Origin of the sequence: Leptospira noumeaensis, from assembly GCF_004770765.1 — a bacterium.
GTDB lineage: Bacteria > Spirochaetota > Leptospiria > Leptospirales > Leptospiraceae > Leptospira_A > Leptospira_A noumeaensis.
Genome location: NZ_RQFK01000009.1, coordinates 230,686 through 288,356 on the forward strand (window position 1 = coordinate 230,686; position 57,671 = coordinate 288,356).

The window sequence follows — 57,671 nt, forward strand, 5'->3', positions numbered from 1 at the left end:
GTGGTTAATAAACGAAGAACGTTAAAGCCCCATCGTTTGAGTCTTGTTAAATGGTCATCTGCTTCGGCAAGTGGGAAGGGTCTTCCGATAAAACTTACTTCTCTGTGGTCAGAAAAATCACTAGGAAACTGCGTTCCGCCATTGGGAAAAGGAACCTTGGTATCTCCACCTAAATTAATTCCACGTAAAATTACTTTTCTTCCGCTAACGTCTACAAACCATTCGCCTTGGGGTGTGAGTTTTTTTTGTGCCATTAACTAATCCTTTTAAACTAACTCATTTGTATTTTTTTCTAACTCAGCATAAAGATTGAGATACCCGAGTAAAAAGTAAAATACAATCAAAACTTCATCATCTTGAAAATAACATTGCAAAAGTCCAGAAAAGAAAAATCCAACGAGTCCATAAGTCATAAATCGGATATTTTTAGGTATCTTTCCATTCAGTAAAGTATACAGAATGATTCCAAATAACATAAGATAAAGGATCCCTTGAGGACCACCAAAGACCGCGGTTAAATGAAAATAATCGTTATGAGCATGTCCTCTTTGTGTGACTTCATAAAAGAAACTAAGTTCTTTGTTTTCCTGTTCTCTTTGTTTCCTTGAGATTTCGATTTCTTTTTGATAATTTCCAGAACCAATTCCAAAGATTGGATTTTTTTCAATCAAAGGAAAGGTCGAATCCCAGATAAAAGTTCTTCCCGAGTCCGTATGTTTTTCTCCACCGAAGAGTGGATCTACAACTCGTTTGACAGCACTCGTAGTTTTATATCCTACGAAAACTAAAACTAAAATCAGAAGGATAAATATCCCAATTCGTTTTAACATTTTTTTGGAAATATCCTTATCGATAAAAACAAGAATATAGATCCCAAACAGTGTGCTTACCAATGCTCCGAGAAGGGAGGATCTTGCATTGTTGAATAAAAAAACAATGGATACTAACAAAAGTAATATGGCATTGATCGAGATTTTAGACAATGATTCTTTTTTATACCAAGAATCATACAACCGAAATACAAATCCTGGGAAAATGAAAGCAAGTAGTCCACCAAAGGTAAGGTGGGTATTCATTAGGCCGATGGGGAGGTAGATATTGATATTGCTGATTTTGCCATAATGGTGTTGGTAGGGCCAAGATGCAGAAGTTTTGTACAGATCAGAAATTAATCGTGAGAGCCTTGTCATAGAAAATATAGAGATAAATCCCGTAATCACGATGACTAAAGCAAAAACGAAGAATGTTTTGTATAAATACTTTCTATCCTCTGGTTTAATCCCTTGCACAGAAACAAATGCAGTGACAAGAAAAATGTCTTTCATTTCATCATGAAACGCATGTTTGATGGATTCGAATTCAAAACCGGAAGCGGAGAAATGATACAAAACGGTTACAATTTGCCAAATGTAAAATAAAAATAGAATTTTGACCAGATTGCTGGAAAGTTTTGGTTTTTCGGGAAGGAAGAGGAAAAAAACAAAAGATAGCAGTAAGAAAAGTTGGCTAAGGGAAACAGAGAGCGCACAGGAAATGATGGACAAGGTTAGAAACGAACGATAGATTCGGTAATACATAACTTTGGATGAGACTAATGCTTTTCTCCAATTTGTAAAGAGGTAACAGTTGCGAGTCTTATATTTTTCCGATACTTTTTTGCCAAAAACCGACGGAGTTGCTGTTTCCATTAAGAATTTTTCTGAACTTTTGGCTCTACGTGGGCATGAGTTTTGTATCTGTGCTCCCAAATACGGAGATGGGGATTTTGACCGGATGACGGACAATATCCAGGTGGTTCGTTTTCGATCCGGGTATTTGCCGAGTTACCCTGATATCAAAGTGGTTTTGCCCTCTCCAGGAAAAATCAAACGTATCATCGAAGATTTCAAACCCGATCTCATCCACATTCACACACCTGGCCTTCTTGGGCTTTATGCTGTAAATGCTGCGGAAAGATTTGGAGTTCCAACGATTGGAACCTACCACACTCTTATGGCCGAACAAGAAATGTACGTTTCCTTCTATCGTTTGTTTAAACTTGATAAACTTTTTTTTAAGGCCAATAAGTTTAAGAAAAAATTAAATATCGATGAGTTAGATAAAATTGTAAAATTTGATAACTTTAATATTCGCAAAAAAATCATTCTAAAAATTTGTAACGATATATATAACAGATGTGATGTAGTTATTTCCCCGAGCCATCTCATCAAAGAACAACTCATCGAATATGGAATCACTCGTCCGATTACGGTTGTTTCCAATGGAATGGATTTAAAAAGATTTCAAGGAACACCAAAAACATATACTGGTGGAGATGCTCCTAAGTTTTTACATGTGGGTCGAATTTCTTATGAAAAAAATTGTGATGTGGTCATCAATGCTTTTAAACTCATACATGAACATTACCCTAATGCAACTCTCACAGTGATTGGTGAGGGGCCAGCCATTCCATCTTTAGAACGCCAAGCGGAACATTTAGGAATTGAGAAGTCGGTTAGTTTTAAAGGATTTATCCCCAATGCTGTGTTACACGAAGAATATCCAAAGTATGATGTATTTTTGACAGCATCAACCATGGAAACACAAGGTCTTGTAGTTTTAGAGGCCATTGCTTGTGGGTTGCCTGCTGTAGGTGTGGATGCTTTTGCTTTGCCAGAACTCATCCGTCATGGCGAAAATGGATACATCACAAAATCTTTTGATGCCAAAGGAATTGCAGAGGGTGCACTTTCTATCATTCGGAATCCAGAAGACTACCTTAAATTTTCCAAAAATTCCATTCAGATTGCCTCAGGCCATGAAATGGAAAAATGTGTCGATGCGATGGAAGAGGTGTATTCGAAAGTTGTGGAAGCAATGAAGGGCAAAGTTAAAAAATCAACTATCTTTGATTTGTTTTTTGATTTTATGCAATGACAAGTTTTATATCTATTGAGTTACGTTCCCTCATTACAGGGATTGCTATATTTTTAACTTTTTATGCATACATTCCTTATATCAAAGGGATTTGGACAGGTACTATCCGGCCCCATGTATTTTCGTGGATCATTTGGGGAGCCACCACCTTTATCGTGTTCTTCGCACAAATTGCTGGAAATGGTGGAGTGGGAAGTTTACCCATTGGTGTTTCAGGAATCATTACCATTTTAGTCGCCTATATCGCCTATAGAAAACGTGGAGATATCGAAATTACCAAATTCGATTGGTTTTTCTTTGGGTTGGCAGTTTCTAGTTTGCCGTTTTGGTTTTATTTTTCGGATCCTTTGGCGGCGGTGATTGTTTTGTCTATCGCTGACATTTTGGGTTTTATACCGACATTCCGTAAAGGATACTTCCTTCCCAACTCCGAACCAGTGGGATTTTATCTTATCTTTTTGTTTCGTAATTTTTTGGCTATGGCCGGACTTGCTGAGTGGAACACAACAACCTTATTGTTCCCTGGATCTGCCGGAATTGCTTGTGTTGTTTTTGTGGTGATGGTGAAGATCAGAAAAATAAGACTAGGTATTCTATCTTAGTTCATTCCTTGTCCACAACTGGATAAAAAATAACAGATCTTAGCATTCTTCCTTCTTCGGTATCTTCATAAACCACTTCGGCTTGTTTGGTGCGAGCCGGCATATAGAGTTGGATTGCTTCTACAATTTCGTAAGCACTGAGTGTGTAATCCAGAGCTTTGATGGCAAGTTCGGCACCCAGAAACCGTTCACGAGTCACAGTTTTAGTTTCGGTTTTTTTAGTGATGATTAACCATTTATATAGTCTTGCCGAACGATTAGTGTCCAAAAGATTCCCGATATCCAATTTCATTTGAGGCAGGATGGCTGGAGTTTGTTTGAAACTAACTTCGATTTTACGAGCATTGGGTTCTCCGAGTCTCAGCGATAATTGTTTGTCAAAGAGAACATCATCAATGTATTCAATTCGATCACAAGTGGAATAAACTGTATTACATAGATTCCCAAAATTTTTGTGAAAGAAGAATACCTGTAGCACTTTGCCTGTTGTGGGATGGTAAAGTACTTTTGCGTTATAGTGACCCATCCTTCCAAACTTTACCACCGAACGAATTCGTTTGTACAAATTGTAACTAAGGCCAAAAAGATCTTTTACAATGGGAACATCCATAACCCCCAAACCTCTAGTGGCTATATAAAAAGGTTCTAAACTCACATGGCCGTCACGTTTGGCAATTTCTCGTAAGTATTCAGTGATATCATCCATTTTCGATTCACTGAGAGAAAGTGGGTGGTCTAAATAATCAACCACCACCTTACCCCCGTTTTTACCTAGTTCTTTCCAAACTTCATCTAAATAGTTTCCGTCTTCTGTATAAGAAATCTTTTTACAATAGAATTCTTGGCACTTGATTTGTTCTTCGTAATCAGTGTGATTAGGGGAAGGGAGGATGACCGGTTGGAATTCAGAAGAAAATTCTTCTGCTTTAGTTTCTGGAGGGTAAATCAAAAGAGAAAAAATAAGAGATAAAAAAAAGAAGAGGAATCTTTTTTGCATCCAACCCTTAGGATTGGAATGAATAGAAATAGACCTTTTTGATCTAGAAATCTTAGGAGAATTCAAACTTTTGATTCGAAATAACATGGAATTCTCCTTATCTGTTTAGCGAAAGATACACTAAGTCACCAAAGTGTGTTTACATTTTGAATGAGTCTAATTCGTCTAACAACATCAAGTGGGTCAATGAGTTCCATACAAGCATGGTCACCGCGCCAACATTTGGTGTTCCCATAAATGGAACATGGGCGACAAGGTAAGTCTACCTGTAAAACACCTGAATCTTCTTGTGCAAATGGTCCAAATCCTGAAAGCGGGTGTGTGGTTCCATAAATTCCGATTACAGGTTTTTTGAGTAGGGCTGCAATGTGGACGTTGGAACTATCCATTCCAATCATCACATCCAAACGATCCATAATCCCGAGTTCTCCGCGGATTCCTAATTTTCCACCTTGGACAATATGTGCGCGTGTTTGGCCATTCCGAAGGATTTCTAATTCTTTTGCTTCGTCCTTTCCACCAAACAGAAACACATTGCAGTCTGGAAATTCATCGAGTAAAACTTCTACGAGTCGTTTGCATTTTTCAAAACTCCATTCTTTGAGTGCATGTCCTGCAAAAGGAGCAAATCCAAACCATTGGCCTTCTTTTTTATCAATTCCAATCGACTTAAAAAAATCTCTCGCATATATTTTTGATTCTCCATCCACGTTGAGCCAAGGGCCTTTGCGAATGGGAGCATCAAATCCGGCTTTACGAAATACGTTTAAATAACGTTCTACAGTGTGGGGGAGTTGGTTTAATTTTTTATTATAACGTCGTGTTTGTTTTAATTTTTCGCGGCGGCCTTTGATGATTTTTGAATATGGAATACCTTGGCTACGAAACAAAAAGGCAATGAACCTGGAACGAACAGAACCGTGAAGGTCAATCACATGACCGAATGGTCCTAGTTTGGCGATGTCACGATACATCCTAACAAGACCTAAAATGCCTTTGTATTTTTTTAGATTGATCCCTAAAACATTCAAATTGGGAATGTTGTAAAAAAAAGGTGCGAAGTTTCCTCTTGTAACAACTGTCAGCTGAATATTAGAGTATTTAGCTGCAATGGCAATGAGGGCAGGTGTCATTAAAGCCACATCCCCCATCGCTGAAAATCTAAGTACTAAGAGGTTTGTCATTTTTGATTCTTATACAATGACGGATTTAAATTTTGGTCATTGTACATCTTCATCTGACGATAAACTTTTACTCGTTTGGTTCCTTCTGCGTAGTCGGAGAATAGTTCATCCAAACATTTTTTGAGATCTTCTCTCTGGTCGAGGAGAATGTCTAGTTTGGTTTGGCATTTGGCAATATGTTCTTTTGAGGCAGAGGCATCCTTTCTAGAAACTTGTTCTTCCATATGGTAGATTTTGAGTTCTAAGATACTCATACGATCGAGTAACCAAGCGGGTGATTCGGAATTTAATCTTGCGTCTGGTTTGGGAGTGGCTGAACGAAACATATCAATCACAAAGTCGTCCAGTTTTTCTACCATATCGGTTCTGTCTTGGTTTAGTTTGTCGATCTTACGTTTGAGTGCCACGACATCTTCCAAAGCAATGTCCGGCCTTCGGATTTCATCTTCAATATGCCATTGGATGGTATCGATGTGGTTTTTTTGGTAGAGGGTGGACTCTAAACTTCCTTCTGGGTAAGGATTTGGATGAGGGGCTTCTTTTTTATGCCAATCCAGAACGGATTCTTGGAAAATAGAGACGGCTTTTTTGGCTTCCAATGCTTTCATATCGTAATGCAATTCACGTTTTCATATGGTTTTTGGCGTTCAATCGAAATATTTCCCAGGTTTTTCGCTTTCTTTTGCCACTTTTTCCAGGTATCTACTGGATATGTGCCTAGTTGTGATCGCCTATAAGGTTCATCCGGATTATCCACTTGTCATTGTTTCCAACAGAGATGAGTTTTTTGAAAGGCCGACAGAATCCCTTCATTTATGGGATACTAGTCCCGAAATCATTGGGGGAAAAGATTTAAAAGCCGGGGGAACTTGGCTTGGTGCCAGTTCTTTCGGTAAGGTGGCATTTCTCACCAATGTTAGGAATTTACGAAAACCTTCCCACCCCCATCCCATATCACGAGGAAGTTTGGTTTTAGATTTTTTAAAATCGGAAAAGGAAGTTTCTTCAAAGGATTATCTTGAGAAGGTGCAACGTGATGCGAACGAGTATGAAGGATTCAATTTATTTGTTTATGATGGAAAGGAAGCAAACTATGTAGGAGGGGATCCTATACAGGTTTTGACTATAGAGCCAGGATTTCATGCTGTAAGTAATGCCAGTTGGAATACTGTTTGGCCGAAAACTGCAAAACTCAAAGCAAACGTCGAACAGGTGTTTGATTCCATTCCTATGAACGAAAATTGGCGAACCCTTGTCACATCCGAATTCTTTCGGTTACTGGCGGATGCCGATTTAGTCAAAGAGGATTCACTCCTTCCTGACACCGGAATTGGGCTTGAACGCGAAAGGTATTTATCATCGATAAGAATTCGTGTTCCTGGTTATGGAACCCGCGCTTCTACAGTTTTATTTTGTGGTAAGGATGGGGTGGAAGTATTGGAACGCACCTTCTCCGATCCGCTTTCAAATGAATTCACGGAACGGAGGGATGTTTTAGCATTTAGCGAGAGTTAGTTTTCTAGGCGGAAATTTACCATAGGGAAAGCAGATGTGATTTCTTTCACCCCTGCTTTTACCTTAGTTTCCCAAGAAGAATCACCAAAATGATCTAGATAATCACAGATCAAATTTCCCACGGCTTCGATTTCTTTTTCTTTTAGACCACGAGTTGTGAGAGCCGGTGTTCCTAGTCGGATTCCAGAGGCAACCGCCGGTGGATTTTTATCAAATGGAATTGCATTTTTATTCACTGTCACTCCGATATGATCTAGTCCATTCGCCGCATCATTTCCAGTGAGTCCTTTTACGGAAACATCGAGAAGAACAATATGGTTGTCAGTCCCACCAGAAACCACACGAAAACCCCGTTTTTGGAAAACATCTGCGAGAACTTTTGCATTCTTAACAACTTGTTGGATATAGGTTTTGAAATCTGGCCTGAGAGCTTCGCCAAATGCAACAGCTTTTGCTGCGATTACGTGCATCAGTGGTCCGCCTTGGATTCCAGGGAACACTCGTGAGTTTAAAATCTTTTCATGTTCAGAAGAGGAAAGGATGAGTCCCCCTCTTGGTCCACGTAAAGTTTTGTGAGTTGTGGTTGTGACAAAATCACAAACTCCAATCGGACTTGGGTGTTCTCCGGCAACGACAAGACCGGAAATATGTGCAATGTCTGCCATGATTTTTGCACCAATTCCATCCGCAATTTCACGGAACTTATTAAAATCAATGGTTCTTGGGTAAGCGGATGCACCTACAACAATTAGTTTCGGTTTGTGTTCTTTGGCAAGTTTTGCCACTTCATCATAATTGATGGTTTCTGTTTTTTCATCCACACCATAAGGGATAGGTTTAAAATATTTTCCACTGATATTGACGGCACTACCGTGTGTTAGGTGACCACCATGAGCCAAATTCATTCCAAGAAAACTATCACCGGGTTCGAGGGTTGCAAGAAATACCGCCATATTCGCCTGTGCACCGCTATGTGGTTGAACGTTTGCATATTCAGCACCGAACATTTTTTTTGCTCTTTCGATTGCGAGTTGTTCTACCTGGTCTGCATTTTCACAGCCATTGTAGTAACGTTTTCCAGGATACCCTTCTGCATATTTATTTGTGAGAGTGGAATGGTAAGCTTCCAAAACTGGACGCGAAACAAAGTTCTCACTGGCAATCATCTCTAGGGAATGTTCTTGGCGTTCGTCTTCTTTTTTTAATGCGGCGTAAACTTCTGGATCTTGTTTTTCTAAATAACTCATGTGTGAATTTCTCTGTGAAGTGTGTATTCTGGATTTTGGTATTTCTTCTTGCGAATAGATTCAGATTCTTGGAGGACGTGTTTCCGAAAAGTAGAAAAGTCGGGGCCAAAGAAGGAAATTTTTGAAAAATCTTCCAGAGAATCCGGTTCTGGTTCTCCTAAATAAGAAAAAACTTCTCGCACAAGATCATTGGCCCAATTGGTTTCAGAAAAAAAATCAGGTAAAGATGTGAGAAAATCTTTATGGCTTCTTTCTTTACGATAATCTGGTTCTTCTGGTGGATGGTGGAGCACTTCTGCCACTCGTTCGATTAACTGATCTTCTAAGATGAGTGTCCCGTGTTGGACAATACAACCTCGTTTCCGAAACTGTGCATTGCCTGAAATCTTTTTGAAAATTCCATTTTTTTCTAAAACCAAATCGGACTTTCCCTTCGGAAAACATTGGATGTTTTGCCTTTTTAGGGACTTCGCAACAATTCCAAGAAGGATATCATAGGAATCTTTGACAGGAAAAAGTTCTTTCCTCTCATCCAAATTGACATATAGGGAATAATTAATATTCCCTGATAAGGAATGAAAAACGGTTCCGCCACCAGAGGCTCGTCTAGCAATATAACAAAAATTAGGTATCGGTTTTTTCTGAAAACCAATGGTTCTTGCAACCGTTTCGTATTTTGTCACCACTTCTTCTTTGATGTTACGAAAGGGATTTTCGGAAAGGCCGAGAATGATAGAATCAGGATTTTTCCAAAGCCTGACTCCCGCAGTAATTCCTTCTTTAACCAGTTGGACGGCTATTGCCTCTTCAATCGCCAAATTATAGTAAGGTGATCTTGGAGGAATTTGTGGAAAAAAGAAAACTTTAGAATTCACTCGTTAAAGTATTTCTGAGACGCTTCGTTTAAAAACTTTCTTTCGCTTCTTGAGAGGGAATCCATTCCATTTTTGGAAATTTTTTCAAGAAGTTCATCCACTTTCGTTTTTGCATTTTCTCTTTTTGCCATTTCTTCTTGGTAACGCATAAATCTGCGTTTCTGTAAATACCTAGAGAGAGACCAAGTGGGAAGGTTACCCACTTTCTTTTTCCAGCCAGTGTAAACTTTCATTAAAAGTAAACCTCCAATGGCTCCCCCTAAATGAGCAAAATGTGCTACATGTTCCCCTTGGGCGAAAAGAACCATTAACATGACGATCATCACAAAGTATTTGGCTCGCATCGGAAAAATCAAAAATACAAGAAGTTCTCGGTTGGGCCAAGTCATCGCATAGGCAACAAGTAACCCGTAGATACTGGCACTGGCTCCGACAACTAATCCTTGCGGAATGCCAAAAAAATGGGCAACCACGGTTCCTATCCCACCCAGAAAGGCAGTGAAAAGATAAAATTTTAAAAAGGCACGTTCTCCCCAAATTTCAGCGAGTTCGGAACCGAACATCCAAAGGCTCAGCATATTAAAAAGGATATGTAGGAAACTCCCGTGGAGGAAGGCATAACTGAGAAGTTGCCAGACCCAACCATTCAAAACCAGCTCAGGAGTGAGTCCAAAATAGAGTTCCACAATCGGAGAATGGAAGGCCAGTTTCGTTGCCATCTGCAGGAGGAATAAAACTGCATTGATGATCATAAGAGTGCGTACAACGGGAACCATCGGAGGTCCAAATCGGAGTTCATATCCTGGGTAACGAGAGGCCATAAATTCAAGGTCGCAAATCTTGAGTGACAAGGAAAGTCGATTTCCTAGCATCGAGGAAGTGATTGTGCAACTCTACGGAGTCCGCGGCTCCATAGCGAGCCCCCTCCGCAACCAAGATTACCGCAAAAAAATTATCGATATCCTAGACCTCTATCGGCAATCGGGGGCTGGTGTGTCGGCGGATGAATTTTGGCAAGACCTCCCTTACCACCTGAAATTTGTCACAGGATCTGACACAACCTGTGTGTCGGTCACTGATGATGAAGGGGAAGTTTATGTTTTGGATATGGGAACTGGCCTTCGGAACTTAGGGGACGAACTTGTTTCCGAATACCTTTCCAATAAGTTAAAACGGACTGTTTCCTTTTTTATCACACACACACATTGGGATCATATCCAAGGGCTTCCTTTTTTCAAACCCATCTATTTTCCTGACTTCCTACTTAATTTTTATTCTCCCTATTCCGATTTGGAATCTCGTTTGCAAAAACAACAAGAACCAGAATTTTTTCCTGTTCCTTTGGACGGAACGGGTTCTGCCAAAGACTTCAAACTTTTTTTTCCTGGTGATGTTTTGGAATTTGGTTCGGGGATGAAGGTAGAATGTTATCCTTTAAAACATCCTGGTGGATCCTTCGCGTATAAATTCACAAACCGTGCAGGCAAAATTTTTATTTTTGCAACGGATGCGGAATTTACAGGTGCTGATATGGATTTAATCCATGAATGTTATCCTTTTTTTGCAGAAGCAGATTTACTCATCCTCGACACCCAATACACGTTAGACGAATCTTTTTCCAAATTTGATTGGGGTCATACTGCTTATACCATGTCTGTGAATTGTGCTTCGTCATGGAAGGTCAAAAATTTAGTGTTAACTCACCATGAACCAAGTTATTCAGATGAAAAAATTTACGAAATTTATAATGATGCCAAACTTCACAAAGAACACTTAGGCGAAAAAAAATTAAAAATTCATTTAGCAAGGGAAGGATTACGCTTCCACCTATAATACCATGAACAAAGAAAAAACACTTCGGATCACTATTACTACTTTCTTTACGATTGCACTTCTCGGTGGATTCTTTTTTGGATACATCCTTTCTGAGGTTAATAAAGGAAAGGAGTTACAGAAGTTGGCATCTTACCAGCCAACCACTCCCACAAAATTATATGATTCGAATGGAGTTTTGTTTGCGGAACTCTATCGCCACAAACAAGAATTATTAAAATACAGTGACATTCCTCCTCATGTCATCCATGCCTTTCTTTCCGTGGAAGATGATAACTTCTTCAATCACTTTGGGATCGACTTTTTAGCCATCGTTCGTGCTGCCATCAAAAACGTTTTTGCCGGACGGATTGTCCAAGGTGGATCAACCTTAACTCAGCAGTTGGCAAAAACCATCTTACAACAAAGGAAAAAAACTTTTGGTCGTAAGTTTTTAGAAGCACTCCTCACTTTACAAATTGAACAAGAGTATACCAAAGAAGAAATTTTAGAAATTTATTTTAACTTAATCTATTTGGGACATGGAACCACTGGTCTTTCTTCTGCAGCCAATGTTTACTTTCAAAAAGATGTCAGGGACTTAAGTATCGCTGAGGCGGCCATGCTGGCACGACTTCCCAAAGCTCCAGTAACTTATTCACCATTCAAAAATCCAAAAGAAGCAAAACAAGCGCATATGGTGGTTCTTAGCCTTATGGCGAAGAACGGATTTATCCCCAAAGACCAAGTCCAAAAAATCCATGATGATTTTTGGGAAAGATACTGGCCAGTGGTCATCACACAATCTCCCTCTCGTTCCACTTGGGGTGCCAAACTCAATAGAGCCCCATATTTTACTGAGTGGGTGCGGCAAATCTTAGAGAAGGAACTAGGGGAAGAGGCATTGTACACTGGGGGACTCCGAGTATACACAACTCTTGATGTCAGAAAACAAGAGATTGCCGAAGAAGAACTTAGAAAAGGTCTTATCGAACAAGATAAATATGCATTTGGTGCAAACTTTCGTTATGTGGGAAGGGCGGATAAAGGCCTTGTTTCTTTATATAATTTACTTGGATCCATTTTTCCTGTCGGAGTTTCTTACGTTACGAGTTTGGATGATAGACAAGTTTTCCGACTCCATTTAGAAAAAGAAATGGCTCCAGCCTTAGAACTTCTAACTGATTTTACCCCATCAGAAAATGAAAGTTCGGCAGTCAAAGAATTCCAAAGATCTTCCCTTGTGTTTTCCTCCAACTTACACGTAGAAGGTGCCATTGTCACTATAGACCATCAAACTGGTTATATCCAAACGATGGTTGGGGGATCTAGGTTCTCCCCGAAAAATCAGTTCAATCGCGCCATGCAGGCTCGTCGCCAAACCGGATCGGCCTTCAAACCATTTGTTTATGCAGCAGCCATCCAAAATAGAGCCGTTGGTTCAGGAACTGGGATTATGGATGCTCCTCTAACAACGATTACAGAAGAAGGAGAAGGGTATTCTCCACAAGATATTTCTGGTGATTTTAGAGGTATGGTTCCACTTTCTCGAGCGTTATCTTTGTCTTTAAATATTGTTTCTGTTCAAGTTTTGATGCGAACAGGAACAGATGCCGTCATCGATTTTGCATCTAAAGTGACAAAAGCAAATAAATCTAGGTTTCCCACAGGCCCTGCTTTGGCTTTAGGTGTTGCTGAACTTACACCTTATGAAATGGCTCTTGGTTATTCCATTTTAGCAAATAAAGGAAAGGATGTGATTCCTTTTAGCGTGCGTTATGTGCTAAATCAAAGTGGTTCTGTTGTCTATAATAAAGAAAAAGAAGTACAAGAAACTCTTGCGGAAGAAGCAAAAAATGGTTCCATCCAAATCATTCCAGAAGCTACAGCTTACATTATCAAACAAATGTTAATTGGTGTGGCGATGGGGGGAACTCCTACCCAAGCCCTCCGAGCAGCCGATAAAGGAAATTATAAGGGAGAATCCGGCGGAAAAACAGGATCTACTTCTTCTTATACAAATGTTTGGTATGCTGGTTTCGATCCAAAATACACATCCGTTGTGTGGATGGGATTTGATAAATCTTCGCTTTCTCTTGGAAAGGGTGTCACTGCTGCGGGAGTGGCGGCACCAATTTGGGGAAAATTGTATTCTCGTTGGTACAACGAAGGCCCATATCCTGTATTTTATCCAAACGGAAAAGCAGAAGAAATTCCTGCTGATGTCGTTAAGGGAGCCACTTGTGCATTCAATGGACTTTCTCCCGGACCCAATTGTCCTTTGACAGGGAATTTATTTCTAAAACCAATTACCATTGCTGGCCGGACCTTGGCAGTCCCTGGCGGAAGGCAATGTGACGGTGACCGCGACCACTACCGCTCGATGGATCTCACCGACTTTCTCCAAAGAGAATTAGAAATTTCTGATGACGAATTGAAGTAAACCCCCTCTAACAAACCAAAGAAAGTCACACACGAAAGTAAGTGACTTTCTTCTTTCCCTCACTCGCCTTCGAAATCCACTTACCAAAGAAGGACACACACGAAAGTGAGTGACTTTCTTTTTTCCCCGCCCTCACTTTCGAAATCCACTTACCCAAGAAGGACACACACGAAAGTGAGTGACTTTCTTTTTCCCCGCCCTCACTTTCGAAACCCGCTTACCCGACCTCTGCCATCGCCCATCGCAATCTTAGGCAATTTATTTCCAAATCAACATTCTGCTTATTTTTTGAGCAAATTTAATAGATTCCGTCTCGAAAAAAAGCCTGGATCTGCCATTCCCTTGCGGTTTAGGCCAGTTTTCACCTGGTACGATAGTTGCAATAATGTAAGAGAACCATTGGTTCGGAGGGAATATGAAAAAGGCAGTTTTAACCATCCTAGTTTTGGCACTTACCGCTTCCATTTCTGCTGGAGAATCTTCTTTGATGAATGAAGATCTGGATTCCCTCATCAGTCAATATGACAAAGAAACCTTAACTGTGATTTCTAACGAACTTGTGAAACTTGCTAGCGAAGAAGAGGGTTTAGGTGAGTTTGATTTAGCTTCCGGACATTATACTCGTGCTATTAAAATTAGAGAAGCGATTGGAATGAGCGAACACAAAAGTTTTGCATCCATCCAATACTTAGCAAGCCTAGCTCATTCAAAGGCCGGAAATTTTTGTGAAGCATCCACACATGCAAAAAAAGCAAGTGATGCATTTCGTTTACACGGAATTTCTAAATTTGAACAAAAAGCAAATGATGATTACAGAGAATATGCACGAGCTTGTGCAGTAGTAGCTTTCAAATAACAATATGTAATGATTCTTTCTAGAGATGGTTACCCTTTTTTGATTCTTCTTCGAATCAATCCAACTTCACGTGGTTGTACACGTGGGGTTGGAATTCTTTTTTCCCATATTTCAACTTAGCTTTTTCAAACAGACTAGATTTGGTGTAGGGAAGGTCTGACTCCCAGGCGATTCCAAAATCGGCTTCTTTATACCCTGATTCGTATTGCAGAGGATATAAAGATTTACCATCATAAAAATATAACAAGTTATGATTTGTGGAATGGAGATTCGGTTTCTGTTTTTCCGAACAGGGAAATGTATGAACCCAATTTCTGTTTCGTGGGATCGCATTTACTTTTTCGTTCGATTTACATTCAAATTCAGAAATGAAGATTGTTTTGAGTAAAACCCAATCTCCTGACTTTTCAAAATCTCCCGTTCCTTCTTTGAATTGGAATTCAGAATGATCTTTATAAACCTTCCATTCGCTCCAAGTTTTTATGAATTTGGAATTGGGTTGTAAATGAATTTCTTCCTGCCAGTGCAGTTGGTATTCTTTGGATCCATAAGCAGATTTGTTTTCTGAAGGCCTTTGGTAAATTCCAAGTGTTATCTTTTGATCTCTTGGAAAATCAGAAGGAAGGGAACGAATCCATTCTAATTTAGGAGCACATTCTATTAAAGTGAGGAGTGCAAGAAAACCGGAAAGAATGAAACTAATTCTTCCCGGTTGTTCCGCGTAGATCCTACTTCTTTGAAGTAAGGATTTAGAATTGGAAGTAGATAAAATCTTGTCCGCCATCTCCAAAAATTCCGAGTAACAGCAAAATGACTACTGCAAGGAAAGGAAGGAGGATATTTTGATAAGGTTTTAGTTTTTCATACACATAGTTCGAATATTGGAACCAGTTAAACATCAAACCAAGGGCAATGAAAGTTGGCAGTTCATCCACACGACTGAGAGTTTCTCCAGTGTTACGAAACGTTAATACACCTTTAAAAATTTCGTAGGCTACATTCATCGATTCATCGCCACGTGCGGCGGCTCGGAAAAAAACACCAGAAAAAGTGAAGATGATAAACACAACGATGGTTCTAATGATTCCTACAAAGGGAAGGGTATCAGGAAGGAATTTCTTTTTACCTCGGTGTAAATACAAAGACCTTTCAATCCAAATGAGAGCACCTAAGTAAGCCCCCCAAAACACAAAGGCCCAGTTGGCTCCATGCCATAACCCACCAAGACACATGGTGATGAACGAGTTTACATTGGAACGAAAGATAGATCCTTTGCTTCCACCAAGTGGGATGTAAATATAATCCCGTAACCAAGAAGAAAGAGTGATATGCCATCTAGACCAAAGTTCCCGGAACGATTGGGAAAAAAATGGCCCTTGGAAGTTTTCCGGAATTTCATACCCCAGTAAATTGGCCGATCCACGAGCCATATCCGTATATCCTGAGAAGTCACAATACACTTGTACGGCAAATGCAAGAACACTGAAAAATATCGAAAAACTATCGAATTTTGCAGGATCCATAAAGATGGGGGAAATGATCGGAGAAATGTTTTCCGCAATGATTACTTTCTTAAAAAGACCACCAATGATGAGAAAAAGACCTTTTTTCATTCGGTCTGAATCGATGGTAGGGTTGTCTAGTTGTGGAAGAAAATCTTGGGACCGCATGATGGGACCCGCGATCAATTGGGGGAAGAAAAGGATGAATAGAAAATAGTCCACAGCGGACATTCTTTTTTCTATAATCCCTCTATGGATGTCCACCTGCACTGCAATGATTTGGAAGGTATAAAAACTAATTGCTAGTGGTAAAAAGATACTCCAAGAACCAGAGATTTCTTTGAACGCCGGATAACCGGTGAGAGAATATAAAGATCCCGTAAAGAAGTAGAAATACTTAAAAAAACCTAAATTGATTAAGTTTAAAGCAACAATTGAAAATAGTAATCGGTTGTATTTTTCACCTTTTTCTTTTCGATTAAAAATCCATTCACTAAATCCATAATTGATAAGAATCACAAGCAGGAAGTGAAACAAAAAAGGAAAACTGAAATATGCATAAAAAATTAAGGAAGAGATAACCAGTAATGGTTTTCTTCCTTTTTGTGGGATATTCCAGTAAATTAAATACGTAAACGCAAAAAGAAGTAAATAGGGAATAGAATTGAATAACATTGATTAGTCGGCCTTGAAATTATAGATCCCAAAGATAAAGAAATTTAGCGTTGGTACTGGTTCCGAGGATTTTATCAGCTATGCCCAAAGAAAAAGGGTTTTTGTTGGCATCAGTCGCTTGGTAGATATTATCTACACGACCTTTCCCTCTTTGGTAAGTGATGACACGTGGGTTCCCGCTACGGTTTCCTTGGAATTTTGGATGTTGCATGGTTTGGTAAACAAAGTCATCAAAGTATCCGATGAAATCAATCATCCCTTCTTTTTTCGCTTGTTCTGCAGTAAAAATCCTTCCGTCACAAATTTCTCTCAGGCGAGACTCTGCTACATTTGATCTTCCTTTTTTAACAACTTCGAAAAAACGACCATACAAACTATCAATGATGGATTGGAGGATTTTTCTTTGTTCTGCAGTCATCTCCGTAGTGGGAGATCCAAGTGCTTTGTTTGGGCCAGAAGTAAATGACTGATCTTTCACTCCAATTTTATCCAAACCTTCTTTTACATTGAATCCTGACATGATAACACCAACGGAACCTGTAACAGTTGTTGGGTGAGCACCAATAGCATCTGTCGCCATTGCAATGTAATAAGCACCACTAGCAGCTGTATCCATAAATCCGGCAAACACGGGAATGGATTTTCTGTTTTTGAATTTTAAAACTTCTTGGTAGATGATATCACTGGCGGTCACCGTTCCACCAGGTGAGTTGATTTTTAAAATCACAGCTTTTACATCTGGATCTCGTTCTGCATATTTGAGGGATTCTTTGACCCGAGCCACCATCGATTCCGTGGGTGGACCAAAAAAAGATTCTTTGGAATCATCAGAAATCATTCCTTCGATAGAGATGATGACGATTTTTTCTTGATCCCTTCCGGCAATGAGTTTCTCTTCGAAATCAGCCTTGCCACTTTGCGGTAACAAGTTCATACTGTTCCCAATGACACAAGATTCGGTAAAAAGAACCGAAAGCAGAACGACACAAATGAAAAGAAAGGGCTTTCTTAAAGGCATACAAACCTTTCTAAGATGGCAAACTATGACTTCAATCATTTTTGGGAGATAAATCTTGTACCAACTGAAAACAAAACAGTCCAGTTTTGAGACCCACCCAACAGGTGGCGGCCAATGGCTTGGTTTGCATCTTTTCTCACCTGTGGACGGAAAACCCGTTTCTGTCGTTTCTGGACATAGAGCACCAGATCCTTTTTTTGCTTCCGGGTCTTTTTTGATGTTTCCATGGGTGAATCGTCTAGAACCCAATCCATGGGCTAGAGAGCCGTTTTATCCGAGCACTCATTGGCTGACCGATGGAAATGGAATCCCATTACACGGCCTTTATCACAACTTACCCAGGCATTTGGTGGCAGAAGAAATAGGTGATACCGAGTCTTATGCCGAATTTGAAATGGAAATCCCCTCAAGTTGGAAGGGTAGTTTACTCTCCAAAATTCAAATCAGAGAATGTTATCTGCTTTATCCATCGGAGTTAAAAATCCTTTATAAACTAAAAAACGAGTCTGATACAGAATTCCCTTTTGCACTAGGTATACATCCTTACTTTCGTTGGAACGAAGATGAATCGATCGATGATTTATTTTTATTTGGATCAGGGTTTCATCAAGTTAAGTTAGGAGACTATTTACTTCCGGAAAAAATTCAGAATGATGTGATTGTATTAAATTCGGAAACGACACTTGTCGGGAAAAATTTAGATGATCTATATGCATCTATCGATGGAGAAAATTCTTATATAGGATTATTCTCTATGAATAAAAAAGAAAAATTAATCATCCAAGGTGGTGATTTTTATCAAGTGTATACACCACAAGATAGAAGGTCTATAGCGATAGAGCCTATGACAGGAACTGGGAATTTTTTACATTTCCCTGGTGGTAATCCTAAAACGATTGCAGCAAACTCAGAAAAACAGATAGAATTTTCGATTCGATTGGATCGTTTTTAAAAAAATAAAATCACTTCGGCGAACATTCTGTCTAACGTGAGAGAGGTTAGTCCAACAATGTCAGATGCACTAGTGAATACATGCAAACAAATCAGTAAAAATTTATTGGAGATCAAGTATTTCGCTGAAAAGAAAAACACTAGCAGAACCTCTGTTTATCGCGCTTTACAAGATAAAAAAATCAATGAGGTTGTTATTGGTAAAAACTCTCGTTTTATCATCTTAGATGATTCTGCGAAGAAGTGGAAACCTGGTAGACAGTCCTAAATTCTAATTCATTTCCTAATAGATTCAATTCCAGCCACTGGGATTGGATCTCTGGATGAATGATTTTCCAAATTTCATTTGGAATTTCCTTTCGAATCGACATTGGTAAAATAGGATTTAAACCAAAATAGGATAACAGATATTCGTCGTCTTTAGTTTCCAGTAAGTATCCAAGAAAACTATAATATGTTTTGCCAAAACTTTGGTCAGAATGTTTGTCTTTTGTTTTGATGTACATTTCTGCAAACTTAGGATAAGGCGCTTTAAATTCTTTTTTCGTAAACCTATAGGTGATTGTTTTTAAGTATCCTGTACGAAAGTAGAGTTTTTTTTCCCCATCAAAATGAAGTGGATGTGCATTTGGTAAAAGATCCGGAATGAAATCCAGTTCCATCCGAAGTTTTGTAAATCCTAAATTCAACCAAACAATTGTAATGGGTCTTTTCCAAAACTGAATCCAAAGTTCTTTGAAAGGTTTGGGTTTTTCTATAGGTTCTTTAAATAAAATATAATTCCGTAAAATATCCGTTAGTTTGCCTTTTTCTTTTTGGGAATATCTTTTAGGGAAAAAAAAGTAGATTAAGCCATCCCAAAATCTTAAAGGGAAAATCAGTTCAAAATCCACTTTTGATTTTCCGAGAGCTAAAGTTTCCGTTTTCCAACGAGTGACAACGGCTGGTCTGAGATTTTGGAACCTAGAATCCTCCCATTCGATGCAGAATTGTTTGAGTTCACCCTCTGTCATAGGGAGATGTTCTAAGGAAATAGAGACAAAAAGTGTTTTTGGGAATTTCCGCATTTTTTATTCCAATCGGTCGATCTTTGATAACAAGATGACTGATTTAGCATTTGAGAACCAAAATTTTTTATGGGGAAATGAAGCCGGTCCCGTTCGTATCCTTTCGGAATACCTGCACCCCAAATCAGAATTCCAAACTCATGGGATCACTGATACCATTGTTGTTTTTGGATCGGCTAGAATCCCGTCACCCGAATCACCTAAGTCCAATCCTCCCACAGCCCTCGAGAATCTAAGCAATTATTATGCGGAAGCCACAGCTTTTGCGAAACTAATCTCCGAATGGGCCGATTCTTTAAAATCAAAAAGGCCCGGCCGTAATCTGAATATTTGTACTGGTGGTGGGCCTGGGATTATGGAAGCGGGGAACCGGGGTGCCAGAGAAGCTGGGGCCAAGTCGGTGGCTCTGAATATCGTCCTTCCGCATGAACAACATGTGAATCCTTATGTGGATCCGGAGCTTGCTTTCGAGTTTCATTATTTTTTTATGAGAAAACTTTGGTTTATGAAGGCTTGCCGGGGGATGGTTGCCTTTCCTGGTGGGTTTGGAACCTTCGATGAATTATTTGAAACACTGACTCTTGTCCAAACGGGTAAAAAATCTAAAATCCCTATCCTTCTTTATGGAAAGGAATTTTGGACACAAGTGATCAATTTCAAAAAACTCGCCGAGATGCGCCTGATTTCGGAAGAAGATCTGGATTTATTCGGATTTGCAGACAGTCCTGAAGAAGCACTTCGATTCTTTCAGGAAAAGATTCGTTTCGAATTGACCCATTCCACGGGTACAAAAACATAGCGAAACAAGGTAATAATTATGGCTAGAACATGTGTAGTAACCGGAAAAGGAACGACGGCAGGGAACAACGTATCCCATTCTCATAAAAAGAACCGCCGTATCTGGAAGGTGAATGTGATCACAAAGAAAATCTTTTTGGAAGACGAGAACCGTTGGGTTCGCGTTAAGATTTCTACACGTGCTTTGCGAACTCTTCGTAAAAAAGGTTTGAAAGTGGCAATCAAAGACCACGGCGGCGATATCACTGCCATCACTCCTAAAAAATACGTAGGGATCACCCCAAAAGCACAACCAGCAGCTTAAATCTTTTAAGCGCTCTTTTGGATTGAAACAATCCAGAAAAACACCAAAAATCACCGAAGTCTACCGTCTCTTAGAGGCGGAGTTCGGTGCCGTAGAAACTCCCCTCACGTTTACAAAACCTTATGAATTGGCCATCGCTGTCATTTTAAGTGCACAGTGTACGGATGAACGTGTAAACCAAGTCACGCCGGAACTTTTTCGCACCTTTCCCACTTTAGAATCCTTTGCGAGTGCACCTCTCCCAGCCATAGAGAAAAAAATCTTCTCCACAGGATTTTATAAAAACAAAGCCAAAAGTATCCAAGGTTTTGCGCGAATGGTTCTTGATGAATTTGGTGGTGAAATTCCAAAAACAATGGAGGAGGCCATCAAACTTCCTGGGTTTGGAAGGAAAACTGCCAATGTGGTGCTTGCAGAAATTTATGGTGTGGTGGAAGGGTTTGTTGTGGATACCCATGTGAAACGACTCACCAAACGATTGGGTTTTACCAAAAAAACAGATCCCGTTCAGATTGAACGGGAAATGATGAAAATCACACCTAAGGAGATTTGCCGAAACCTATCTCTGTACCTAATATTTCTCGGTCGTAAGAATTGCCAAGCCCGCCGGACATTTTGTTCGACTTGTCCTCTTTCTTCCCTATGTCCTTCGTTTTCGGAGTAGGTTTCTCTAAACCTTCTTCGGTTTCTGATTCCTTTCTTTGTTTCCAAGAACGATTTCTGTCTGTTAAATTAATGGATTCTAATTTATAATCCAAACGAATTAAGTTTCGTTTGCGAAAGAATAAATTTAAAGTGCCAAGCCTACCGTAATCTTTCGGACATTCGATTTGATGGACATTGGACAAGTAACGAAACCTTGCTTGTGGTTTTCCTTCGACAAGGAGGAATAATGGAAGTTCTGGATGGTTTTGCCAAGGTAAGAGAGGGATTTTGGTTTCATCATCAGCATTCACATAAACAATCCAACCATCATAATCTTCAATATTTTTAACATCGATGAGTTCCTGAATGGAACCTAATCCGAGTTTTACGAGGCCATGGTTCAACTCTCTCGGTTTTCCAAGAGTGAATCCATCAAAGGGAAATTCGAGTGGTTTGTCTTTGGGAGTAAAAGGGTACAACATGTAACCTTTCCCACGTTTTAAATCCAAATCCATTTTTTCTCTTTCGACAAAACCTAGGAGGGCACTGAGTCCTCCGCGGCCTTCCTCATCCATTTTAGTGAAGAGTTCTTTGCCACAGTGGAAAAAAATCCGGAGGGGACGATCCTCAAGACTTGGATGAGAAAAAATTACAGTTGTGAGGAGAAAAATCCCGATTGTCACAGTGGATGCGGGGAATCGCCCAAGAAAGGAAAGACGGATATTCATAATTTGTGACCTTGGTTCTAAGAACGGAAGAAATCGAATCTGAATGAACCAAAAAACCTTCCGACTGTCTAAACTAAGGGCAGAAAGGATGCCATGAACTTCTTTAAAAACCTAATTCTCTACGCTAAAATGGTAAAATTTTCCCACACACTCTTCGCTCTCCCTTTTGCAGGGATTAGTTTCATCCTGGCCTACTTAGAATCCACTTTGGATACGGGGGATTTGCTCCGAATTGGAGCCCTTGTCCTTGTTTGTATGGTCACGGCCCGCAGTGCTGCCATGGGATTCAACCGGTATGTGGATTCAGAAATTGATGAAAAAAACCCACGCACTCAAAATAGAGAAATCCCTTCCGGAAAAATTTCCAAACTTTCCGCACTTCTGTTTATAGGCCTTTCTTCTTTTATTTTTATTTTTGCTAGTTTTTTTGTGAACAAACTAGCCTTCCTACTTTCTTTCCCGGCTCTTTTTGTTTTGTTTCTTTATTCGCTTACCAAAAGGTTTACTCTCTTTTGTCATTTGGTTTTGGGATTTGCCATCTCCCTCGCCCCACTCGGTGCTTGGATTGCCATCACAGAAACCGTGAGTTTGGTTCCCATTCTCTTTTCTTTAGGATTACTCTTTCATATTTCCGCCTTCGATGTGTTATATGCCATTCAAGATATGGATTTTGATGCCAAAGAAAATCTTCATAGCATTCCTTCACGTCTAGGTGAAACCAAATCAAGGATCATTGCACTTGTCCTTCATATTCTTTCCTTAGTATTTTTTGTTTTTGCAGGAATCAGCGCAGGGCTTGGGGTTATGTATTTCCTTATCCTTTCAGTGATTGGAATTTTGGTTTTGTATGAACATAAAATTTCTTATCAGTACAAATCCAAAGATTTACCGATGGTGTTTTACCAGATCAATTCTTGGATCAGTGTAGTTTTATTCCTTGCGATTCTTTTTGATAAATGGAACGAATTTTTACTGAAAGTTTCTTCTGGAATTAGTTTTCGATGAAACTAGTTGTGGGCCTTGCCGGTGCCAGTGGCAGTATTTATGCGGCAAGGTTTCTTCGCGCTCTCTATGAACTAGAAGGTGAAACTTATATTACGGCAAGCCCTGCGGCTTTACGTATCTTTTCAGAGGAATATGAAACAAAGGTGGAATCGGCAGAAGACATTTTATCTTTTGTCGAAACCAAGTGGAAAGTAAAATCCAAACACAAATTTCAAGTTCGTAATTTTTTTGATATAGGTTCAGACATTGCCAGTGGTTCGAATACATGGGATGGGATGGTTGTGATTCCTTGTAGTATGAAAACTGTGGCTTCCATGTCGGCAGGCCTTACGGAAAATCTAATTGAAAGGGCCGCTGATGTCAGTTTGAAAGAAAGAAGAAGGCTCATTGTGGTTCCGAGAGAAACTCCATACAACCGCATCCATCTTAAAAATCTTTTGGCTTTGGACGAAGCCGGAGCCATCATCCTTCCTGCTTCTCCCGGATTCTACCAAATGCCAAAAACACTAGATGACCTAGGAGATTTTATTGCCGGAAGGATTTTGAATCTCCTTGGGGTAAACCAAACACTTTTTCCTAAGTGGTTGGGGTAAAATTTCGAAAATAAGCTGTAGGTTTTCCATTCTCACCTAAACAAACGTAGGTGATGTCACTTTCAATCACTGCCGACATTTTTCCGGTTTGTGGGTTGTTGGTGATGGCCAAAGTTCGAGAAGTGACCGAGGATTTTCCGTATTTTACAATTTTTCCATAAATTTGGATGATGTCTCCCGCCCGAGCGGGGGAACGAAATACCACATTGTCCATACTCATGGTGACAATATTGGTATAACGAATTTTATTCATCACATACATTGCCATTCCCTCGTCGATCCAGGAGAGCATTTTTCCCCCAAAAAGATTGTTATGGTAGTTCAAATCGTCTGGTTGGACTAGGTGTTGGGTGACCAGTTCCATATCACGGAGTTTGTTCTGGATTGTATCGACCATAAATACCAAAAAATATGTTTTCGATTTATTCGATACCAAAAACCCTAGAGAAAAGATTTCCGAACTATGTACTCTTACTCCCACAAAAACATCTTAGACACCCTCCAATTTTCCAAAGAAGACCTAAATTTCTTAATCGAAAAAACAAACCGTATGAGTGTCCTCCATGAATCGGGGGAAGCGTTTGGAATTCTGAATGGAAAACTCCTTGCCTCTTTATTTTTTGAAGCAAGCACACGCACGCGAATGTCCTTCGAGGCGGCCATGGAAAGGTTAGGTGGAAGGTTGATTTCCACAGTAGGATTTCAATTTTCCTCCATTTCAAAGGGCGAAACTCTTTACGATACCATGAAGATGATTGAAGCCTATGTGGATATCGCTGTCATTCGTCACCCTGTAGAAGGTTCTTCTCGGATTGCCGCGGGTGCAGTCACCATTCCTGTGATCAATGCAGGAGATGGGGCAGGCCAACATCCTACCCAAGCACTTCTGGATTTATACACGATCTTTTCAGAAAAAGGAAAAATCGATGGCCTGAACATTGCCTTTATTGGGGATCTTAAGTATGGAAGGACCATCCATTCATTAATCAATCTCTTAAGACATTATCCTGTACATTTGTATCTGATTAGTCCCGAAGAATTGAAACTTCCTGAAAAATACAAAAAGAACTTAGAAGGTTTTCCCATGACTTGGGAAGAAACCACTGACATCAAAGCTTTTTGGGATGCGGATGTTGCCTACGTGACTAGAATCCAAGAAGAAAGATTTCCTGATCATAGAGAATACGAAAAGCTAAAAGATATTTATAAAGTGAATAAGGAACTGGTTCTTGCTTCCAAAAAGGACACAACCATCCTCCATCCACTCCCACGTGTGAATGAACTTTCCACTGATGTAGATGATTTACCGAATGCAGCTTACTTCCGTCAGGCGCAGTATGGCGTTGTGGTAAGAATGGTTTTACTTTGTCTCAGTCTCGGAGTGAATTTTGACTAAAAAGATTTGGACACTAGCGGAAGCCCGAGACGTCCTTCCTTTAGTGCGAGACATCACAAGAGAATATTATCTAAAAGCCAGTGTTCTTGCGGATGATGTTAGAAATAAACTTTTGCCGGAAAATGTTTTAGAAGCCAAAGAAGAAGAAATCGGTGAAATCGTAAAACATTGGACAAATGAAATATTGGCAATGCAGATCGATGTGAAAGGATTGTGGTTGGTTGATTTTGACCACGGCACTGGGTTCTACTGTTGGACCTGGGGCGAAGAAGATGTGTTATACGAACACGGTTATCATGAAGGATTTAGATCGAGAAAACTCATAGAGGAAAATAAAGAAGAAAATGACTCAGATAAATGAAAACTATTTAAAATTGAAAGCAGGATATCTATTTCCTGAAATCGGAAGAAGGGTAAAAGTTTATTCCGATGCCAACCAAAGTGCTAAAATCATCCGACTCGGAATAGGTGATGTGACTTTACCACTCGCTCCAACGATTGTAAATGCAATGGTTGATGCAGCTAAGGAGATGGGAAGTGCTGGCGGATTTCATGGTTATGGCCCAGAACAAGGATACTCCTTTCTCATCCAAAAAATCATTGCTCATGATTATACGGCTCGTGGTGTCCAAATCGCAGAAGATGAAGTATTTGTTTCTGATGGATCTAAATGTGACTGCGGTAACATCCAAGAGATTTTTTCTTTAGATAGTAAAATTGCCGTGGTGGATCCCGTGTATCCGGTGTATGTAGATACAAACGTGATGGCAGGTCGCACAGGAGAAGTGGGAACAGACGGAAGATATGCGAATATCATTTATATGCCAGCCACAGAAGAAAATAATTTTGAACCAGACTTTCCAAAAGAAAAACCAGATATCATTTACCTTTGTTATCCGAATAACCCAACGGGAATGGTGGCAACGAAGGCACGCCTTACGGAATGGGTGAACTTTGCAAAAAAAATCGGAAGTATCATCCTTTATGATTCTGCTTACGAATCTTTCATCCAAGATCCAGAAATTCCAAAATCCATTTATGAAATTCCTGGTGCTAAAGAAGTGGCTATGGAATTTAGATCCTTTTCCAAAACAGCTGGATTTACAGGAACTCGTTGTGCCTACCTTGTGATTCCGAAAGATCTAAAAGGAAAAACAAAAGCGGGCGAAGAAATTAGTTTCAATTCTCTTTGGAACCGTCGCCACACAACCAAGTTCAATGGAGTGTCTTACGTGACACAAAAAGGAGCTGAGGCAGTTTTCTCAGCACAGGGCCAAGTGGAGATCAAAGAACAAATTTCCTACTATATGCAAAATGCAAAACTCATTCGCGAAGGTTTGGCAACTGCTGGATACACTGTTTTTGGCGGAACAAACGCTCCTTACATTTGGTTAAAAACTCCGAGAGGACTGAAATCCTGGGAATTTTTTGACGAACTTTTGGGGAAAGCACAAGTGGTGGGAACTCCCGGATCGGGATTTGGGCCTGCCGGAGAGGGATATTTCCGACTTTCTGCCTTTGGAAAGCGGGAAGATGTGATTTCTGCGATAGAACGAATCCAAAAAATGTAAAATTTAGTCCTGGTTTTTCCCGTAGCTCCGATATATAAAAACAAGGTAGAGCTATGGGAAAATGGAAAATCATCCTCTTTTTTGCAATGGTTGTGAGTCATATATCACATATCAGTGCAGTATCACCAGAACAGACGAATCTGGGGATTTTAATCTTTGAAAACAAAGAAAACTTAAATTTTATCAATGTTGCTCTGAGCAATTTGGCTCCTTCGCAAGAAGAAACACAAAGTTCTGCGCAGCCAGGGGCTGAAACTCCCGCAGCGGATCCTTCCAAAAAGAATTTGGATTTTGATTATTTCAAACTTCTAAAAGCAGCCAACCAATCTGACTTTAGTGGAAACATGTGGTATCTGCAAAGTAACTATGTGTATGGATTTCGCCAACTCCGCCAAGCCCAAGGGGAACTAAAAAATATTTTTGAAATCGTACTTCAAAAATATATCGAAGATGCAAGAGCACTCCTCGAAGCCGCAGCTCCTACCATCATTCGTTCCAATGACAATAACGCCAAAGCGTTGTTACGTCTTGGTTTTCGTGACCTTCGTTCTTCGGAAGACCTTTATACAACAGGTCTTAATTCCAGCCCACACCAATACCGATACAAACTCACTCTTTATAAAGAAGGGATTCTGACTCTACGTCGTGCCAAACGTTTTGCTATACTCGCGATGATTTATAGTAAAACTCCAGACGAAGACAAACCAGAATACCAATACCGTTCCAACGAAGATTTAAAAGAAGCTCGTAACGAAGAAAAACAACGTAATTACGAAAAGGTGAGAGATACCATCATCAACTTCGTAGAAAATAAACGTATGGAAAGAACTGTTGTGCCGCCAGGCAATCCAGACGCAAAACCTTTGGATCTTTTAGAGCAACACGATGACAACTATGGTTTCATTACTTCTAAAAAGTTAGATTTACTTTTGGAAGCCAATGCTCAAATCAAAGAGACAGAAGGTGCAAGACGTGAGTCCGTTCCTCCTACTCCTAAGTTTGATGAAAACGGAAAAGCCATCTACCCAGAAGAAAAGAAAAAATAATATGAAGTGGATTGTTAGTGTTATCATCTTGAGTTTTAGTTTGGCACTTGTGGCAAAAACCACAATGTCCTATCGAGAACGTAAAAAACAATTAGATGGAAAAATAACACTAGTCCTCGACATCAAAGAACAACTGAAGTTGGAACCGGAAACGGGAAAAACTTCAGTTGAATCCATTCGTACCCAAGTAGAAGAAACTTACCGCGCAGGCAACCGAGTGGAAATTGAAAAAACTCTTTCTGTTGCCGAAGGGGATCTTCTTGTCACACAACGAAAACTTTGTTTTCCTATGGAAGAATCAGCAAATGGGCTCTACCAAAAAGCCATGGGACAATGGATCCTTCTAGAAGGGGAAGATAAAGCCGGCACTCGCACATTGGAGTGGGATACAAAGGAAAAAATCCAAAGATATCTTGTGATGGCAAAAAGTGAAAAAGACCATGCAAAAGAATACTTTTTGTCTGGGAACTACCAACTATCACTCCATACATACAAACGTTCGCTAGTTTACAGTCTTATGTCTTTACGATCGCAAAAAGCAGAGATCCCTGAAGAATACCAAACTGCTGACAATGTTTGGGTGCAACCCATTTGGATGAGCCTCCACAAACAAAAGCAAACCGCGATTCAAGAAAACTAAAAATTTCGATTTTCACTGATACTAAATTCCAAAAAATGACTGCTTAGTGAAGTTTGAATCGCTGTATCGTCATTTTTTGCTGACAAAGGCTACCCATCTTCCCGTCATTTCGGAAGAGGGTGAGTTACTCGGTTTACTATCCAAAGACCGTGTCCATCGCGAACTGTCTGATTTGGGAAAAGAAAGAGAAAACCTAGACCAAATTCCTTTTGAAATTTTAGAAACAGAACTTCACGAAAATCTTTTACTCTATTTTAAAGAATCCACACAAATCCCTGTCATTGGTTTGGACGGCGAAAAAAAAGACAATTGGGACAAACCTAGGTTTCTTGCAGCCTTCACACGTCTCGATTCTTCTCATTCACGTGATCCCAAACTGGAAGACATCGAATCCAAGTTAGAAAAGAAAAAAGAAAATGCGGACTCAGTGCAGTGGTTTATGGAACTCATCCTTTCCCATTTTCCAGATGGGCTTCTCGCAACAGATGTAAATGGTTCTACAATCTTTTATAACGAAAATTTTGAAAATCATATTCTCACAAAACCTTTGTTTCGCGATTCGCTTCAGTTTGCGGAAAAATACCTTCATAATTTAAATCGAGAAGTTCTCGCAACTTACTTAAAAGATCATGATTTGAGTTTGGGTAAGGATGCAGATACGAGTGTCCTATATACCAACATCACTGAGATAAAAGTCACTCTTCGTATTGTAACCTTAAAGAAAGAAAAAAAAGTTTTTGGGTTTTTATACCACTTTTCTCCGTCATCATTTTCCCATCCTTCGGGAGAAGGAGATTTGGAATTCCCAAATTTAGGGGATGCTTTCCGTTCGAAACTACCTTTAGAATCGGTATTGGAAGAAATGGAAGCGCATTACATCCATAAGTCGCTAAAAAGAAATTCCAACAATATCTCTCATACGGCAACGGAACTGGGTGTTCCAAGAACAACCTTACAAAACAGAATTCGGTTTTTAAAACTTTCAGAACGTTTTCAAAATGAAGGCAAAGTAAAGTCTGTAATTCCTAGAAAACGTTCGGAAAAACCGGAAGAAAAACCCAAAAAAGTCACAGAAAAGAAGAATCCACTGCCGGTGAAAAAGGCTAAAACCATTCAGAAACCAGTGAAATCTTCAAAACCAGTGCCAAAAGGGAAGAAACAGAGCCCAAAACCAAGGCAAGCAGGGAAAAAGTCGAAAAAAAGACGTTGACGAAAACACTCGGAAAAACAATTTTTTCATTACCGTTTGAGAAAACACCTCCGCACTTCGCTGTTTCCCTTGCATACATAACTTGCACAAATGGTTTCCCGATTTTAATCAAATACTCTAACAACTCAATGTAGAACAATCTATGGCATCACGCAAACAAGAAGAAATCCAAGTTAATCCTCCCGAAGAACCAACTGAATATACCAACGGCATCATGGACCAAGAAGATGGTTCCGAACCCCCAAAACAGTTTAAGAAAAAAAAGAACCGTTATGAAGGCCCCGTTCCTCCTCCACTCGACTTAGTCGAACTAAAGAAAAAAAACATCAACGAACTGGCTGACCTTGCGAAGGGTTTAGGGGTGGAAAACACTCATGGTTTGAAAAAACAAAACTTGATGTTCGCTCTCCTCCAAGCACAAACCGAAAAAGACGGACAAGTGCATGCAGCAGGGGTGATGGAAAGACTTCCTGACGGATACGGTTTCCTTCGTTCACCTGACTACAATTATGTGCCAGGTCCAGATGATATTTATGTTTCTCCTTCTCAAATCAAATTGTTCGGTCTTCGTACGGGAGATACTGTAACCGGGCTCATCAGACCACCTAAAGAAGCAGAAAGATTTTTTGCTATGTTACGTGTGGAATCCATCAACGGTTTCCCGGTGGAAGTGGCACAAAAAAGAAATTTATTTGATAACCTAACACCTCTTTACCCAGACGAAAGAATCAATATGGAGTTCGATCCAAGTCATTTGGATACAAGGGTCATTGATCTTATGTGTCCGATTGGAAAGGGCCAAAGGGCTCTGATTGTGGCTCCTCCAAGAACAGGTAAAACAGTTCTTATGCAATCCATTGCCAATGCGATTACCAGAAACCACCCAGAAATTTTTCTCATCGTGTTACTCATTGATGAACGTCCGGAAGAGGTAACTGATATGGCTCGTCATGTGAAGGGTGAGGTTGTGAGTTCTACATTTGATGAACCAGCACAACGCCACGTCCAAGTAGCAGAGATGGTCATCGAAAAAGCAAAACGACTTGTGGAACACGGAAAGGATGTGGTCATCCTTCTTGACTCCATCACAAGGCTTGCCCGTGCTTATAACCAAGTGGTTCCTACTTCTGGAAAAATCCTTTCCGGTGGTGTGGATTCCAATGCCCTCCACAAACCAAAACGTTTCTTTGGAGCGGCAAGAAATATCGAAGAGGGTGGGTCACTCACCATCATCGCCACTGCTCTCATTGACACTGGTTCCCGAATGGACGAGGTGATATTTGAGGAATTTAAGGGAACGGGAAATATGGAAATCCATTTGGACAGAAAACTCGCTGACAAACGAATTTTCCCGGCCATCGACATCAACCGCTCCGGGACAAGAAAAGAGGAACTTCTGCTACCGCAAGATACCCTCACTCGTGTCTTTATCCTCCGAAAAGTACTTTCTCCCATGAGTATCACCGAAAGTATGGAACTATTGATCGAAAAGATGCGTGGCGCAAAGACGAACGACCAGTTCCTCGCCAGCATGAATACAAATTAGAAGGGCCACCATGAAAACTGACATACATCCAAAATACGTTTCTGCAAAAATCAAATGCGCTTGTGGTACTGTGATCGAAACTAGATCCACTGCCGGGGATATCAGTGTGGAAATTTGTTCCAACTGCCACCCCTTCTTTACTGGAAAATCCAAACTAGTGGATACAACCGGTCGAGTAGACAAGTTCAAGAAAAAATACAAAATGAAGTAAGAGGTTACGGCCTCATATCCGTCTAAGTTATAACGGGGGAACAACTCATGGCAGTAATGGACTTTGCTCGCTACAAAGAAATCAACGACCAAAGGATGAATTACCGTGAGATGGAAGACGCAACAGTTGTCTCCTATTACCGCAACACTGGTTGCGGAGACGGATATCGCATTTATTTAAAGTTAAACGAAGACTCTGTTGTGGAAGACGCAAGTTACACCACAACGGGTTGTGGATTTGGAATTGTCGCTCTTGCTATGGCCACTGAATATGCAAAAGGCAAATCTCTAAACGATTTAAGAAACCTCACTCCTGAAACCTTAGAAACACTTTTCGAATTTCCAGAGAGAAGAAAAAACTACCCGGCATCTGCTGTTGCTGCTCTCAAAAAAGCAGTGGAAGATTATGAGTCTGGGCAAGGTGTTCCGAAAGAAAACCGAATCACCAAAGCACAAACAATGGAACTCCTCCACAACCAAGGCCACCTTAGAGAAGCAAAGTTATCTAGTGTTATGTTGGAAAAGGAAAAATTGGATGGAGTGGATTTTTCAGGTGCTGACCTGCACAATGCTTTCCTTCAAAATTCCAGTTTTGTCGGTGCCAATTTCCAAGGTGCCAACTTAAAGGCCTCCTTTTTTAACGGAGCCGATTTAAGAAACGCAAACTTCCGTGGTGCTGACCTCCGATTTGCGAAACTTGCATCTGCCAAAATCGAAGGTGCTGATTTTACCGACGCCATTTATGATATTGGAACTCGAGTGGACCACAGCCAAATGTACATCTTCGATGTGATGAAAAAAGCCGGCAAAGACCTTTATTTGAAAAAAGAGGATGGGGAATGAAGCCAGGCGACAAGGCAAAACTCACCAAACAAACGTTCCTTCACCAAGGTATTTTTATTTTTACTGGTTCGACAGTGGAAATCAAAGAAGTCGGATCCGAAAAAGCCATAGTCGTTTATAATGATAAAGAAGGATACCCGCACGATTTAGAGATGAATCTGACGGATTTGGCTCCGCTTTCTTAAACCCGATTTTCTTGACACAAATCCAGAGAATCGTAACGTATTGTTAATCCAACTATGTTGATTCTAAGCCACCGTCAGGAAAACCACCTGCTTCTATCGATCCAAAGAGATGTCCTGATGGAAAACTCACGTGAATTTTACCAAGAATTCGAGAGGGCAATCGATAGTCAGAATTTCGGAAAGTTGACAATGGATTTTCATTCTGTGAAGTTTTTGGACTCCAGCGGAATTGGAGCCGTCATCAAAGCTTCCTCTGCCCTACACAACCGCGGGGTCGAAATCTTTGTCACTAATCTGAATAAAAATCTAAACTCCGTATTTCGTCTATCCGGGCTCAACCATATCCTTTCCATTTTAACTTTAGATGAATACCTTTCTAAATTTCCAGAGTTTCAAAAAACTCTAGAGGCATAAGCGTAATGAAACTCGTTAGACTTCTTTCTTTTCTTATTTTATCCATCACTTTAAACTCATGTGCCACTGGTGTTAAGTCCAGGGCTTTGTTATTCCGTAGCAACGAGTTTGCGATTTACACAGTAAACCGCGACAAAATCAATTTGAAGGCAGAATCTTCAGTTCCCAAAACTTTTGCCCATCCTGTGGAAATCACAGAGGACAAGGTTTTAGATTTACTTGGTAACATTCGTTTTCGGGAAGAAAGTTCTTATGGCGATGTAAACCAATACATATTTGAAGAAAAGGAAATCAAAGAATTTGCACTTGATCTTGTGGATGGATTACAAAAACTAAAATCAGACCAACTACTGCTTGTTATCTCTAAATACAATCCTGTTCGTTCTGTGGTTTCCCATTATGCAAGGACTGGATTTTATATTTGGTCTTCGGAAACTTCTATTGAGATTTTGTTTGGTGAACTTCAAAAAGAAGTCACTTATGATGAACAAGGGAATTATTATGACTGGTCCAATATTCCAGACATTCCTTTTGAACATTTTCCGCAGTCTACTTACATCCTCCAAGGCCCAGGTTTTTCTTTTAAAAAGGTTTCTGGATTTCGTAATAAACACTGGTTAGTTTTTGATAAAACTGATTTGGCAAAGTTGAAATTTGAAAAACGAAAAAAAACAATCGTTCCTGAAGTCACCAATTCCGTAGATGCTGATCTCAAACCCGAAAAAAGAATTTCTCGTGATGAAGAAGAAGGGATTATCAACGGAGATTGATTGTTTAACCAATCTTTGTTAAATAAGATTCGTTTTATTTAGTCTTCTTTTCTAATGACGGTTCTTTCTGTTTGAATGCTTCCGTCGGTTCCTAAATAAAAACGGGATTTTCCTACAAGGGAATTGATTCCCATACGATAGTTTTTCCCTGCTCCAAAACTAAGATCCACACCAGGGAATACTTCCCTTTCTACATCCACAAAGGCATCAGGGTTTGGTTCATAGGAACCAAGGGCAGTTTCAAACTGTTTGGATTCAGTTTCTAATACTTTGGTAAACTTTTCGTTTGCCTCTTTGAGTTTGGCTATGGTTTCTTTTTCTTCCGAAGTCAGTTCTTTTTTTTGGCTTTTTTCAACAAGTTTTGTGAGTGTTAGTTGGACTTTGTGAAGAGTGATTTCTTTTTCCGCGATATCTTTTTTCATGCGGTTGAGTTCATCAAGTAACTCCGGTGGGGTTCCTATCGCAACCTTGGTTTTGGTTTCCACCACAGCACCCAGTTTGGCACAAGTGAGTGAGTTTCCTGCAATCAAAGTTCCACCGATCACCTCACCTCGTCCACCCATCACACGGATAAAATCTTTGGCAGAGATTTCGGAATGCATGACTGCTTCTTCTACAAAGATACTTCCTTGGGCTGTGAGTTTTCCTTGTTCCACAAATTTGGCGTAGATATTTCCTTCGGATTCAATATAACCTTCCCCGCGACCCATAAACCCACCGGATAAAACAATGTCACCTTTGGCTTTCAGAAAGGCTTTGCCTACAGAATTACGAATGATGATACTTCCGTTTGTGGTTAATGAAAATCCATCCCCAATTTTTTCTTCCACGATAATGGTTCCCGGAAAATCGATATTCCCTGTGGAATAATCGACTGCTTCTAATTGGATCACTTCATCCACTTTGATTTCCCAGGATGCAGATAAAACAGGACGACCTGCAATTTTAGCGTACAGTTTGTCATCTTTTAGTTCTACGTTTGGCCCAAGATGCCAATCCACTGATTTTTCTTCTTGGTAGGGGATGATGGTTCCATTTACAGTTTTTCCAAATTCACCCTTTTTGGGAGGAATTCTTTCCGCGATGAGATCTCCCGGTTTTACAGATTGGATGACACCAATGTTTTTATAGTCAATTCGGCCATGTTCATCTTCTTCCAACTGAGGTTTGTTGTCGGAACGAAAGTAGATTTTGATTTGTCCATCTTTACCGGGAACGGGTGGGTAACCTTTGGCAATCGTATAAGGAACAAAAAAATCTGGGTTTTTGATTTGGTTTTGAATGACAACATCAATGATCCCAACGGAAATTCCCACCGAAGCAATTTGTTCACGTAACTGGTATTCGGTGAGGAGGTCTCCTCCATGTTTGGGTGGATGGAGAACCATTTTCGCTTCCATATAATCTTCGGAGATGGTGATGTCTGCGTAAGAACTGATGGGATCACCCTTTGACCAAGTTCCAATTTCCACTGGTTTGTTTTCAGCTAATACAACGGCTTTTTTGATTTGTTCCTGGTTGTAACCTTCGACTCCAAAAAGTTGCACCCGTGCGAGCACATCCTTGTAATCGACTTTTTTACCTTTGGCACCCGGTTTTGATATTTTTAAAACTGCTTTGCCTCCAGAGTTTTCGATTTGGAAATATCCATTTTCGGAGGCTTCTAAATCTTGGAGGATACGATCGGTATATGAGTCTGGGCCTGGCATTTAATTGTATTCTAATAAGTGAGAAACGACATCTTCCTCTCCATCGGTTTTTAATTCTAACTTCGGAGTCATCGAGTCGATTGTATTAATTAGAGTCAGCACTTCTTCAAATTGACAAGAAATTATTCGGGATAGGTCAATATAAGCGGAACGAAAGTATAAATCGAGTGCATTTACCAAATGGAAGTATTCGCTAAAATCCCCACGATCTGTATAAAGAATAGGAGTTTTGGCATAATAACATTCCGCAAGAATTCCATATCCAGGTTTTGTACAAACATAATCAGCTGCTGCCACCAAGTCAGGATAATGGGAGACTTCGGGGACTAAAATTCCTTCACTCTGGATTCCGGGAACACCGTATGCCATAAGTTGGATGGACTTAGGAAGATTTTCTGTTTGTAGTTTGGTTCCCTCTAATCCATAAGCTCCAAAGGATAAAAGGATGTAAGTGGTATCATCCTTCATTCCAAAATTTTGTCTGGCCTTTTCTTTGGAGAGGGTTGGTTTTCTTCCCACAAGACCAATGTTAGTTTGTTCAAGGAAAGGAGGCATCGGACAAAAAAAAGGTAATACCAATGCTTCCGTTGCAAATCCATATTCCACTTGAAGTTGTTCGCTGAGAGTTCCAAAGTAAGAATCGTCTTTCGCGTAATTTTGGTAGATAAAATCCCAAGTAAAATTTCCAATAAATACACTGGGAATTCCTGTTTCTAGAGCTATGGTAATGGGAAACGAAGAACTATCTGTAAGGATCAAACTTATTTTGTTTTTTTTGCAGTATTCTGTTTCTTCTTTTAGAAGTTTTGATTTGTTTTTTTCGAAGTCGATGAGTTCTTCTTTTGTGGTTTGTAAATCAATGGAGAGTGAGTTTTTTTGCGAAACACCTACATCCAGTTTTAAATTTTTTGTGATGAGTTTTGGATGGGTAAACTCTAAAAATGAAATTCTTGGACTGACTAAGTGAATTTCTTCAATGAAATCCTCTTTTAGTAGGCGCCTTATGATATTTCCAGAGCGACTGATATGGCCAAAACCGTGACCTGAAATATAAAAATATAATTTCATTTCTTTCTTTGTCTAATGGATTCATATAATACAATTCCACAGGACATGGCAAGGTTTAATGAATCGGCTTCTCCAAGCATGGGTAAATGAAGGGTGTCATCAGAAAGTTGTTTGGCATCATCACTTAGTCCATATTGTTCACTTCCAAAAAGAAATACGGACTTTTCTTTCATATTGATCGAAGTATAAAGAGTTTTTCCTTCTGGAGTGACCGCATAACGTTTGTACCCTTTGGATTTGAACTTTTTTAGAACTTCCTGTAAATCTCCAATATAAACGGGTAAAGTAAAAATAGTTCCCGTACTTGCTCGCACTACATTTGGATTAAAAAGATCAATTCTTGGATCGGTGACAATCACAAGGCCAACACCTGCACCTTCTGCTGTTCGTAGGATGGTTCCGAGGTTTCCCGGTTTTTCCACTCCTTCGATGATGAGGATGGGATTGGTATCAATCGATTTGATTTTTTCCCAAGGGACATGGGCATCGGGAGTTTCTGCCACAGCGATGAGGCCGTCTGGCCGATCCCTGTAAGAAATTTTTTCAAAAATTTTACGGGGAAGTTCAAAGATAGGACATTGGATTGAGTTTATGAGGGCCTCTTCATTTTCTCCTAAAAAACATTCTGGGGAAATGAAGAGACTTGTGATATTTACCGGTAAACATGGAATAGGTGAGGTTGGATTGCTTGTGATTGCTTTTTTGATTTCACGATACCCTTCAATGAAAAACTTTTTTTCTTCATCGCGATTTCGTTTTTCTTTGAGTCCCGCAACCCACTTGACCTTGGGATTGGAAAAACTGGTGATGTATTGTCTTTTATTTGGCATATAACAGGATTGGAAACTTTAGGTTTGCCTGGTTTATTTTGAGAAGAAAGTACAAAACCCAGCTGGGTATTTTTTCCCCGATTTTTCTGGAATGAATAATTCAGAGGTTTGGTAGTTCCCTTTGGTTTTGATTCGTGAAGATAAAATCCTTTCTAAGGTTAAGGGACTAAAACCTTGGCTATGACAACTGAGGATGACAAATTCTGGTTTGGAATCGGAGAGTTCCATAAGGGCATCCATCAGTTCACTTAAGTTTTCTTCAATTTTCCAAACCTCTCCTTTGGAACCACGTCCAAAACTAGGAGGATCAAGGATAAGGCCTTGGTATTTTTTTCCCCGTTTGATTTCACGGCGGATGAATTTCATCACATCATCCACAATCCAACGCACAGGTTTCGAATCGAGTCCTGATAGTTTTGCATTTTCTCGTGCCCAGTCGACCATCCCTTTGGAGGCATCCACATGGCAGACACTCATCCCAGCATCAAGACAGGCGAGTGTGGAACCACCGGAATAAGCAAAAAGGTTTAATACTTCGAGACCTTGTTTCTTTTTTCCAATCTCTCGGATGCGGTTCCAATTGGTTTCTTGTTCGGGGAAAAGGCCAATATGGCCAAAGGGTGTGAGTTTGATTTTGAATGTTAGATTGGAAAATTCGATGGTAAAACTTTCAGGAACTTTTTTTTGAAAATTCCAATGCCCCGAACCCGAGTCATTTTTGATGTATTGGGCATGAAGGTCGTTCCAGATTCCAGGAGTTTCTTTTCCATAAGCAGAAGTAGGGGAAGAACGATGGAGTTTGTATCCGCCAACGATTTCTAATTTGGATAGGTCACCTGAATCCAGGAGTTCGTAACTTTTTGTCATACCAATTCCAGAAAAATAAAGGTTAGGTCGTCGTCCCAGTCTTTTATTTCTCTTTTAGAAAATGACTCTAAATCTTGGATGAGTTTTATTTTAAAAAGATGATTTGGAATTTCGCGGTTGGCTTTTAAAAATTCCAGAAGTCCCGATTCTCCATACATTTCCCCTTCTGGATTAAAACATTCCAAAACTCCATCACTTAAGATAAGAATTCTATCTTTTGGTTCCACTCTATGTGTGGTTTCTTCGATTTGAATTTCTGGAAAAACTCCAATGATTTTCCCCTTGGGATGGACTTTGATGATCTCACCACTGGCCCTTTGTAAATAGGCACTGGGATGGCCTGCCCTTCCAAACCTCCAAACTTTGGTGGATGTATTGAGATATACATAAGAAGCCGTAACATACTGCGGGTTACAATTTCCGTATAACACGCGGTTCATTCCTTCTAATACCTGTTTGGGTGAAGGGATATTGTCTTTTTGTGTAGTAAAGGCAACCTTTCCCATTGCTGAAATCAGAGATGCGGGAATTCCATGGCCCGAAACATCACAAAGAACAATTCCTAGTTCATAAGGATTGGGTGAGAAGTATTCGTAAAAATCTCCACCTACATCTTTCATTGGTTGGATGTAAATTTGCATTTGTAAGTTTTTTACATCCGGAATTGTTTTGGGAAGGGACTGCATAAGAATGTCCCTAGAAATTTTTCTTTCTTTCCTAAGGCTTGTGACTTGGGCTAGGGCCAAATCTTTTTCTTGGCGTAATAACTGGATACGGTCAGCCAAAGCAAAGGCAAACAAAGTGATGTCTGCAAGAGAAGCAATGGGAAATAACATTTCTTCTAAAAAGGAATTGGAAGGAAGGATTCCAAATTTCAGTAATCCATAAACAAGGCAAGTTACGAGTAATAAAACAAAGGCGAAAGCAAAATAATAAAAAGACCTAAGCCTTTTATAAATTCCCCAAATCAAAACTCCGAGTAAACTAAGACAAATGAATACAGAAAGCCAAGTCACGCCAATGGATGATTCAGATATTCCACCTAACAAGGAAACTGTTGCGTTCAGTAGGGAGAAATATCCCAATACCTGGTAGAACCTTGCGATTCTGGGAATTCGGATTTTTAGTTTTAGAAAATTAGAAGTAAAGAGAACAAAGAAAAAGAGGCAAATGCTAAAGAAAAAAGGAATCCCTATTCGTTTCCAAAAATAAGAATCGGGAACAAAAAAATAGCCCCAGAACCCCAGTAAAGAAAGTTGGCCAAGGCCAAAAAACAAAACATAACCAATATAATAAAAATAGTTTCGATCCCGAACAAAAAATGCAATGGCGAGATTGTATAAAATTATGATTCCGAGGCTTCCAAAGAATAATCCATAAATCCATTGTGTGATATAGTCTTCTCTTTGGAGATTCCTTTGGTTGGTAAAAATGAGAGAAAACTGCAAAGAAATATCTGAACGAATGGCAATCAGTATGGTTTCCCTTTCATGCCCTACCCGAAAGACAAAGTTTCTGTGAGGAATTTCTCTTTGGAAAACGGGTTGGATATGACCCGATTTGGAAATGATATATTTTTTACCGTCGTTTTTGTGGAATAGTTCCACCAAATCAATATTATGTGCTTGTATGAGTAGAAGAGGATATTTTGTAGGATCAGGGAAATCCTGTGGATCTAGTTTTAACCAAAGAGTCCCCTTTAGAAATCCAAAATTTGGAAAGGGATCTACAATTTTTTGGAAAACACCGGTAGTTAAAACGGATTCCACAGGAACAGAAGAACTGGGATCAATCCAATAGGAAAATTTGGTTGTGTGGACGATCCTTTCGCCAATATCGTTTTGTGATTCTGAAAAAAGGGGATGGGTAAAAAAAAGAGTTAAGGTAGAAAAAAGAAAAAAAATCGATTTAGAAAAGGTATTTTTCAATTCTTAGGTTGTGGACAAGGGTGATTCACCCCTGTCCTTTTTTCGTTTGGCATTAAGCCTGTTTTTTGGCTGCTTCGTAAGAGATCTCTTGTGGGCCTGTGTAAATTTGGCGTGGTCGGCCAATCTTTAAACTTGGGTCTTCAATCATCTCTTTCCATTGTGCAATCCAACCTGGAAGTCTTCCCATAGCAAACATCACTGTAAACATATTGGTAGGAATTCCTAACGCGCGGTAGATGATCCCTGAGTAGAAGTCAACGTTTGGATAAAGTTTTCTTTCTACGAAGTAAGGATCATTGAGAGCTGCTTCTTCCAATTCTTTTGCAATGTCTAGAAGTGGATCTTTGATTCCTAGTTTGTTTAGGACTTTATCACAAGCAACTTTGATGATTTTGGCACGAGGGTCAAAGTTTTTGTAAACTCGGTGACCAAATCCATTCAATCGGAAACTGGAATTTTTGTCTTTGGCTTGTTCTACGATTTTTTTCACAGAAAGTCCGCTTTTTTTAATTCCTTCCAACATTTCCAATACTTCTTGGTTAGCACCACCGTGACGTGGTCCCCAAAGTGCAAGGATTCCCGCAGAAATCGCACCATACAAGTTGGCAAGGGAAGATCCCACCAAACGCACGGTAGATGTAGAACAGTTTTGTTCGTGATCTGCGTGGAGGATGAGAAGTAAGTTGAGTGCAGAAACAATTTCTGGATCGATATGATAATCTTCCGCAGGAACCGCAAACATCATGTTCATGAAGTTAGATGCATAATCTAATTCGTTGAGTGGATGTATGATCGGTTGTCCGATTGATTTTTTGTAAGCGTAAGCTGCGATCGTTGGAAATTTTGCGAGCAAACGAATGATTGAGATTTCTCTATGTTCCTCATTCATTGGATCGTAACTATCTTGGTAGTATGTTGACAAACATCCCATCATACAAGACATGATTGCCATCGGGTGTCCGTCTTTTGGAAAACCGTTAAACAGTCGTTTGAGATCCTCATGGATCATTGTATGATTGGTGATAGAAGTATTCCACTCTTTGAGTTGTGTGTCACTAGGAAGTTTGCCGTAGATGAGTAAATAAGCTACTTCAGTAAACGTAGACTTAGCGGCCAAATCATCGATAGGAATTCCGCGGTAACGCAGGATCCCTTGTTCTCCATCGAGAAAGGTAATCTCACTGGTGCAAGCACCTGTATTTAAATAACCGGAATCAATCGTAACATAACCGGACAATTGGCGGAGTTTAGTAATATCAATTGCCTTCTCGTTTTCGCTTCCCACTAAAATCGGAAGTTCGAACTCTTTTCCATCCACTTTCAGAATTGCCTTTTCGGACATATCTTCTCCTGTATATCTCTGTCTATTTCAAAGGATAGACGGAGGAAAGAGTGGGGAAAAGCCATTTTTTACAACTTATGGTATTTTTTCATGATGTCATATGCGTAGAAATTCGAAACCACGATGCGACAGTAATCTCTCGACTCTTTGTAAGGAAGGTCTTCCAAAAAATGGTTAAAATCACCGGTGTAAACGGACTTCTTCCACTTTCGTAAATTCCCAGGGCCTCCGTTGTACGCGATAGACGCCCATTTCAATTCGTTGTCGTTGGATTTTAAAAGGTAGGCCAGAAATTTTGTCCCCAAACGGATGGAGGTTTCTGGTTCGTAGAGGGAGTAGGAAGTGATTCCCATACGATTTGCCAATTCCTTCCCTGTCGCTGGCATAATTTGCATGAGGCCCCGGGCGTTGGATCTGGAAGTGGCTGTTTCTTTGAAAAAGGATTCTTGGCGCATCAGAGCATAAATTTTGTCTTCTGAGATGTCATTTTCCTGCGCGTAACGGGAAACAATACTTTGGTGTGGCCTTGGATACATTCGTACAGAAAGCGAAGTTGGCAAAAGTATCGGGTCGTCGGGAATGAGATGCCTTTTCAAAAGAGACCTTGTGTGAAACGCCGTATAATATGTATTATATGTTAAGTCACCGATTCCTACTAAAATTTCATCTTTTTCTTCGTCGGTAAGATTTTCTCTTTTTACATGAAAGTTTACAAGACTGAGGCCCAAACTATCTTCGCCGAGTCGAAAGTATTCTTTGGCTAAATTCAGAAGTTTGTGGCCTTGGATTCTTGAACTCATTCCACCCAGTTTGTTCCCTAATTCATAAGAATCCTTGGGATAGACAAACCCTAAGTTTCTACCAAGGATGGCATACGATTCTTCTGGAATTCCTGCAGTATAAGATAGATATTCATAAAGATACTCTTTGTTATACGTAGGGTTGTCTGGTTTACTTCCTTCTTTGATGAGGGATAAAAATTCTTCGCGGATGACACGCGTGTAGTAAGAACCAGGGCAAAGGGCATAGTATCTTTTTAATTCTTTTTTTAACTTGTCGGTCTCACCATTTTCTTTTAGTGCACGCAAATACCAATACACAAGTCGGCCTTTCACTGGTAAGTTTGGAATTTCCGCAAGGGCTTTTTCGAATTTTACAATTGGAGCATAGTCTGATTTATCTCCTTTTCGATTCACTAAGTATTCGATGAGACGATCTTGGTAAAAAAGATTAAAAGGATATTTTCCTAAATATAAAATTAGGTTTTCAAAATACATTTCCTTGTCACCTAATCTGTCGTAAGTGGCCGCAAGCACTCGGTAATAACCTGCATCTTTTCCTGGAAATGTTTTTAAAAGTTCAATTGCATTTTGGAATTTGTTTTGTTGGTATAAAATATCAGCTAAGCTAACAATATACGAAGAATCCATATCTACAAAGGTTTTATTGGAACGTAAAACCCTGAAAAGTTCGTTTGTTTTCCCTGTTTTTGTTAAAATAGTAGCGAGGTGTTTGAAACCTTCGTAATAGGCAAGTCTTGTGGAAAATAACTCAGGTCTTGTGCGAAACAAGGCTTCTTTGTCATTATTACTGATTGCGGGAAGTAATAAGGTTAGTTCCGACGGAGCCAGTTGTAATATACTTCCCGATCCTTTGTATTTAGACCAGTCTGCTGCAATCATATGAACCGTAGAATCGGAAAGTCCATCTCGTGACAAACAGTTCAGCCACTCTTCGACTGCTCCTTTTTCATCACCTAAGACGAGTTTTGCTTTTCCGTACCGGTATTGGCTGTCTCCTGTAAGAAGGTATTTTCTATGTGATTCTTGGATGGAATTTACTTTATCAAAAATCTCTTTCCATTGGTTGTTTGCGGCATGGAGACGAAGGAGTTCATCGAGTAACCTACGACAAATGGGATCTTCTTCCAAATTCAATCGGTTTAAAAATTGGATTCTTTCAGCAGGGGTGAGATAATTTTTTTGAGTGATTTCTGTGTACAACTTCCAATAACTCAGTTTAAAAATAGTCGTTTGGAAGGGCATGGTTTGTGTCAGAATTTTTCTTACTTCTTCTTCTGAGGATTCTGTGACAAAAACTCCACGTACTAAAGAAATTAAATATCGAAATCGTTTCTCCTTGTCTCCGTTAGGTGCTTTTTCGTGAAATTCGATCAGGCTATACACTTCACTTTCACGGGAAGGATTTGTATTTCGAAAATGATTTTCGATTTGCCCCCATTGGTGTGATTTGATTAAATATTGAAGGTCAGTTTCCGCAAATAGGGATGTTGTGAAAAAGAGAAGAATTCTACTTGCTAACCAAAAATGCCTCATGCATACTTCCTATGATTACGAATTTAGAGAGGGAAGGTTCCTCTCCTTATGAGCTTACAAACAGAATACAAACTGCAATGGCCGGAATATCGGATTGAATTCCACCTAAGGCCTCATATTCCAAAAACGGCGACACTGCCGGAGCTTTGGCCTGCTTTACGTGCCTTCTTTTCAGGCAGTCAGTCTCGTTTTGCAAACTATCTATACTATCTATCGACCGATTTTTCCGGGGGGTTCAGCCTTTGTTCCATTTTGGGCGAAAATGAGGCAAACATTCGGTTTTCAGATCCTAGGCTCATCAGTCCAAGTCCCTTTCCGAAAGATACTTTGGAGCAGATTTGGAAACTTTGCCAAAACCGTGAGTTTGAAGAAATGGAAAGAGAGGATTGGGAACTCATTGGGTTTGGACATTTGTATTTGGGAAATACCAAAGAGTTTCGCAATTGGGTTTTGAAAACCAAAGAATTTTTCGGCCAAACCGATGACAACCGTAGGTTTTTATTTTTGCTCGGTTGGGAATCCTCAGAGTTCCCATTTGAAAACTCCATATTGCATATATTAGTTGAATATGTAAAAGGGAATCGGGATGTTTTAAATTTCAAAACACTAACTGATGCAGTCATTGTCGATTCCCATTGGCAAATTTCAGGTGTTTTATTTCATGCGATTGAAACAGGCTGGTTTACTGGAGAAGAAACATTCCGATTTTGGAAGTTTCTCATTGGATTTTACGCGGAATGGGAAGATTGGGAAAAACAAAAATTTCGTTCGGTATCTCTTGGAAAAATCCCTGCTTTCCCCGCATTACGATATGCAAAAAGGTATTTTCCACAGGATACATTTTTATCATACCAAGTGGAATTGGAAACGAACTTACGCGGAGACTGGACTTATGGTGATGGATTTGGTTATGAACTGACCCACCAAATGGATCCCTTTGTGGAAACCATCGTAAGGTTTCGAACAGACAAAGAAAAATTTGAAGATGAATTAAAAAACGAACTCATAAAAAGACCTTATTCTTATTTTATCAATTTACAATTGGCTTTTATTAGTTTCGTGAAAAAAGAAAACCAAATCTTTTTGGAATTTTATAAAAAAGCAGGACGACTCAAATATTTACCTTTGGCTCTCAATTTGTATTGGAGAGTTTTGAAATCAAACGGCGAAGAGGTTCTTGCAAAATCCATTGAACGAACGTTAATAGCGACAGGCGAATCCACAAACATTCCTGAAGGTTGGGAATAAATGCCACTCACGCAAGAACAGATTATGGAACTCTCCAAATTGCAGAAAATGCTAAGGAATTTGGAGAAAATCGAAAGAAACGCCAAAAACGATCTACAAAAAGAACGAGTTGCTTTCGACATAGAACGTTACAGGAGGCGTATGCAAGAAGTATCCCCTGAAGGAATTCCGGATAACTTAGAGCAGACGATGCGGAATGCAAAAACGAGAGAAGAAAATCCGGAAAACCTCAAACACAAAATCATCTCTCAATATCCGGTGATGAAAGTATCTCCCAATTCGAATGATAGCGAAATCAATCAAATTGGAACTCTTGTGAATATTATGGATTTGGAATACATTCCTATCCTAGGTGACGGCCATATTAAATTTGATTATTCCCATGCCACAGAAAGAGATTCGGTTCTTAAGTATATGGAGAACTTACGCCGGAATATGAAAATCCTTGTGGAAACAGTGGAGGAATATGCCGCTGCCGACAAACAAGAGTTTCGTGAGCAGCTCTCTCGGATGAAAAACAAACAGTCGCGAATTTTCATCGCTGAGTCCTTTGAAACCTTGGGTAAATTCAGAGATTTCCTCACGGCGGTAAATAAGGACATCAAAGAGGGAAATAACGTCATTATGAATATGGAAGAACCGCTCAAATTCAATCCGAGGTTTGAAAAGGCCACGGTTTTGGAAGGTCGTTCGATCATGGAAGGACTTCGCGAATTCCAAGAATTTGCAGAAGAGGCATGTGATTTGATTCGACTCCCGTCCTTTCGAGGGTAAAAAAACCTTTTCATTCCCGGGGGGAAACGCACACTGTGAAAAATCACAATAACGGACTCGTAACAGCATGGCATTAGTCAAAAATCAGACCGAAGTTACCAATTCAACGATTGGTGAGAATTCTTACTTCAATGGTAAATTCTTTATCAATGGATCTTTAAAAATTGACGGTAAATTCGAGGGAAAATCCCTCCAAGCCGAACACCTTTACATCGGTGTTACAGGAAAGGTCAAAACCAATATCACTGCTGCCAGTGTCATCGTAGAAGGGATTGTTGCCGGAAACGTCACAGCAAGAAACCGAGTGATGCTCCTTCCTACTTCCAAAATTCTCGGAGACATCAAAACTCCAGAGCTCATCATCCAAAATGGGGTGATCTTGGAAGGTCGTTGTATGATCTCCAACGACCTCAAACACAGCGCCAAAGACTTAATTGAATTGGAATACTCAAAAGATTCTTTAAGTGTTGAGAAGATTTTTGGGAAACAACCAAACGCAAAAGAATAATTGAAAACCATTCTGATTTCGGAAGGCGATCCAACAAGTATCAACTACGAACTTGTGGTTTCAGCCTTCCCTCATTTGTTAGCCTTAGGGAAACACTACCGCATCTATCTAGTCCGCGGCCCCCACAACCAAAACATTCCTTCTCTTCCCAATTTGACAAAACCCAGTGCCGAACCTGGATTCTATTCACTCACTTGGACAGATTCTAAAAAAACTCGTTCCTTTGTCCTGGGAAAACCTTCCAAAACTTCCGGCCAGATGGCCTATGATTCGCTTCTCGCCGCCATGGACTTACAAAAGGAACTTGGGGCGGATCTTATCACTTTGCCTCTCTCTAAGGAGTGGGTGCAGAAAGCGGGGATCAAAGGATTTCGGGGTCATACGGAAACTCTCGCCGAGTATTACAAACGACCTACCTTTATGATGATGTCAGGGGAAAAATTAAACGTCATTCCCTTAACCACCCATGTTCCTTTGAAGGATGTGGTAAAAGAATTAAAAAAGTTTTCTTGGAAGGAACTGAGTAAGGCACTTACTCGTTCTCCCTTTTTAAAAAATCCCAAAATTGCCTATTTGGGTCTGAACCCTCATGCCGGGGAAGGGGGAAAGATTGGGGAAGAGGAATCCACCATTTTAGCCCGCGGTGTTCAGGTTCTGAGCAAAGCAAAGTTTTCTGTCGAAGGACCACTTTCTGCAGATTCTGCTTTTTTACCAGGAGCCAAAACGTACGATTTGTATTTAGCGGGTTACCATGACCAAGGCCTAATCCCATTTAAATTGCTTGAAGGGAAGAAGGGAGTCAATATAACCTTAGGTCTGGATTTTACCCGGATCTCCCCCGACCATGGAACAGCCTTTGACATCGCGGGAAAAGGGATAGCAGATCCAACGGGACTCATTTCCTGTTTAGAACGACTCACGGAGAATATAAAAACAAATTCATGACACTATTGGAAGTTGTTGCTGTTCCGGTTCTTTTCATTTGGTTTGTGGGCCTTCTTCTCACTTTATTCCGAAGAGATTTAGAATCCCATTGGAAGTTTTTTTTCTTTCTCGTGTTTTGTTTTTATTTGGTTCAATTTTTTCCCGAATTTTGGGAAGGTGTGGCTCGTTGGAAGGAAAATCCTAAAGCAGAGGTTCTCCTTTGGATTTCTGCTATGGGAAATTCTATCTATGTATTTTTATTCTTTTTATGGCCTCTCGTTCTCATTCGAATTTATTATTCCGCATCCAATAACTTAAGTAAAACCTTGATCCCAGCACTTGCTTATGGGACGGTTCTGTATTGGGCATTATTTTTTCTTTGGACCATGTATTCCAAAGAGTTCAACGGTTGGCTTCATCAAATTTTCACAATAAGTAAATAAAAAGGGCATACAATGGCAGTTCCATTTATAGATATCAAACGATTTGAACCAGGTTTTTTGGACACCTGGAATGAAAAAGTAAAGTCCATGTCCGTAAACGCACAGTTTATCGGTGGAAACGAAGTGACAGACTTGGAAGCAGGTCTTGCAACTTGGGCTGAGACAAAGTATGCCATTGGTTGTGCCAATGGAACCGATGCTTTGCAACTCGCGCTTCGTGCAGTGGGCGTGGGTCGTGGTGATAAAGTTTTGTTACCGGATTCAACATTTTGGGCAACCTTTGAAGCTGTTGTGAATGTGGGTGGTGATCCTTATACTGTGGATACCAATCCTACTGACTTACAAATGGATTTCCAAGTATTTAAGGAGGCAGTCGAAAAAGTAAAACCAAAGGCTGCTCTTGTGGTTCATTTGTATGGATGGGGAACAGCAAATATTGAAGACCTTCGAAAGTTCTGCAAAGAAAAAAACGTAGCTCTCATTGAAGATGGGGCACAATGTTTCGGAGTCAAATACAATGGAAAGTCTTTATACAAAGATGCTCTGATCTCCACAACTTCCTTTTATCCTGCAAAGGTGTTAGGTGCCGCTGGTGATGGTGGTGCTGTATTTACCAATGACGAAGAATTATCGATTGTCACACGCCGCCTTGTCAACCACGGCAGAACATCTCATTATGAACATGGACTTGTGGGTTGGAACTCTAGACTTGATTCCTTGCAAGCTGCTTTTCTTAATTTATCTTTGAAACACTTACAAGCAAGAATTGATTCACGTAAAAAAGCACAAGATGTCTATTACAAAGAACTTCCAGGTCTTGGAATTGGTGTCATAAAACCTCCTAAAGGTTATGACGAAAATGGTTACTGTAACGTGACTTTGGTGGATCCAGAAGTTCGTCCAAAAATTGAAGCAGTTCTGAAAGACAAAGGAATTGGATTTGGAAATATCTATCCAGGGGCTATGTCTGACCAACCAGGTGCAAAACCATACCTCGTCGAAAGATTTGGAAAGGATGGAAATGCAGCTAGAATCTCTAAATCCGTTCTTAATTTCCCTCTGTTTGCTTATATGACAGATTCGGAGCTTGATGAAGTGTTTAGCGCAATTAAAGCATATAACGCTAACAAATAATGGAAAAGTTTAGAGTCGGAGTTTTCCTATTTTTTTTACTCATCCTTGCGGTGCTTACTTTTAGTTTATCTAAGAGTTGGCGCCTCTATGATGATGGGTATGAAGTTACAGTAGAAACTCCCGAGTCTAAAGAAAAAGATAACACTCCCGAACCATCGGATACTTTGGATTTAGAAGATGGGAATGGAAAGATCTATTGGAAACAATACTTCATTTACCCACATGGACTCGTGACAGAATCCGGTGGGTTTGGTCCTGATGGGATTTTATCTCACGCCAGAAATTTATATTCTATCAATTTAAAAGATGGAAAGGTGCAAAAACTTTTCCCCCATGATGTTTACATTTGGGATTTTTTTGTGGGAGACTTTGCCAAAAAAACAGTTTCGAACACAATTGATGATCCTAAAGAAGATGTCCTTTCCTTGGAGAAAAAAATCATCATCCTGGCAGTCACAGAAGATAGCAATTTGGATGGGGTTTTAAATTATAAAGATCATAAATTAGTTTATCTTTTTGATCCAGAAACCAGTGGCTTACAAACCGTCCTCCCTCTTGGATTCCATTTTCGAAAGTTAATCTATAATTCTATGAAAAATCACCTAACCTTAATTTTGGGAAAAAATCCTGATAAACAAATCAACAAACGAAAAAAACTCCCCGAACCAGAAACAAAAATTCATATTTTTGATTATGATGCCACTTCAGCCAAAGGGGTTTTGAGCGGATCATTAGAAGCTCTAACCACGCCAACTAGTCCTAGTCATTAAAATAAAAAAACCTTGAGATTTCTCCCAAGGTTTCTCATTCAAAACAATTGATCTATCGTTAGATTCGGATGTTTTATCTTTTAAGACAAAGCATCCTTTACTAAATCTTCTTGTTCTTTTAAGTGTGTGACTACGTGACCACAAGCAGGACTTGGGAACTCGGAACGACCTGCGTAATGCAATCGTTTGTTTTCCGGCATCAAAGCTTCAATTCGATCCCGAACAAAGAACCAAGCCCCTTGGTTTTTCGGTTCTTCTTGTACCCATACAAATTTTTTCAATTTTCCATAACTTGTGATCATTTGTTTTATATGGTTTTCTGGGAATGGATAAAGTTGTTCGATACGAACCACTGCTACGTTTTCCAGTTTTTGCGCGTCGATGGCTTTTCGTAAGTCGTAGTAAACTTTTCCAGAACAGAAGAGTAACTTCTCCACTTTTTCCGGTTTTGCTACTGGATCAGGAAGGATCTTTCTAAAAGCACCCGTTGTGATATCTTCCAAACTAGAGGCAGCATCTTTCAAACGAAGGAGTGACTTCGGTGTCATGATGATGAGTGGTTTTCTAAAACTTTGTAAGATTTGCCGACGTAAGATATGGAAGTACTGCGCCGGTGTTGTTAGGTTTGCTACTTGGATATTGTCGAGAGCACAAAGTTGTAAGAACCTTTCAAGTCTTGCCGAAGAGTGTTCTGGACCTTGTCCTTCGTATCCATGAGGGAGTAAACAAACAAGACCAGACATTCTTTGCCATTTGATTTCCGAACTGGAAATGAACTGGTCAAAGATCACCTGTGCGTTGTTAGCAAAGTCTCCAAACTGCGCTTCCCAAATTACAAGGCTATTCGGATCTGCAAGAGAAAACCCATACTCAAATCCGAGGCAGGAATATTCAGAAAGAGAGGAGTTAACAATTTCTATCTTTGCTTGTTTGTCGCTGATATGATTGAGAAGGGTGAGTTTTTTCCCATTGGCAATATCGGAAAGAGTGGCATGCCTATGAGAGAAAGTTCCTCTTTGTGCATCTTGTCCTCCGAGTCGAATCGGAAATCCGTTTTCCAAAATGGAACCAAAGGAAAGTGATTCTGCAAATCCCCAATCAATTGGAAGTTCTCCAGCACCCATCTTTTTACGATCATCTAAAACCTTGATGTGTTTTGGATTTGCCGTATATCCTTCGGGAAGGGTTGTGACTGCTTTCACAATCCCACCTAATTGTTGTTGGAGGAGTTGAGTGTGGACATCGGAATCTAGAGGTTCTTTGGTGTATCTAGACCAAACACCGCCAAGTGTGTCTACGGTAATGCGAGTGTCTTTTTCCTTTGCTTGTTGGAAAGAGTCTTCAAGTCCTTGCGCAATTCCATCTTTAATGAATTGAATTTCTTCCTGAGTGATGTCGCCACGTTGTAATAATTTCTCTTCATAAATTTTGATGGTTTTGGGATGTTTTTTGATGATATCATACATCTGTGGTTGTGTGAAGGTTGGTTCGTCTGTTTCGTTATGTCCAAGCCTTCTGTAACAGATTAAATCGATGATCACATCTTTTTTAAACTTTTGACGGTATTCTAACGCAAGTTTTGTGACTCGGTAGGTTGCTTCCGGGTCATCTCCGTTCACATGGAAAATCGGAACTTGGAAACCTTTGGCAAGGTCTGTTGCATACAAAGTAGATCTAGATTCGCTAGGAAGAGTGGTGAATCCAATTTGGTTATTGATCACAATATGGAAAGTTCCCCCAACCGTATAACCATCTAGGTTCATCATGTTGAGAGTTTCTGCCACCACACCTTGTCCAGCAAAGGCCGCATCTCCGTGGATGGCCACAGGCATAAATTTGGAGCGGTCTACATCTTTTGCCATTTCTTGGCGTGCACGCACCGATCCAAAGATCACAGGGTCTACAGCTTCTAAGTGAGAAGGGTTGAAGGCAAGAGAGAGTTTGACTTCTTTTCCGTAATGGGTCATGACATTGTTGGAATACCCAAGATGGTATTTAACATCCGCATAACCAAGTTGGCCAGGGTTTAGTTTTTCTTCGAACTCAGCAAAGATAAGGCCAGCCGGTTTACGAATGATATTCACAAGAACATTCAAACGTCCCCTATGTGCCATACCAATCACAAGAGCATCCATTTTATGACCACCTGCTTCTTCCACAAGGGTATCAAGCATAGGGATCATGGTTTCCCCACCTTCGAGAGAAAAACGTTTTTTCCCTACGAATTTTTTAGCGAGGAAGTTTTCAAAACTATCAGCTTGGTAAAGTTTTTCAAATAAACGTAAGGCGGTTTTTTTGCTGATGGGTTCGCTGTTGGCGAGTGGTTCCATACGGTTTTGTAACCACTCTCTTTCCTCATCATTGACGAGGTAGTAGTGTTCACAACCGATGGATCCGCAGTAGGTTTTTTCAAACCAATCGATGACATCTTTTAGTTTTGCTTTCCCAAGATTGGCAATTCCAGAATCCACTTCTGTTTCTAAGTCACTTTGTTTGAGTGCGCCAATTTTGAGGTCGATGAATTCGCGGTTTGGTTTGTTGATTCCGAGTGGGTCGAGGTTTGCCGCTAAGTGACCTTGTCTTCTGTAAGCATTGAGAAGGTTGATGATCCCGAAGTCGCTGAGAGAGGAACCTTTTCTGTGTTCGGTGGAAGCATAGTTGACATATCCATTTCCGTTAAACCCATTTCCGTTGGATCCATTACTGGATACGGATGATCTTTCTAGTTCCCCAAAAAAGTCGATCCAGTCTTTGGTAAGACTTTGCGGATCTTCTTTGAATTGTTTGTAATACTCTTCCAATAATACGACGTTATCGCCGTATAAACTCATCATCTGGTCGGTTGTCATATACTCTCCCTAAAACAACAAAACAACAGTTAAATTACGAATGGATGGACCATTTCGCATCAGCATCCATCGCCGCTTCCCGAAGTACTTCGGAAAGAGTGGGGTGGGCATGTGTGGAACGAGCAATGTCTTCCGCACTGGCACCAAATTCAAAAGCAATCGCTGCTTCTGCGATCATATCGGAAGCTCTTGGTCCAACGATATAAACTCCAAGAAGTTTATCCGTTTTTTTGTCGGCAATGACTTTGACTTGTCCATCGGTTTCATTCATGGCTTTGGCACGAGCGTTGGGTTTGAACATGTACTTACCCACTTTGTATTCGATGCCTTTGGCTTTTAGTTCTTCTTCGCCGAGGCCAACCCAAGCCACTTCCGGCCAAGTGTAAACGATCCAAGGAATGGCTTTGTAATTCACATGGCCATACTTTCCACAAATGAGTTCGGCAACAGCAATCCCTTCATCTTCTGCTTTGTGAGCAAGCATAGGGCCGTCCACCACATCCCCAATGGCATAGATATTGGGAATGTTGGTTTGGAATTGATTGAGTTCTACTTTCACACGACCACGGTCTGTCATCTCGATTCCAATTTCTTTGGCACCAAGTCCATCTGTGTTCGGACGGCGACCAATGGAAACAAGAACCTTGTCTCCTTCGAGAATGGTTTTTTTGCCGTCTTTGCCTTCGATTTCTACTTCTACTTTTTTGCCTTTGACCTTCGCACCATGCACTTTGGTTTCAAAGAGAAAGTTGATCCCTTGCTGCGTGAGAAGTCTTTCCGCAAGGGAAGCCATCGCTTGGTCAGCCGTTCCGAAAAGACGCGGCATCAGTTCAACCACTGTGACTTTCGCACCAAGTCGTAACCAAACCGATCCGAGTTCGAGACCGATCACTCCGGCACCTACAATGATTAGGTGTTCGGGAACCGAATCCAAACCAATGGCGTGGTCAGAGGTAACGATATTTTTTCCATCCACAGGAAGGGGAGGGATTTCAATCGGAGTGGAACCAGTAGCAATGATGATATTCGTTCCAGAGATGGATTCTTTTTTTCCATCTTCTGCGGTGATCGAAATTTCTGTTTTAGAAACAAAACTAGCATGACCCAAGTAACGAGTGATTTTGTTTTTTTTCATCAGGTAGTCTACACCCGATGTCACTTCACTCACTACTTTGTCTTTACGAGCCATCATTTTAGCGATGTCGATTTTGACATCTTTGACGGAGATTCCGTGGTCGGCTAATTTATGTTTTGTTTTGTGGTATTCTTCAGAAGAATCGAGAAGGGCTTTGGAAGGGATACAACCTACGTTGAGACAAGTCCCACCGAGAGTTTTTCTTTTTTCAATGATGGCAACTTTTTTCCCGAGTTGGGCTGCGCGAACCGCAGCCACATACCCACCGGGACCCGCACCAATGACAATGATATCGTATTGTTCCATAAAACCTTATACCTCAAAGAGGAGTCTTGTTGGATCCTCTACCATTTCTTTGATCTTCACAAGGAACTGAACCGCTTCTTTTCCATCCACAATTCTGTGGTCATAAGAAAGAGCGAGATACATCATCGGACGAATCACAATTTGGTCATTCACAACTACCGCGCGTTTGACGATGTTATGCATTCCGAGAATTCCCGATTGTGGAGGGTTGAGGATTGGTGTCGACATCATCGATCCATACACACCGCCATTGGAAATGGAGAAAGTTCCGCCTTCCATATCTTCGAGAGAGATTTTTCCGTCTTTGACTTTACCGGCAAGTCTTGCGATCTCTTGTTCCACACCAGCAAAGCTGAGTAGGTCGGCGTTACGAACAATCGGAACCACAAGACCTTTTGGTCCACCCACAGCCACTCCGATATCATAGAAGTTTTTGTAGACGATGTCTGTTCCGCGAATTTCTGCATTGATCGCAGGATAAGCTTTGAGTGCGGCCACCACTGCTTTGGTAAAAAGAGACATGAATCCAAGACCCACACCGTGAGTTTCTTTGAACTTGTCTTTGTATTTATTTCGGAGTTCCATAATCGGAGACATATCCACTTCGTTGAACGTAGTGAGGATGGCTGCCGTATGTTGTGCGTTTACCAATCGGTTAGCGATCGTTTGACGAAGTTTCGTCATTGGAACCACAGTTTCTCTTGGGCCAGCATTTGCCGAAGCCACAACCGCTCTTGGAATTTCTGGACTTGATGACGCAGCCTTAGGAGCACCTGCAGAACTGGCGCCACCTTTTTCCATAAAGAGGATCACATCTTCTTTTGTGATTTGTCCGTTGCGACCAGTTCCTGTAATTTTGGAAACATCTAACTTATTTTCTTCGATGAGTTTGCGAGCCGCAGGAGGAAGTTCTTCGTTCACTTTGCCTGTGTTAGGTTGGGCTGCGGGAGTTTCTGCTTTAGGAGCAGGGGCAGTGGAACTTGCAGGAGCCGAAGCCACAGCACCTTCTTCAATGATTCCCATGATATCACGCACATGAACCACATCCCCCACCTTTTTGGTGATGGATTTCAAAACCCCAGAAGTGGGAGCAGGAATCTCTAATGAGACTTTGTCTGTTTCTAAAATAGCGAGCACTTCGTCTACTTTTACGGCATCGCCTTCTTTTTTGGTCCAAGCACTGATGGTCGCTTCGGTTACGGATTCCCCCATCTCGGGGACTTTGATATCTATTGCCATGAAATGTTCCTTAGCAGGTTTTTAGAGAAAAATAGCGTTTTTGAGGAGTGAGATCCCATTTGAATCTAAGACTACGGTAACTTGCGTGAAGGTAAAAACGCAAGCGGAAAAACGAAAAGACCTTGAGTTTCAGTTAGTTCCCCGATGTTTAGCAAGTATGATCCGATCTTTCCAAGGCCACACACCTTCCATCCACCCAACGGCCTGGGTGGCACCCTCCGCTGATGTACTTGGAAAAGTCACAATTGGCGAAGAGTCCTCCATTTGGTTCCAATGTGTGCTTCGTGGTGACGTAAATACCATCACCATTGGCAAACATGTGAACATCCAAGACATGACACTCGTACATGTAGCAAGAGATTTGTATCCCGTAACGATTGGGGATTATGTATCCATAGGCCACCATGCGACCATCCACGGTTGTGTTTTGCGGGATCATAGTTTTGTGGGGATGGGTGCGATGCTTATGGATGATGTGGAAATCGGGGAATGGTCTTTTGTGGGCGCCGGCTCCCTTGTCCCTCCAGGAAAAAAAATTCCCCCGGGAGTTCTCGTGATGGGAAGTCCCGCCAAAATCATCCGAGACATCACAGACAAAGACCGAGAGATCATCACTCGTACCGCAAATAACTACACCAAGTATAAAGAAAACTATCGCAGTGAAGGAATTGGGGGCACATCCCTTTCCTAACGGAAAGGGACCGGGTCATCCGCTCCAATCTTTCGCACGCGAAAGGATTTCCGCTACTACCCCTTGTGCGGGGGAGTGTTGGAAGTTACATGGTGTTATGCGAAATGTTCCAAACACCATTTCTTTTTAATTAGAAATTCATTTTACACTCTTTTAGCTAACAAACTAAGCTACCGATTCAATCGAAACTAATAAATGAAATAGAAATCTGAAAGCATTTTGGATACAGAAAAATTCCAAATTAGACAAGAAAATAATTCGAATTGCGTAAAATCGATATTAAGCTAATATTTCTTTCAAAATTTGATACCTGAATAAAAATCATGAATATTGACATTGAAATTATCAGCTCATGTGAAAAGAGACTTTATCATTGGCAAAAAGTAGAAAATGAATTTTATATAAAAGATTTAGAATCCAGGTTCCCCAAAATTCAGAAAAAAATAATCGCTGAAAAATTCGATTTCTATTTATCAATCTTCAATGAAGCAGAAAAACATTATCAATCCAATTGGACGAATGCAAGTTTGCTCGCGCAGAATATTGTTAGTTTAAGAAGTATTCTAATGAACGAAAATCGTTTTCTTTCTGAAAAGATGGCAGAAGAAATTGCTGGAAAAGTGTTATTCTGGAGAGGATTGAAGTAGAGAAATTACTTTACTCTAAAAATAGGAACACTACGCATAACAACGGGAAATACTCCGCTTCGGCAGTGTCAGGGAGACGTCGTCTCCACTCGTTTGGTATCTGTAGTTTTTGAAAATTAATTATGAAAAAGATAAACAAAGAAAAAATAGAAAATCCAAAGATTAAACAACTAGATCAAATCAAAGCGATTTTATTAAAAAGAGGGAATCCTAGATTTCAGATGTTTGTGATTCTAAGTGCCACTTTTATTTGTGCAACACTCTGTTCGATTTCATTATTAAATTTCGGAATTACAAAAATGTTCATTCGATATCCCCTTGCTATTTTGACAGGATATCTTTCCTTCTTTCTTTTTCTTAGAATTTGGGTCTTCTTTGCTTTCAAAGGCATAAATCTTCATCCGGACGAATCAATTAATATACTCAGAATTGATTCCAATAAGTTGTACGGTAATTCAGATATTAATGTATCTTCTGCTCCATATGACTTTATATTCGAACATGAACAGACTTTCCTTATGATACTTTTTCTGATTCTTGCTCTGTCAATTTTAGTTATTTTTGGTTATGTTATTTTTATTTCACCCTTATTTCTTTCTGAATTGGTTTTAGAATCTTTTGCTATGACCTTTGTATATAAAAAAATACAAAATTACCAACGAATTGGATGGTATGGCGTCGTTTTGAAAAATACAATTATGCCATTTTTAATATTACTTGCTATCTTCACTTTTATTGCTTTTATTATCCAATCTGCTCTACCGGAAATTAAGAGCATGGGTGATTTAATAAATTCTATAAACTCAAATAGTCAGTAAAATCAAAATCTACGCATAACAGTCTCCTGTAGGCATAGTCTATCGGTAACTACAAAATGCGATGTTGTGAATGTTTGATCCCTGGATAGATTTTAGAACAAAACAGGAAATTGTAATATTGATGAATCAATTGAATACGATACCAACGAAAGAATTTAAAACACAAAATAAATTTGAAGAATGGTTGGATAAAAATCATGACCGTTCTAGTGGAATTTGGTTAAAAATATTTAAAAAAGATTCGGGAATCAAAACTGTCAGTTATTCAGAAGCACTGGACGTTGCACTTTGTTATGGTTGGATCGATAGTCAAAAACAAAAGTTTGATGAAGAGTCCTGGTTACAAAAGTTTTCCCCAAGAACAACAAAAAGCATTTGGTCAAAAGTTAACATTGGACATGTAGAAAGATTAATCGACCAAGGTAAAATGAAACCTGCTGGTTTAATAGCTGTCGAAAAGGCGAAAGCAGATGGAAGATGGGATCAGGCATACGATTCACCAAGTAAAATGTCGGTGCCAGATGATTTTTTATTGGAACTT

General features: G+C 40.1%; 58 protein-coding genes (2 of these 58 only partly in view). 35 read left to right on the plus strand and 23 right to left on the minus strand.

The annotated features are described in order from the left end of the window. Both EHQ24_RS02705 and EHQ24_RS02710 read right to left on the minus strand, forming a co-directional pair. Positions 1–254 carry the 5' portion of a glycoside hydrolase family 5 protein gene (locus tag EHQ24_RS02705; protein WP_135600158.1) on the minus strand. It extends 1,723 nt beyond the left edge of the window, so only the first 254 of its 1,977 coding nucleotides appear in the window; its start codon is at positions 252–254; its stop codon lies off the left edge, out of view. 12 nt (positions 255–266) lie between these two features. Continuing rightward, entirely contained in the window at positions 267–1,577 is a 1,311-nt protein-coding gene (locus EHQ24_RS02710; protein WP_135600159.1) for an O-antigen ligase family protein, read from the minus strand. A 49-nt stretch (positions 1,578–1,626) separates the two neighbouring features. On the opposite strand from EHQ24_RS02710, the gene EHQ24_RS02715 reads away from it, so the two are divergent. Further along, positions 1,627–2,916 carry a glycosyltransferase gene (locus EHQ24_RS02715; protein WP_135600160.1) on the plus strand — a complete coding sequence of 430 codons (1,290 nt, stop codon included), beginning with the start codon at positions 1,627–1,629 and terminating at the stop codon, positions 2,914–2,916. Continuing rightward, complete coding sequence (locus EHQ24_RS02720; protein ID WP_135600161.1) at positions 2,913–3,518, plus strand: hypothetical protein; 606 nt, start codon at positions 2,913–2,915, stop codon at positions 3,516–3,518. The genes EHQ24_RS02715 and EHQ24_RS02720 overlap by 4 nt, the downstream gene beginning before the upstream one ends. Position 3,519: 1 nt before the next feature. Here EHQ24_RS02720 and EHQ24_RS02725 read toward each other — a convergent pair whose 3' ends face one another. The 3 genes from EHQ24_RS02725 to EHQ24_RS02735 are packed head-to-tail and all read right to left on the minus strand — an operon-like array spanning position 3,520 to position 6,307. Next, the gene (locus EHQ24_RS02725) at positions 3,520–4,602 is read right to left on the minus strand and encodes a hypothetical protein (protein ID WP_135600162.1); all 1,083 of its coding nucleotides are present in this window, start codon (positions 4,600–4,602) and stop codon (positions 3,520–3,522) included. A 38-nt stretch (positions 4,603–4,640) separates the two neighbouring features. Continuing rightward, on the minus strand, positions 4,641–5,699 hold the full coding sequence (locus tag EHQ24_RS02730; protein WP_135600163.1) for a glycosyltransferase family 9 protein: 1,059 nt from the start codon (positions 5,697–5,699) through the stop codon (positions 4,641–4,643). Next, positions 5,696–6,307, minus strand: a complete 612-nt coding sequence (locus EHQ24_RS02735; protein WP_135600164.1) for a DUF4254 domain-containing protein — start codon at positions 6,305–6,307, stop codon at positions 5,696–5,698. Before EHQ24_RS02735 ends, EHQ24_RS02730 begins: the two co-directional genes overlap by 4 nt. 103 nt (positions 6,308–6,410) lie before the next feature. On the opposite strand from EHQ24_RS02735, the gene EHQ24_RS02740 reads away from it, so the two are divergent. After that, positions 6,411–7,214: an NRDE family protein gene (locus EHQ24_RS02740; RefSeq protein ID WP_208725694.1), complete on the plus strand. Its 804-nt coding sequence runs from the start codon at positions 6,411–6,413 to the stop codon at positions 7,212–7,214. Here EHQ24_RS02740 and glyA read toward each other — a convergent pair. Genes glyA through EHQ24_RS02755 form a run of 3 tightly spaced genes read right to left on the minus strand, consistent with a single transcriptional unit; the run spans position 7,211 to position 10,157 of the window. Beyond that, positions 7,211–8,461: a serine hydroxymethyltransferase gene (gene glyA, locus EHQ24_RS02745; RefSeq protein ID WP_135600165.1), complete on the minus strand. Its 1,251-nt coding sequence runs from the start codon at positions 8,459–8,461 to the stop codon at positions 7,211–7,213. The genes EHQ24_RS02740 and glyA overlap by 4 nt on opposite strands. Beyond that, a complete protein-coding gene (locus tag EHQ24_RS02750; protein WP_135600166.1) occupies positions 8,458–9,336 on the minus strand; it encodes a lipoate--protein ligase family protein in 879 nt (292 codons plus the stop codon). Before EHQ24_RS02750 ends, glyA begins: the two co-directional genes overlap by 4 nt. Further along, complete coding sequence (locus EHQ24_RS02755) at positions 9,333–10,157, minus strand: rhomboid family intramembrane serine protease (protein ID WP_135600243.1); 825 nt, start codon at positions 10,155–10,157, stop codon at positions 9,333–9,335. Before EHQ24_RS02755 ends, EHQ24_RS02750 begins: the two co-directional genes overlap by 4 nt. A 58-nt stretch (positions 10,158–10,215) precedes the next feature. Between EHQ24_RS02755 and EHQ24_RS02760 the strand changes: the two genes are divergently transcribed. From EHQ24_RS02760 to EHQ24_RS02770, 3 genes are all read left to right on the plus strand, one after another. Continuing rightward, complete coding sequence (locus EHQ24_RS02760; protein ID WP_208725698.1) at positions 10,216–11,169, plus strand: MBL fold metallo-hydrolase; 954 nt, start codon at positions 10,216–10,218, stop codon at positions 11,167–11,169. Between the two features lie 4 nt (positions 11,170–11,173). Next, positions 11,174–13,591 carry a penicillin-binding protein 1A gene (locus EHQ24_RS02765; RefSeq protein ID WP_135600168.1) on the plus strand — a complete coding sequence of 806 codons (2,418 nt, stop codon included), beginning with the start codon at positions 11,174–11,176 and terminating at the stop codon, positions 13,589–13,591. 415 nt (positions 13,592–14,006) lie between these two features. Continuing rightward, positions 14,007–14,447, plus strand: a complete 441-nt coding sequence (locus tag EHQ24_RS02770; protein WP_135600169.1) for a tetratricopeptide repeat protein — start codon at positions 14,007–14,009, stop codon at positions 14,445–14,447. Between the two features lie 55 nt (positions 14,448–14,502). On the opposite strand, the gene EHQ24_RS02775 is transcribed toward EHQ24_RS02770, so the two are convergent. Genes EHQ24_RS02775 through sppA form a run of 3 tightly spaced genes read right to left on the minus strand, consistent with a single transcriptional unit; the run spans position 14,503 to position 17,642 of the window. Beyond that, positions 14,503–15,231, minus strand: coding sequence for a hypothetical protein (locus tag EHQ24_RS02775; protein ID WP_208725695.1), 729 nt, complete (start codon positions 15,229–15,231; stop codon positions 14,503–14,505). Further along, positions 15,197–16,624, minus strand: a complete 1,428-nt coding sequence (locus tag EHQ24_RS02780) for an MBOAT family O-acyltransferase (RefSeq protein WP_135600170.1) — start codon at positions 16,622–16,624, stop codon at positions 15,197–15,199. Before EHQ24_RS02780 ends, EHQ24_RS02775 begins: the two co-directional genes overlap by 35 nt. A gap of 19 nt (positions 16,625–16,643) precedes the next feature. Beyond that, complete coding sequence (sppA, locus tag EHQ24_RS02785) at positions 16,644–17,642, minus strand: signal peptide peptidase SppA (protein WP_135600171.1); 999 nt, start codon at positions 17,640–17,642, stop codon at positions 16,644–16,646. A 55-nt stretch (positions 17,643–17,697) separates the two neighbouring features. Between sppA and EHQ24_RS02790 the strand changes: the two genes are divergently transcribed. Further along, the gene (locus tag EHQ24_RS02790; protein WP_135600172.1) at positions 17,698–18,594 is read left to right on the plus strand and encodes an aldose 1-epimerase; all 897 of its coding nucleotides are present in this window, start codon (positions 17,698–17,700) and stop codon (positions 18,592–18,594) included. 217 nt (positions 18,595–18,811) lie between these two features. On the opposite strand, the gene EHQ24_RS02800 is transcribed toward EHQ24_RS02790, so the two are convergent. Next, positions 18,812–19,660: a hypothetical protein gene (locus EHQ24_RS02800; RefSeq protein ID WP_135600173.1), complete on the minus strand. Its 849-nt coding sequence runs from the start codon at positions 19,658–19,660 to the stop codon at positions 18,812–18,814. Between the two features lie 34 nt (positions 19,661–19,694). Between EHQ24_RS02800 and EHQ24_RS02805 the strand changes: the two genes are divergently transcribed. From EHQ24_RS02805 to EHQ24_RS02825, 5 genes are all read left to right on the plus strand, one after another. Continuing rightward, positions 19,695–20,459, plus strand: coding sequence for an LOG family protein (locus EHQ24_RS02805; RefSeq protein ID WP_135600174.1), 765 nt, complete (start codon positions 19,695–19,697; stop codon positions 20,457–20,459). 18 nt (positions 20,460–20,477) lie between these two features. Beyond that, complete coding sequence (gene rpmB / locus EHQ24_RS02810; protein WP_100742302.1) at positions 20,478–20,762, plus strand: 50S ribosomal protein L28; 285 nt, start codon at positions 20,478–20,480, stop codon at positions 20,760–20,762. 22 nt (positions 20,763–20,784) lie between these two features. After that, on the plus strand, positions 20,785–21,426 hold the full coding sequence (gene nth, locus EHQ24_RS02815) for an endonuclease III (protein ID WP_135600175.1): 642 nt from the start codon (positions 20,785–20,787) through the stop codon (positions 21,424–21,426). Between the two features lie 802 nt (positions 21,427–22,228). Beyond that, positions 22,229–23,140 carry a UbiA-like polyprenyltransferase gene (locus tag EHQ24_RS02820; RefSeq protein ID WP_135600176.1) on the plus strand — a complete coding sequence of 304 codons (912 nt, stop codon included), beginning with the start codon at positions 22,229–22,231 and terminating at the stop codon, positions 23,138–23,140. Continuing rightward, on the plus strand, positions 23,137–23,733 hold the full coding sequence (locus EHQ24_RS02825) for a UbiX family flavin prenyltransferase (protein ID WP_135600177.1): 597 nt from the start codon (positions 23,137–23,139) through the stop codon (positions 23,731–23,733). Before EHQ24_RS02820 ends, EHQ24_RS02825 begins: the two co-directional genes overlap by 4 nt. Here EHQ24_RS02825 and EHQ24_RS02830 read toward each other — a convergent pair. Next, entirely contained in the window at positions 23,717–24,130 is a 414-nt protein-coding gene (locus EHQ24_RS02830; protein WP_002973064.1) for an acyl-CoA thioesterase, read from the minus strand. The two genes, EHQ24_RS02825 and EHQ24_RS02830, sit on opposite strands and share 17 nt — an antisense overlap. Before the next feature lie 66 nt (positions 24,131–24,196). Here EHQ24_RS02830 and pyrB point away from each other — a divergent pair, with 66 nt between their 5' ends. From pyrB to EHQ24_RS02890, 12 genes are all read left to right on the plus strand, one after another. Then, complete coding sequence (gene pyrB, locus EHQ24_RS02835) at positions 24,197–25,129, plus strand: aspartate carbamoyltransferase (RefSeq protein WP_135600178.1); 933 nt, start codon at positions 24,197–24,199, stop codon at positions 25,127–25,129. Further along, on the plus strand, positions 25,122–25,490 hold the full coding sequence (locus tag EHQ24_RS02840; protein ID WP_135600179.1) for a DUF2203 domain-containing protein: 369 nt from the start codon (positions 25,122–25,124) through the stop codon (positions 25,488–25,490). The genes pyrB and EHQ24_RS02840 overlap by 8 nt, the downstream gene beginning before the upstream one ends. Beyond that, positions 25,474–26,700 carry an LL-diaminopimelate aminotransferase gene (locus EHQ24_RS02845; RefSeq protein ID WP_135600180.1) on the plus strand — a complete coding sequence of 409 codons (1,227 nt, stop codon included), beginning with the start codon at positions 25,474–25,476 and terminating at the stop codon, positions 26,698–26,700. The genes EHQ24_RS02840 and EHQ24_RS02845 overlap by 17 nt, the downstream gene beginning before the upstream one ends. 53 nt (positions 26,701–26,753) lie before the next feature. After that, positions 26,754–27,746, plus strand: a complete 993-nt coding sequence (locus EHQ24_RS02850) for an adhesin OmpL37 family surface protein (protein ID WP_135600181.1) — start codon at positions 26,754–26,756, stop codon at positions 27,744–27,746. Between the two features lies 1 nt (position 27,747). Then, entirely contained in the window at positions 27,748–28,386 is a 639-nt protein-coding gene (locus EHQ24_RS02855; RefSeq protein WP_135600182.1) for a hypothetical protein, read from the plus strand. A gap of 46 nt (positions 28,387–28,432) precedes the next feature. Next, complete coding sequence (locus tag EHQ24_RS02860; RefSeq protein WP_135600183.1) at positions 28,433–29,596, plus strand: helix-turn-helix domain-containing protein; 1,164 nt, start codon at positions 28,433–28,435, stop codon at positions 29,594–29,596. Positions 29,597–29,738: 142 nt separating this feature from the next. Then, positions 29,739–31,142: a transcription termination factor Rho gene (gene rho / locus EHQ24_RS02865; protein WP_135587090.1), complete on the plus strand. Its 1,404-nt coding sequence runs from the start codon at positions 29,739–29,741 to the stop codon at positions 31,140–31,142. 10 nt (positions 31,143–31,152) lie between these two features. Further along, positions 31,153–31,353 carry a 50S ribosomal protein L31 gene (gene rpmE, locus EHQ24_RS02870; protein WP_004787613.1) on the plus strand — a complete coding sequence of 67 codons (201 nt, stop codon included), beginning with the start codon at positions 31,153–31,155 and terminating at the stop codon, positions 31,351–31,353. A gap of 47 nt (positions 31,354–31,400) precedes the next feature. After that, a complete protein-coding gene (locus EHQ24_RS02875; protein ID WP_135600184.1) occupies positions 31,401–32,195 on the plus strand; it encodes a pentapeptide repeat-containing protein in 795 nt (264 codons plus the stop codon). Continuing rightward, positions 32,192–32,380 carry a hypothetical protein gene (locus EHQ24_RS02880; RefSeq protein ID WP_135600185.1) on the plus strand — a complete coding sequence of 63 codons (189 nt, stop codon included), beginning with the start codon at positions 32,192–32,194 and terminating at the stop codon, positions 32,378–32,380. Before EHQ24_RS02875 ends, EHQ24_RS02880 begins: the two co-directional genes overlap by 4 nt. Before the next feature lie 117 nt (positions 32,381–32,497). Beyond that, complete coding sequence (locus tag EHQ24_RS02885) at positions 32,498–32,794, plus strand: STAS domain-containing protein (protein ID WP_244310278.1); 297 nt, start codon at positions 32,498–32,500, stop codon at positions 32,792–32,794. A 5-nt stretch (positions 32,795–32,799) separates the two neighbouring features. Then, entirely contained in the window at positions 32,800–33,564 is a 765-nt protein-coding gene (locus EHQ24_RS02890) for an LA_1326/LA_4305 family lipoprotein (RefSeq protein ID WP_135600187.1), read from the plus strand. Positions 33,565–33,602: 38 nt separating this feature from the next. On the opposite strand, the gene EHQ24_RS02895 is transcribed toward EHQ24_RS02890, so the two are convergent. The 7 genes from EHQ24_RS02895 to EHQ24_RS02925 all read right to left on the minus strand — a co-directional run bounded on the left by EHQ24_RS02895 (position 33,603) and on the right by EHQ24_RS02925 (position 43,644). Continuing rightward, on the minus strand, positions 33,603–35,273 hold the full coding sequence (locus EHQ24_RS02895) for a FapA family protein (protein ID WP_135600188.1): 1,671 nt from the start codon (positions 35,271–35,273) through the stop codon (positions 33,603–33,605). Continuing rightward, positions 35,274–36,341 (minus strand): glycosyl transferase, encoded by a 1,068-nt coding sequence (locus EHQ24_RS02900; protein WP_135600189.1) that lies wholly within the window; start codon positions 36,339–36,341, stop codon positions 35,274–35,276. Beyond that, entirely contained in the window at positions 36,338–37,171 is an 834-nt protein-coding gene (locus EHQ24_RS02905; protein WP_135600190.1) for a TrmH family RNA methyltransferase, read from the minus strand. The genes EHQ24_RS02900 and EHQ24_RS02905 overlap by 4 nt, the downstream gene beginning before the upstream one ends. A 33-nt stretch (positions 37,172–37,204) precedes the next feature. After that, positions 37,205–38,038, minus strand: a complete 834-nt coding sequence (locus EHQ24_RS02910; RefSeq protein WP_135600191.1) for a class I SAM-dependent methyltransferase — start codon at positions 38,036–38,038, stop codon at positions 37,205–37,207. Next, complete coding sequence (locus EHQ24_RS02915; protein WP_135600192.1) at positions 38,035–39,966, minus strand: SpoIIE family protein phosphatase; 1,932 nt, start codon at positions 39,964–39,966, stop codon at positions 38,035–38,037. The genes EHQ24_RS02910 and EHQ24_RS02915 overlap by 4 nt, the downstream gene beginning before the upstream one ends. 52 nt (positions 39,967–40,018) lie before the next feature. Then, positions 40,019–41,308, minus strand: coding sequence for a citrate synthase (locus EHQ24_RS02920; protein ID WP_135600193.1), 1,290 nt, complete (start codon positions 41,306–41,308; stop codon positions 40,019–40,021). Between the two features lie 68 nt (positions 41,309–41,376). Then, positions 41,377–43,644 (minus strand): lytic transglycosylase domain-containing protein, encoded by a 2,268-nt coding sequence (locus EHQ24_RS02925; RefSeq protein WP_135600194.1) that lies wholly within the window; start codon positions 43,642–43,644, stop codon positions 41,377–41,379. A gap of 48 nt (positions 43,645–43,692) precedes the next feature. Here EHQ24_RS02925 and EHQ24_RS02930 point away from each other — a divergent pair, with 48 nt between their 5' ends. The 7 genes from EHQ24_RS02930 (at position 43,693) to EHQ24_RS02960 (ending at position 49,445) form a co-directional block, all read left to right on the plus strand. Next, the gene (locus EHQ24_RS02930; RefSeq protein ID WP_135600195.1) at positions 43,693–44,892 is read left to right on the plus strand and encodes an LBF_1011 family protein; all 1,200 of its coding nucleotides are present in this window, start codon (positions 43,693–43,695) and stop codon (positions 44,890–44,892) included. Further along, positions 44,893–45,666 (plus strand): hypothetical protein, encoded by a 774-nt coding sequence (locus tag EHQ24_RS02935; protein WP_135600196.1) that lies wholly within the window; start codon positions 44,893–44,895, stop codon positions 45,664–45,666. Between the two features lie 67 nt (positions 45,667–45,733). After that, positions 45,734–46,174 (plus strand): bactofilin family protein, encoded by a 441-nt coding sequence (locus tag EHQ24_RS02940; protein WP_002989231.1) that lies wholly within the window; start codon positions 45,734–45,736, stop codon positions 46,172–46,174. After that, positions 46,175–47,119 (plus strand): PdxA family dehydrogenase, encoded by a 945-nt coding sequence (locus tag EHQ24_RS02945; protein WP_135600197.1) that lies wholly within the window; start codon positions 46,175–46,177, stop codon positions 47,117–47,119. After that, positions 47,116–47,541, plus strand: a complete 426-nt coding sequence (locus EHQ24_RS02950) for a hypothetical protein (protein WP_135600198.1) — start codon at positions 47,116–47,118, stop codon at positions 47,539–47,541. The genes EHQ24_RS02945 and EHQ24_RS02950 overlap by 4 nt, the downstream gene beginning before the upstream one ends. Positions 47,542–47,553: 12 nt before the next feature. Continuing rightward, positions 47,554–48,675: a DegT/DnrJ/EryC1/StrS aminotransferase family protein gene (locus tag EHQ24_RS02955; protein WP_135600199.1), complete on the plus strand. Its 1,122-nt coding sequence runs from the start codon at positions 47,554–47,556 to the stop codon at positions 48,673–48,675. Continuing rightward, positions 48,675–49,445: a hypothetical protein gene (locus tag EHQ24_RS02960; protein ID WP_208725697.1), complete on the plus strand. Its 771-nt coding sequence runs from the start codon at positions 48,675–48,677 to the stop codon at positions 49,443–49,445. Before EHQ24_RS02955 ends, EHQ24_RS02960 begins: the two co-directional genes overlap by 1 nt. An 80-nt stretch (positions 49,446–49,525) precedes the next feature. Here the strand turns inward: EHQ24_RS02960 and EHQ24_RS02965 are convergent, their stop codons facing one another. Genes EHQ24_RS02965 through odhB form a run of 3 tightly spaced genes read right to left on the minus strand, consistent with a single transcriptional unit; the run spans position 49,526 to position 54,974 of the window. Beyond that, the gene (locus EHQ24_RS02965; RefSeq protein WP_135600201.1) at positions 49,526–52,294 is read right to left on the minus strand and encodes a 2-oxoglutarate dehydrogenase E1 component; all 2,769 of its coding nucleotides are present in this window, start codon (positions 52,292–52,294) and stop codon (positions 49,526–49,528) included. Positions 52,295–52,328: 34 nt separating this feature from the next. Then, positions 52,329–53,735: a dihydrolipoyl dehydrogenase gene (lpdA, locus tag EHQ24_RS02970; RefSeq protein WP_135600202.1), complete on the minus strand. Its 1,407-nt coding sequence runs from the start codon at positions 53,733–53,735 to the stop codon at positions 52,329–52,331. Positions 53,736–53,741: 6 nt separating this feature from the next. Next, positions 53,742–54,974, minus strand: coding sequence for a 2-oxoglutarate dehydrogenase complex dihydrolipoyllysine-residue succinyltransferase (gene odhB / locus EHQ24_RS02975; protein ID WP_135600203.1), 1,233 nt, complete (start codon positions 54,972–54,974; stop codon positions 53,742–53,744). 157 nt (positions 54,975–55,131) lie between these two features. Here odhB and EHQ24_RS02980 point away from each other — a divergent pair, with 157 nt between their 5' ends. The 4 genes from EHQ24_RS02980 to EHQ24_RS02995 all read left to right on the plus strand — a co-directional run. Then, on the plus strand, positions 55,132–55,665 hold the full coding sequence (locus EHQ24_RS02980; RefSeq protein WP_135600245.1) for a gamma carbonic anhydrase family protein: 534 nt from the start codon (positions 55,132–55,134) through the stop codon (positions 55,663–55,665). A 323-nt stretch (positions 55,666–55,988) separates the two neighbouring features. Beyond that, the gene (locus tag EHQ24_RS02985; protein ID WP_135600204.1) at positions 55,989–56,312 is read left to right on the plus strand and encodes a hypothetical protein; all 324 of its coding nucleotides are present in this window, start codon (positions 55,989–55,991) and stop codon (positions 56,310–56,312) included. 122 nt (positions 56,313–56,434) lie between these two features. Continuing rightward, positions 56,435–57,130, plus strand: a complete 696-nt coding sequence (locus tag EHQ24_RS02990) for a hypothetical protein (RefSeq protein WP_135600205.1) — start codon at positions 56,435–56,437, stop codon at positions 57,128–57,130. A 121-nt stretch (positions 57,131–57,251) separates the two neighbouring features. Next, positions 57,252–57,671: the 5' portion of a YdeI/OmpD-associated family protein gene (locus EHQ24_RS02995; RefSeq protein ID WP_135600206.1), read on the plus strand. 156 nt of this gene lie beyond the right edge of the window; only the first 420 of its 576 coding nucleotides appear in the window; the start codon lies at positions 57,252–57,254; its stop codon lies off the right edge, out of view.

Bases quoted from the DNA above. Each gene is read 5' to 3' on its own strand.
- EHQ24_RS02755 (WP_135600243.1), bottom strand. From the start codon at position 10,157: ATGGCCTCTCGTTACCCAGGATATGAACTCCGATTTGGACCTCCGATG.
- EHQ24_RS02710 (WP_135600159.1), bottom strand. From the start codon at position 1,577: ATGTATTACCGAATCTATCGTTCGTTTCTAACCTTGTCCATCATTTCC.
- EHQ24_RS02920 (WP_135600193.1), bottom strand. From the start codon at position 41,308: ATGTCCGAAAAGGCAATTCTGAAAGTGGATGGAAAAGAGTTCGAACTT.
- EHQ24_RS02855 (WP_135600182.1), top strand. From the start codon at position 27,748: ATGAAGTGGATTGTTAGTGTTATCATCTTGAGTTTTAGTTTGGCACTT.
- EHQ24_RS02770 (WP_135600169.1), top strand. From the start codon at position 14,007: ATGAAAAAGGCAGTTTTAACCATCCTAGTTTTGGCACTTACCGCTTCC.
- EHQ24_RS02800 (WP_135600173.1), bottom strand. From the start codon at position 19,660: ATGCGGAAATTCCCAAAAACACTTTTTGTCTCTATTTCCTTAGAACAT.
- EHQ24_RS02965 (WP_135600201.1), bottom strand. From the start codon at position 52,294: ATGACAACCGACCAGATGATGAGTTTATACGGCGATAACGTCGTATTA.
- EHQ24_RS02725 (WP_135600162.1), bottom strand. From the start codon at position 4,602: ATGTTATTTCGAATCAAAAGTTTGAATTCTCCTAAGATTTCTAGATCA.
- odhB (WP_135600203.1), bottom strand. From the start codon at position 54,974: ATGGCAATAGATATCAAAGTCCCCGAGATGGGGGAATCCGTAACCGAA.
- rho (WP_135587090.1), top strand. From the start codon at position 29,739: ATGGCATCACGCAAACAAGAAGAAATCCAAGTTAATCCTCCCGAAGAA.
- EHQ24_RS02930 (WP_135600195.1), top strand. From the start codon at position 43,693: ATGAGCTTACAAACAGAATACAAACTGCAATGGCCGGAATATCGGATT.
- EHQ24_RS02950 (WP_135600198.1), top strand. From the start codon at position 47,116: ATGACACTATTGGAAGTTGTTGCTGTTCCGGTTCTTTTCATTTGGTTT.
- glyA (WP_135600165.1), bottom strand. From the start codon at position 8,461: ATGAGTTATTTAGAAAAACAAGATCCAGAAGTTTACGCCGCATTAAAA.
- EHQ24_RS02820 (WP_135600176.1), top strand. From the start codon at position 22,229: ATGAACTTCTTTAAAAACCTAATTCTCTACGCTAAAATGGTAAAATTT.
- EHQ24_RS02980 (WP_135600245.1), top strand. From the start codon at position 55,132: ATGATCCGATCTTTCCAAGGCCACACACCTTCCATCCACCCAACGGCC.
- pyrB (WP_135600178.1), top strand. From the start codon at position 24,197: ATGTACTCTTACTCCCACAAAAACATCTTAGACACCCTCCAATTTTCC.
- EHQ24_RS02990 (WP_135600205.1), top strand. From the start codon at position 56,435: ATGAAAAAGATAAACAAAGAAAAAATAGAAAATCCAAAGATTAAACAA.
- rpmE (WP_004787613.1), top strand. From the start codon at position 31,153: ATGAAAACTGACATACATCCAAAATACGTTTCTGCAAAAATCAAATGC.
- EHQ24_RS02880 (WP_135600185.1), top strand. From the start codon at position 32,192: ATGAAGCCAGGCGACAAGGCAAAACTCACCAAACAAACGTTCCTTCAC.
- EHQ24_RS02935 (WP_135600196.1), top strand. From the start codon at position 44,893: ATGCCACTCACGCAAGAACAGATTATGGAACTCTCCAAATTGCAGAAA.
- EHQ24_RS02830 (WP_002973064.1), bottom strand. From the start codon at position 24,130: ATGGTCGATACAATCCAGAACAAACTCCGTGATATGGAACTGGTCACC.
- EHQ24_RS02780 (WP_135600170.1), bottom strand. From the start codon at position 16,624: ATGTTATTCAATTCTATTCCCTATTTACTTCTTTTTGCGTTTACGTAT.
- EHQ24_RS02765 (WP_135600168.1), top strand. From the start codon at position 11,174: ATGAACAAAGAAAAAACACTTCGGATCACTATTACTACTTTCTTTACG.
- EHQ24_RS02775 (WP_208725695.1), bottom strand. From the start codon at position 15,231: ATGGCGGACAAGATTTTATCTACTTCCAATTCTAAATCCTTACTTCAA.
- lpdA (WP_135600202.1), bottom strand. From the start codon at position 53,735: ATGGAACAATACGATATCATTGTCATTGGTGCGGGTCCCGGTGGGTAT.
- EHQ24_RS02845 (WP_135600180.1), top strand. From the start codon at position 25,474: ATGACTCAGATAAATGAAAACTATTTAAAATTGAAAGCAGGATATCTA.
- EHQ24_RS02730 (WP_135600163.1), bottom strand. From the start codon at position 5,699: ATGACAAACCTCTTAGTACTTAGATTTTCAGCGATGGGGGATGTGGCT.
- EHQ24_RS02905 (WP_135600190.1), bottom strand. From the start codon at position 37,171: ATGCCAAATAAAAGACAATACATCACCAGTTTTTCCAATCCCAAGGTC.
- EHQ24_RS02910 (WP_135600191.1), bottom strand. From the start codon at position 38,038: ATGACAAAAAGTTACGAACTCCTGGATTCAGGTGACCTATCCAAATTA.
- EHQ24_RS02895 (WP_135600188.1), bottom strand. From the start codon at position 35,273: ATGCCAGGCCCAGACTCATATACCGATCGTATCCTCCAAGATTTAGAA.
- EHQ24_RS02825 (WP_135600177.1), top strand. From the start codon at position 23,137: ATGAAACTAGTTGTGGGCCTTGCCGGTGCCAGTGGCAGTATTTATGCG.
- EHQ24_RS02940 (WP_002989231.1), top strand. From the start codon at position 45,734: ATGGCATTAGTCAAAAATCAGACCGAAGTTACCAATTCAACGATTGGT.
- rpmB (WP_100742302.1), top strand. From the start codon at position 20,478: ATGGCTAGAACATGTGTAGTAACCGGAAAAGGAACGACGGCAGGGAAC.
- EHQ24_RS02740 (WP_208725694.1), top strand. From the start codon at position 6,411: ATGTGCCTAGTTGTGATCGCCTATAAGGTTCATCCGGATTATCCACTT.
- EHQ24_RS02900 (WP_135600189.1), bottom strand. From the start codon at position 36,341: ATGAAATTATATTTTTATATTTCAGGTCACGGTTTTGGCCATATCAGT.
- EHQ24_RS02875 (WP_135600184.1), top strand. From the start codon at position 31,401: ATGGCAGTAATGGACTTTGCTCGCTACAAAGAAATCAACGACCAAAGG.
- EHQ24_RS02735 (WP_135600164.1), bottom strand. From the start codon at position 6,307: ATGAAAGCATTGGAAGCCAAAAAAGCCGTCTCTATTTTCCAAGAATCC.
- EHQ24_RS02850 (WP_135600181.1), top strand. From the start codon at position 26,754: ATGGGAAAATGGAAAATCATCCTCTTTTTTGCAATGGTTGTGAGTCAT.
- EHQ24_RS02985 (WP_135600204.1), top strand. From the start codon at position 55,989: ATGAATATTGACATTGAAATTATCAGCTCATGTGAAAAGAGACTTTAT.
- EHQ24_RS02955 (WP_135600199.1), top strand. From the start codon at position 47,554: ATGGCAGTTCCATTTATAGATATCAAACGATTTGAACCAGGTTTTTTG.
- sppA (WP_135600171.1), bottom strand. From the start codon at position 17,642: ATGCCTTTAAGAAAGCCCTTTCTTTTCATTTGTGTCGTTCTGCTTTCG.
- EHQ24_RS02925 (WP_135600194.1), bottom strand. From the start codon at position 43,644: ATGAGGCATTTTTGGTTAGCAAGTAGAATTCTTCTCTTTTTCACAACA.
- EHQ24_RS02805 (WP_135600174.1), top strand. From the start codon at position 19,695: ATGACTGATTTAGCATTTGAGAACCAAAATTTTTTATGGGGAAATGAA.
- EHQ24_RS02720 (WP_135600161.1), top strand. From the start codon at position 2,913: ATGACAAGTTTTATATCTATTGAGTTACGTTCCCTCATTACAGGGATT.
- EHQ24_RS02890 (WP_135600187.1), top strand. From the start codon at position 32,800: ATGAAACTCGTTAGACTTCTTTCTTTTCTTATTTTATCCATCACTTTA.
- EHQ24_RS02960 (WP_208725697.1), top strand. From the start codon at position 48,675: ATGGAAAAGTTTAGAGTCGGAGTTTTCCTATTTTTTTTACTCATCCTT.
- EHQ24_RS02885 (WP_244310278.1), top strand. From the start codon at position 32,498: ATGGAAAACTCACGTGAATTTTACCAAGAATTCGAGAGGGCAATCGAT.